General features: G+C 64.3%; 59 protein-coding genes and 1 tRNA gene (1 of these 60 cut by a window edge). 40 read left to right on the forward strand and 20 right to left on the reverse strand.

Translation table 11 applies throughout. The annotated features are described in order from the left end of the window. Positions 1-142: 142 nt before the first annotated feature. The 4 genes from AC07VS_RS19765 to AC07VS_RS19780 are packed head-to-tail and all read left to right on the forward strand — an operon-like array spanning position 143 to position 3064. Entirely contained in the window at positions 143-646 is a 504-nt protein-coding gene (locus AC07VS_RS19765) for a YiaA/YiaB family inner membrane protein (RefSeq protein ID WP_494657702.1), read from the forward strand. Positions 647-683: 37 nt separating this feature from the next. Continuing rightward, positions 684-1136, forward strand: a complete 453-nt coding sequence (locus tag AC07VS_RS19770) for a hypothetical protein (RefSeq protein WP_494751777.1) — start codon at positions 684-686, stop codon at positions 1134-1136. A gap of 11 nt (positions 1137-1147) precedes the next feature. Next, complete coding sequence (locus AC07VS_RS19775) at positions 1148-1951, forward strand: DUF2145 domain-containing protein (protein ID WP_494751778.1); 804 nt, start codon at positions 1148-1150, stop codon at positions 1949-1951. Positions 1952-2011: 60 nt separating this feature from the next. Then, positions 2012-3064 (forward strand): serine endopeptidase, encoded by a 1053-nt coding sequence (locus AC07VS_RS19780; RefSeq protein ID WP_494751779.1) that lies wholly within the window; start codon positions 2012-2014, stop codon positions 3062-3064. Positions 3065-3106: 42 nt separating this feature from the next. Here the strand turns inward: AC07VS_RS19780 and AC07VS_RS19785 are convergent, their stop codons facing one another. From AC07VS_RS19785 to AC07VS_RS19810, 6 genes are all read right to left on the reverse strand, one after another. Then, positions 3107-3922: a mechanosensitive ion channel family protein gene (locus tag AC07VS_RS19785; protein ID WP_492349313.1), complete on the reverse strand. Its 816-nt coding sequence runs from the start codon at positions 3920-3922 to the stop codon at positions 3107-3109. A 171-nt stretch (positions 3923-4093) separates the two neighbouring features. After that, entirely contained in the window at positions 4094-4900 is an 807-nt protein-coding gene (locus AC07VS_RS19790) for a mechanosensitive ion channel family protein (RefSeq protein WP_492349312.1), read from the reverse strand. A 108-nt stretch (positions 4901-5008) separates the two neighbouring features. Further along, the gene (gene tgt / locus AC07VS_RS19795) at positions 5009-6181 is read right to left on the reverse strand and encodes a tRNA guanosine(34) transglycosylase Tgt (RefSeq protein WP_492349311.1); all 1173 of its coding nucleotides are present in this window, start codon (positions 6179-6181) and stop codon (positions 5009-5011) included. Between the two features lie 51 nt (positions 6182-6232). Then, positions 6233-6892 (reverse strand): hypothetical protein, encoded by a 660-nt coding sequence (locus AC07VS_RS19800; protein ID WP_494751780.1) that lies wholly within the window; start codon positions 6890-6892, stop codon positions 6233-6235. After that, the gene (locus AC07VS_RS19805; protein ID WP_494657705.1) at positions 6876-7118 is read right to left on the reverse strand and encodes a helix-turn-helix domain-containing protein; all 243 of its coding nucleotides are present in this window, start codon (positions 7116-7118) and stop codon (positions 6876-6878) included. Before AC07VS_RS19805 ends, AC07VS_RS19800 begins: the two co-directional genes overlap by 17 nt. A gap of 14 nt (positions 7119-7132) precedes the next feature. Beyond that, on the reverse strand, positions 7133-7705 hold the full coding sequence (locus tag AC07VS_RS19810) for a DUF2975 domain-containing protein (protein WP_494751781.1): 573 nt from the start codon (positions 7703-7705) through the stop codon (positions 7133-7135). 85 nt (positions 7706-7790) lie between these two features. Between AC07VS_RS19810 and AC07VS_RS19815 the strand changes: the two genes are divergently transcribed. Continuing rightward, entirely contained in the window at positions 7791-8417 is a 627-nt protein-coding gene (locus AC07VS_RS19815) for a hypothetical protein (protein ID WP_494751782.1), read from the forward strand. On the opposite strand, the gene queA is transcribed toward AC07VS_RS19815, so the two are convergent. Beyond that, on the reverse strand, positions 8418-9467 hold the full coding sequence (gene queA, locus AC07VS_RS19820) for a tRNA preQ1(34) S-adenosylmethionine ribosyltransferase-isomerase QueA (RefSeq protein WP_494657708.1): 1050 nt from the start codon (positions 9465-9467) through the stop codon (positions 8418-8420). Between the two features lie 99 nt (positions 9468-9566). On the opposite strand from queA, the gene recG reads away from it, so the two are divergent. From recG to ubiA, 4 genes are all read left to right on the forward strand, one after another. Next, complete coding sequence (gene recG, locus AC07VS_RS19825) at positions 9567-11711, forward strand: ATP-dependent DNA helicase RecG (RefSeq protein ID WP_494751783.1); 2145 nt, start codon at positions 9567-9569, stop codon at positions 11709-11711. A gap of 45 nt (positions 11712-11756) precedes the next feature. Beyond that, complete coding sequence (locus AC07VS_RS19830; RefSeq protein ID WP_492349304.1) at positions 11757-12713, forward strand: LysR substrate-binding domain-containing protein; 957 nt, start codon at positions 11757-11759, stop codon at positions 12711-12713. A gap of 148 nt (positions 12714-12861) precedes the next feature. Next, positions 12862-13371 (forward strand): Dps family protein, encoded by a 510-nt coding sequence (locus AC07VS_RS19835; protein WP_492349303.1) that lies wholly within the window; start codon positions 12862-12864, stop codon positions 13369-13371. A 92-nt stretch (positions 13372-13463) separates the two neighbouring features. Then, positions 13464-14369, forward strand: a complete 906-nt coding sequence (ubiA, locus tag AC07VS_RS19840; protein WP_494657710.1) for a 4-hydroxybenzoate octaprenyltransferase — start codon at positions 13464-13466, stop codon at positions 14367-14369. 51 nt (positions 14370-14420) lie between these two features. Here the strand turns inward: ubiA and AC07VS_RS19845 are convergent, their stop codons facing one another. From AC07VS_RS19845 to AC07VS_RS19865, 5 genes are all read right to left on the reverse strand, one after another. After that, positions 14421-14630 carry a hypothetical protein gene (locus tag AC07VS_RS19845; protein WP_492349301.1) on the reverse strand — a complete coding sequence of 70 codons (210 nt, stop codon included), beginning with the start codon at positions 14628-14630 and terminating at the stop codon, positions 14421-14423. 103 nt (positions 14631-14733) lie between these two features. After that, positions 14734-15549, reverse strand: coding sequence for a pyrroline-5-carboxylate reductase (gene proC / locus AC07VS_RS19850; protein ID WP_494751784.1), 816 nt, complete (start codon positions 15547-15549; stop codon positions 14734-14736). After that, positions 15546-16742 (reverse strand): esterase-like activity of phytase family protein, encoded by a 1197-nt coding sequence (locus tag AC07VS_RS19855; protein ID WP_494657711.1) that lies wholly within the window; start codon positions 16740-16742, stop codon positions 15546-15548. The genes proC and AC07VS_RS19855 overlap by 4 nt, the downstream gene beginning before the upstream one ends. A 63-nt stretch (positions 16743-16805) precedes the next feature. Next, positions 16806-18299 carry a glycerol kinase GlpK gene (glpK, locus tag AC07VS_RS19860; RefSeq protein ID WP_492349298.1) on the reverse strand — a complete coding sequence of 498 codons (1494 nt, stop codon included), beginning with the start codon at positions 18297-18299 and terminating at the stop codon, positions 16806-16808. Positions 18300-18333: 34 nt separating this feature from the next. Then, positions 18334-19101, reverse strand: a complete 768-nt coding sequence (locus AC07VS_RS19865) for a DeoR/GlpR family DNA-binding transcription regulator (protein ID WP_494751785.1) — start codon at positions 19099-19101, stop codon at positions 18334-18336. A gap of 188 nt (positions 19102-19289) precedes the next feature. On the opposite strand from AC07VS_RS19865, the gene AC07VS_RS19870 reads away from it, so the two are divergent. From AC07VS_RS19870 to AC07VS_RS19995, 26 genes are all read left to right on the forward strand, one after another. Next, positions 19290-20366 carry an ABC transporter ATP-binding protein gene (locus AC07VS_RS19870; RefSeq protein WP_492349296.1) on the forward strand — a complete coding sequence of 359 codons (1077 nt, stop codon included), beginning with the start codon at positions 19290-19292 and terminating at the stop codon, positions 20364-20366. 2 nt (positions 20367-20368) lie between these two features. Beyond that, entirely contained in the window at positions 20369-21445 is a 1077-nt protein-coding gene (locus AC07VS_RS19875; RefSeq protein ID WP_494751786.1) for an ABC transporter ATP-binding protein, read from the forward strand. After that, complete coding sequence (locus tag AC07VS_RS19880; protein WP_492349294.1) at positions 21442-22338, forward strand: carbohydrate ABC transporter permease; 897 nt, start codon at positions 21442-21444, stop codon at positions 22336-22338. The genes AC07VS_RS19875 and AC07VS_RS19880 overlap by 4 nt, the downstream gene beginning before the upstream one ends. Continuing rightward, entirely contained in the window at positions 22331-23143 is an 813-nt protein-coding gene (locus tag AC07VS_RS19885) for a carbohydrate ABC transporter permease (protein ID WP_494657714.1), read from the forward strand. Before AC07VS_RS19880 ends, AC07VS_RS19885 begins: the two co-directional genes overlap by 8 nt. Before the next feature lie 10 nt (positions 23144-23153). Then, the gene (locus AC07VS_RS19890; protein ID WP_027476456.1) at positions 23154-23462 is read left to right on the forward strand and encodes a DUF2160 domain-containing protein; all 309 of its coding nucleotides are present in this window, start codon (positions 23154-23156) and stop codon (positions 23460-23462) included. Positions 23463-23562: 100 nt separating this feature from the next. Further along, positions 23563-25293 (forward strand): ABC transporter substrate-binding protein, encoded by a 1731-nt coding sequence (locus AC07VS_RS19895; protein WP_492349292.1) that lies wholly within the window; start codon positions 23563-23565, stop codon positions 25291-25293. 132 nt (positions 25294-25425) lie between these two features. Continuing rightward, the gene (locus AC07VS_RS19900) at positions 25426-27018 is read left to right on the forward strand and encodes a glycerol-3-phosphate dehydrogenase/oxidase (protein WP_492349291.1); all 1593 of its coding nucleotides are present in this window, start codon (positions 25426-25428) and stop codon (positions 27016-27018) included. A 179-nt stretch (positions 27019-27197) separates the two neighbouring features. After that, the gene (gene rplN, locus AC07VS_RS19905; RefSeq protein WP_007861702.1) at positions 27198-27566 is read left to right on the forward strand and encodes a 50S ribosomal protein L14; all 369 of its coding nucleotides are present in this window, start codon (positions 27198-27200) and stop codon (positions 27564-27566) included. Positions 27567-27577: 11 nt separating this feature from the next. Then, positions 27578-27898: a 50S ribosomal protein L24 gene (gene rplX, locus AC07VS_RS19910; protein ID WP_492349290.1), complete on the forward strand. Its 321-nt coding sequence runs from the start codon at positions 27578-27580 to the stop codon at positions 27896-27898. Positions 27899-27900: 2 nt separating this feature from the next. Further along, a complete protein-coding gene (gene rplE / locus AC07VS_RS19915; RefSeq protein WP_027476453.1) occupies positions 27901-28440 on the forward strand; it encodes a 50S ribosomal protein L5 in 540 nt (179 codons plus the stop codon). Between the two features lie 8 nt (positions 28441-28448). Beyond that, positions 28449-28754, forward strand: coding sequence for a 30S ribosomal protein S14 (rpsN, locus tag AC07VS_RS19920; protein WP_027476452.1), 306 nt, complete (start codon positions 28449-28451; stop codon positions 28752-28754). A gap of 20 nt (positions 28755-28774) precedes the next feature. Continuing rightward, complete coding sequence (rpsH, locus tag AC07VS_RS19925) at positions 28775-29170, forward strand: 30S ribosomal protein S8 (RefSeq protein WP_019576353.1); 396 nt, start codon at positions 28775-28777, stop codon at positions 29168-29170. Between the two features lie 25 nt (positions 29171-29195). After that, complete coding sequence (rplF, locus tag AC07VS_RS19930; protein WP_492349289.1) at positions 29196-29729, forward strand: 50S ribosomal protein L6; 534 nt, start codon at positions 29196-29198, stop codon at positions 29727-29729. Between the two features lie 11 nt (positions 29730-29740). Then, a complete protein-coding gene (gene rplR / locus AC07VS_RS19935) occupies positions 29741-30106 on the forward strand; it encodes a 50S ribosomal protein L18 (RefSeq protein ID WP_492349288.1) in 366 nt (121 codons plus the stop codon). Between the two features lie 17 nt (positions 30107-30123). Further along, positions 30124-30642: a 30S ribosomal protein S5 gene (gene rpsE, locus AC07VS_RS19940; RefSeq protein ID WP_492349287.1), complete on the forward strand. Its 519-nt coding sequence runs from the start codon at positions 30124-30126 to the stop codon at positions 30640-30642. Between the two features lie 14 nt (positions 30643-30656). Next, entirely contained in the window at positions 30657-30839 is a 183-nt protein-coding gene (gene rpmD, locus AC07VS_RS19945; protein ID WP_492349286.1) for a 50S ribosomal protein L30, read from the forward strand. A 10-nt stretch (positions 30840-30849) separates the two neighbouring features. Continuing rightward, positions 30850-31281, forward strand: coding sequence for a 50S ribosomal protein L15 (rplO, locus tag AC07VS_RS19950; protein ID WP_492349285.1), 432 nt, complete (start codon positions 30850-30852; stop codon positions 31279-31281). Between the two features lie 21 nt (positions 31282-31302). Then, positions 31303-32622, forward strand: a complete 1320-nt coding sequence (secY, locus tag AC07VS_RS19955) for a preprotein translocase subunit SecY (RefSeq protein ID WP_492349284.1) — start codon at positions 31303-31305, stop codon at positions 32620-32622. A gap of 6 nt (positions 32623-32628) precedes the next feature. Then, on the forward strand, positions 32629-32847 hold the full coding sequence (gene infA / locus AC07VS_RS19960) for a translation initiation factor IF-1 (protein WP_019576346.1): 219 nt from the start codon (positions 32629-32631) through the stop codon (positions 32845-32847). A 33-nt stretch (positions 32848-32880) separates the two neighbouring features. Next, entirely contained in the window at positions 32881-32994 is a 114-nt protein-coding gene (rpmJ, locus tag AC07VS_RS19965; protein WP_019576345.1) for a 50S ribosomal protein L36, read from the forward strand. 23 nt (positions 32995-33017) lie between these two features. After that, positions 33018-33383: a 30S ribosomal protein S13 gene (rpsM, locus tag AC07VS_RS19970; RefSeq protein ID WP_019576344.1), complete on the forward strand. Its 366-nt coding sequence runs from the start codon at positions 33018-33020 to the stop codon at positions 33381-33383. 13 nt (positions 33384-33396) lie between these two features. Then, entirely contained in the window at positions 33397-33801 is a 405-nt protein-coding gene (gene rpsK / locus AC07VS_RS19975) for a 30S ribosomal protein S11 (RefSeq protein WP_019576343.1), read from the forward strand. An 84-nt stretch (positions 33802-33885) separates the two neighbouring features. Next, entirely contained in the window at positions 33886-34509 is a 624-nt protein-coding gene (gene rpsD / locus AC07VS_RS19980; RefSeq protein ID WP_019576342.1) for a 30S ribosomal protein S4, read from the forward strand. A gap of 105 nt (positions 34510-34614) precedes the next feature. Beyond that, the gene (locus tag AC07VS_RS19985; RefSeq protein WP_019576341.1) at positions 34615-35604 is read left to right on the forward strand and encodes a DNA-directed RNA polymerase subunit alpha; all 990 of its coding nucleotides are present in this window, start codon (positions 34615-34617) and stop codon (positions 35602-35604) included. A gap of 120 nt (positions 35605-35724) precedes the next feature. After that, complete coding sequence (rplQ, locus tag AC07VS_RS19990) at positions 35725-36126, forward strand: 50S ribosomal protein L17 (RefSeq protein ID WP_492349283.1); 402 nt, start codon at positions 35725-35727, stop codon at positions 36124-36126. Between the two features lie 18 nt (positions 36127-36144). Continuing rightward, positions 36145-36221, forward strand: a tRNA-Met gene (locus AC07VS_RS19995). 165 nt (positions 36222-36386) lie between these two features. Here AC07VS_RS19995 and AC07VS_RS20000 read toward each other — a convergent pair. From AC07VS_RS20000 to AC07VS_RS20015, 4 genes are all read right to left on the reverse strand, one after another. After that, the gene (locus AC07VS_RS20000; protein WP_492349282.1) at positions 36387-36953 is read right to left on the reverse strand and encodes a phosphonate degradation HD-domain oxygenase; all 567 of its coding nucleotides are present in this window, start codon (positions 36951-36953) and stop codon (positions 36387-36389) included. Positions 36954-37173: 220 nt separating this feature from the next. Beyond that, the gene (locus AC07VS_RS20005) at positions 37174-39864 is read right to left on the reverse strand and encodes a bifunctional acetate--CoA ligase family protein/GNAT family N-acetyltransferase (protein ID WP_492349281.1); all 2691 of its coding nucleotides are present in this window, start codon (positions 39862-39864) and stop codon (positions 37174-37176) included. A 5-nt stretch (positions 39865-39869) separates the two neighbouring features. Next, positions 39870-40796, reverse strand: coding sequence for a histone deacetylase family protein (locus AC07VS_RS20010; RefSeq protein WP_492349280.1), 927 nt, complete (start codon positions 40794-40796; stop codon positions 39870-39872). Positions 40797-40951: 155 nt separating this feature from the next. Next, on the reverse strand, positions 40952-41668 hold the full coding sequence (locus AC07VS_RS20015) for an MgtC/SapB family protein (protein ID WP_494657720.1): 717 nt from the start codon (positions 41666-41668) through the stop codon (positions 40952-40954). Between the two features lie 184 nt (positions 41669-41852). Between AC07VS_RS20015 and AC07VS_RS20020 the strand changes: the two genes are divergently transcribed. The 3 genes from AC07VS_RS20020 to AC07VS_RS20030 are packed head-to-tail and all read left to right on the forward strand — an operon-like array spanning position 41853 to position 47755. After that, positions 41853-43085, forward strand: a complete 1233-nt coding sequence (locus AC07VS_RS20020; RefSeq protein ID WP_494751787.1) for an efflux RND transporter periplasmic adaptor subunit — start codon at positions 41853-41855, stop codon at positions 43083-43085. A gap of 13 nt (positions 43086-43098) precedes the next feature. Next, a complete protein-coding gene (locus AC07VS_RS20025) occupies positions 43099-46308 on the forward strand; it encodes an efflux RND transporter permease subunit (RefSeq protein WP_494751788.1) in 3210 nt (1069 codons plus the stop codon). Then, a complete protein-coding gene (locus AC07VS_RS20030) occupies positions 46301-47755 on the forward strand; it encodes an efflux transporter outer membrane subunit (RefSeq protein ID WP_494751789.1) in 1455 nt (484 codons plus the stop codon). The genes AC07VS_RS20025 and AC07VS_RS20030 overlap by 8 nt, the downstream gene beginning before the upstream one ends. Before the next feature lie 75 nt (positions 47756-47830). Here AC07VS_RS20030 and ggt read toward each other — a convergent pair whose 3' ends face one another. Then, complete coding sequence (gene ggt, locus AC07VS_RS20035; protein ID WP_494751790.1) at positions 47831-49570, reverse strand: gamma-glutamyltransferase; 1740 nt, start codon at positions 49568-49570, stop codon at positions 47831-47833. Positions 49571-49697: 127 nt separating this feature from the next. Here ggt and AC07VS_RS20040 point away from each other — a divergent pair, with 127 nt between their 5' ends. Then, positions 49698-50633, forward strand: coding sequence for a LysR family transcriptional regulator (locus AC07VS_RS20040; RefSeq protein WP_494751791.1), 936 nt, complete (start codon positions 49698-49700; stop codon positions 50631-50633). A gap of 107 nt (positions 50634-50740) precedes the next feature. Here AC07VS_RS20040 and hemP read toward each other — a convergent pair whose 3' ends face one another. Next, a complete protein-coding gene (gene hemP / locus AC07VS_RS20045; protein WP_492349273.1) occupies positions 50741-50944 on the reverse strand; it encodes a hemin uptake protein HemP in 204 nt (67 codons plus the stop codon). 159 nt (positions 50945-51103) lie between these two features. Next, positions 51104-53152 carry a molybdopterin-containing oxidoreductase family protein gene (locus AC07VS_RS20050; protein ID WP_494751792.1) on the reverse strand — a complete coding sequence of 683 codons (2049 nt, stop codon included), beginning with the start codon at positions 53150-53152 and terminating at the stop codon, positions 51104-51106. Positions 53153-53302: 150 nt separating this feature from the next. Here AC07VS_RS20050 and AC07VS_RS20055 point away from each other — a divergent pair, with 150 nt between their 5' ends. Beyond that, positions 53303-54427, forward strand: a complete 1125-nt coding sequence (locus tag AC07VS_RS20055) for an ABC transporter substrate-binding protein (protein WP_494751793.1) — start codon at positions 53303-53305, stop codon at positions 54425-54427. A 1-nt stretch (position 54428) separates the two neighbouring features. On the opposite strand, the gene argE is transcribed toward AC07VS_RS20055, so the two are convergent. Then, a protein-coding gene (argE, locus tag AC07VS_RS20060) for an acetylornithine deacetylase (RefSeq protein ID WP_494751794.1) crosses the window boundary here: on the reverse strand, positions 54429-55039 show its 3' portion. Its footprint extends 547 nt past the window's final position; 611 of the gene's 1158 nt are visible here — the last part of the coding sequence; the start codon falls outside the window, past its right edge; the stop codon is at positions 54429-54431.

The raw sequence follows: 55039 nt of genomic DNA on the forward strand, positions 1-55039 counted from the left end.
AGTGTATTTTTGTGTTCGGGGAAGAAGTATCGAATAACGGTACTTGATGGCTTAAAGGTGATCACCGGTAATCAAATTTGATGATTCCAAGAGGAGGCGACGAGATCATTCGCTCATCTTCAACACCACCCCGGAGTCATTCATGTCCTCACGCCAAGCCCCTGTGCCTCACCCAGTCGCCTCTGTGGCGCGCGATTCCCGCGCCTGGCAGTTGCAGGTCTGGGCTTCGTTTGCGCTGGCCGTCTCCTTGTGCAGCATCGGTCTGGCCTGGTTGCCGGGCCAGGACCTGGACCGTGCCTTCATGGTGATGGGCTATGTGTTTTGTTTGACGGCCGTGTTGGTTCTGTCCAAGTCGGTGCGCGACCAACAGGCCACGGCGGCGGAATCCCCGATGTGGCGCCTGGTGGTCTGGGGTGGTTTTACCGTGGCCATGGGCCTCACCGGCTGGGGCCTGCTGCGCATGAACATCAGCGAAACCTACAAGGCTTACCTGGGGGTGAGCTGGCTCTATCTGGTGAGTTCGGCCTTCACGCTGGCCAAGACGCTGCGCGATGCCCACGAGGCCTCGCTGGCCCAGGCCCGAGCTGACGCCCGTGCCCAACTGCGCCGTGAAATGCAGCAAGGCCTGGCGCCCGATGCACAGTGAACCGTGAACGGATCTCGATGTCATGCCTGGAGCCACCATGAACTCTTCCTCTCTTTTCCAGCGGGTCCGGACTCGCCTGTGCCTGTGCGCACTGCTGGCGCTGGGCACCGGCACGGCTTGCGCCCAGAGCGAGGCTTCGGCGGCCTTGTCGCTGATGCCTCTGGCGTCTGTGGTGGCGGTGGCCGGCGGCGCCTCGGCGGCCGCGGCGCTGCCTGTGGCCTTGTCGGTCGGTGGCTCGGTGCTCACCGTGCAGGCCGTGCAGTCGACGGCGCACGGCACGCTGATGGTGCTGGAGCGGGCCTCGGATGGCGCCCAGGTCAGCCTTCAACTGACGGGCCGGGCGGGGGCTCGGGTGGCTGGCAGCGTGGGGACCGCCGTGGTGTGCAGCGTGATCGGCACCGGCGTCCTGCTGTCGGTGGCCGGTGAACTGTTGGCCTTCGTGCCGAATGCGCTGGGTCGTGCCCTGCTGCATGACGAGCGTGTGTTGTGAAGGGGGTGGTCATGCTGCTGCACCTGAAGTTCGCCCGCTGCTGGATCGCCGCCAGCCTGGCCTGCATGATGAACATCGCGCCTGCCCAGGCCGGGCAGGACTGCCAGGACCGGGGCCCGACCGTCGCCACGGTCACCCAGGGCATGGCGCTGGCCGCCCGTGTGGCCCGAGCGCTCGACGCGAGTGGCGCCCGGGTGGTGGTTCTGGGGCGCGCCGGGCAGGACCTCAGTGCCTATGGCCTGCGCTATTCACACCTGGGTTGGGCCTATCAAAGTGCCGATGGTGCATGGCGTGTGCTGCACAAGCTCAACACCTGCGGCACGGCCCGTTCGTTGGTCATGCGCCAGGGGCTGGGCGAGTTCTTTCTGGATGGCTTGTGGCGCTACGAAGCTGTCTGGGCTGTGCCCAGCCCGCAGGTTCAGGCCGCCCTGCTGCCTGGGCTTCAGAACCCGCAGCGCACGGCCTGGCTGCACGAACCGGCCTACAGCCTGGTCAGCTATGCCTGGGGGCAGCGGTACCAGCAAAGCAACCAGTGGGCGATTGAATTTCTGGCCGCGGCCATGGCCCCCGAGGTGCATGACCGAGCCCAAGCCCAGGCCTGGCTGCGTTTGCAAGGTTATCAGCCCACGGTCTTGCGTCTGGGACCGTTGACCCGGCTGGGGGCACGGGTCTCGCGGGCCCAGGTGGCTTTCGATGACCATCCCCCCGATCAGCGCTTCAGCGACCGCATCGTGACCGTCACAGTGGACTCGGTGCTGGCCTGGCTGCCGCGTGCCGGCCTGGCGGGTGACCCGCAGCGGGAAACCCTGCCTTGAGGGCCAGCCTCGGACCTGTTGCTGCGATCAGAATTCAAGGTGTCAAAAGGGAGTTCCGTCATGTCTCAATCGCTTCGTCTTTCCGAAAAATGGTTTCGCCGTGGCCTGTGGGGGGTGGCGCTGGTCTTTGCCGGCTTTCTGACCGGCCTGGGCAGTGCCATCGTCGATGACCTGCCCAAGGTCGAACGGCACGTTCAGGTGGCTGATTTCATGGACCGCACGGCCACCACCCGGGCGCGCGACCAGCTAAAGCAGGCCCGTCAGGCGCGTGAGGACGCCGCCCAGGCCCTGGAGCAGGCGCGCCTGGCTCACTCGCGCGCCCAGGCCGACAACCAGGCCGCACGCGAAACCTTCAACAACTGGTTGTCCACGCGCCATGCCACGGCCCGCCCCGAGCAAGACCCTCAACTGGTGCAGCGTACCCAGGAGCTCGACGGGCTCAAGCAGCGCGAGCGCGAGGCCTTGGCCGTGGTGGAGACGCAGCAGCAGGCCGAACTTGACGCTCGCCAGCACGAGAGCCAGGCCCAGCAGCAACTCAGCGAGCTGGAGCAGGATGCCCAGTCGGGCTGGCAGGCCGCCAGCCGGCAGCAGGAGCTGCGCGTGTTCCTTTACCGCCTGGCGCTCACCCTGCCTTTGCTGGTGTTGGCGGGCTGGTTGTTCGTGAAGCAGCGCCAAAGCAGCGCGTGGCCCTTTGTGTGGGGCTTCATCGGCTTCGCCTTGGTCGCGTTCTTTGTGGAACTGGTGCCCTACCTGCCCAGTTACGGCGGCTATGTGCGCTATGGCGTGGGCATCGTGGTGACGGTGCTGGTGGGGCGTTACGCCATCCTGGCGCTGAACCGTTACCTGGCCGCGCAGCAGGCGGCCGAGGCCGAGCCCGATCAGCGACGACGCGATACCCTGGACTACGACCAGGCCTTGGGCCGCTTGGCCAAAAGCGTGTGCCCGGGCTGCGAGCGACCCGTCGATCTGAAGCTGCCGGGCCTGGACTTCTGTCCCCATTGCGGCATCGGCTTGCACGACCATTGCGGCCAGTGTCACACCCGCAAAAACGCCTGGGTGCGCTATTGCATCAGTTGTGGTGCGCCGGCACGGCCACCGCAGCCTTCGCCCTGAGATCGGCCTGCGGTGGGGGTGCCGATCCGATCCGGCTTTTGCTCAGGCCGCCAGGGTGCGATGCGCCACCGGGGTCTCGGGCACCGGGTAGCCCGCGGCACCAAAGGTGGCCACCACGGCCTTGTGGGTGTCGAAATACACCTGCCAGTAGTGGTCGGTGTGGGTGTAGGGGCGCACACAGAGCAAGGGGCCCTCAGGGGTGAACTGCAGGATCTCGACATCGGGGGCAGGGGTGGCTGCCACGTTGGGGATGCTGCTCACGGCGGCCTTCAGGCGGTTGATGGCGTCTTGCACGTCCACCCCGTTGGCCACTTTGGCCACGCAGTCCACCCGCCGCACCGGCAGCGTGCTGAAGTTCTGGATGGTGTCCGAGAACACCTTGTTGTTGCCCACGATCGTGACCACGTTGTCGGGGGTGACGATGGTGGTGCCGAACAAGCCCAGTTCGCGCACGGTGCCGGTCACGCCGCCCGCGCTGACGAAATCACCCACCTTGTAAGGTCGCAGCACCTGCAGGAACACGCCGGCCGCAAAGTGCGTCAGCAAGCCGCCCCAGGCGGTGCCGATGGCCAGGCCCGCGCCAGCCAGCAGGGCCGCAAACGAGGTGGTGCTGACGCCGAAGATGTCCAGGATGGCCATCACCAGCACGATGTTCAGCAACACCGTGAGGATGGATTTCAGGTACTCGGCGAGGGTTGCGTCCACTTTGCTGCCCCGGGCCAGCACCGTGCCCAGCAGGCGCACCACCAGGCCAATCAGCCAGCGGCCGACGATCCAGGCCGCGATGGCCCCCAGTACCTTGAGGCCAAAATCGGCCCCCTGTGTGTTCAAGAAATGCCAGATGGCTTCTGTGTTCATGTTGGCGAACCTCCTGCGCGCAGCTTACTTTTTGTAGCGTTTCTGGAGCGCGTCTGGGCTTCGCGAAAGTGCCTGAAACCGTCAAAAGTTGGCAGATAAGCAAGGGTTGCTTGCATTTGAGCGACGAAGGCGCGGGCCTGGCACCGGTCTGGCCTCGGAAGCCACCGCGAATCATCCCTCGCGCACACGCAGGGGTTTTTCAGGGACCGGGTAGCCTGCGTCGACCATGGCGCCCAGCACCACACGATGGGTGTCGTAAAACACCTGCCAGTAATGGTCGGTGTGGGTGAAGGGGCGCACGTTCAACACCGGGCCTTCGGCGCTGAATTCGGCGATGCCGATCTCGGGCGGCGGTTCGGTGCAGACATGGGGCACGGTCGTCAGCGCGGTACGGATGCGGGCCATGGCCTCGTCCGCGTCGACGCCATGGGCCAGCTTGAGCTGGCAGTCCACCCGGCGTGCCGGCAGCGCACTGTAGTTGCGGATCACCTCGGAGAACACCTTGTTGTTGCCCACCAGGGTCAGCACCTGGTCGCTGCTGATCAACTGGGTGTTGAACAGTCCCAGTTCGCTCACCCGGCCGGTGATGCCGGCCAGGTTCACGTGGTCGCCGACCCGGTAGGGTCGCAGCACCTGCAGGAACAGGCCGGCGGCAAAGTGGCTCAGCAGGCCGCCCCAGGCTGCGCCGAGGGCCAGGCCGGCACCGGCCAGCAGCGCCGCCAGCGAGGTGGTGCTGATGCCGAAGATGTCGAGGATCAGCACCACCAGCAGGGCGTGCAGCAGACCTTTGCTGATGGAGGTCAGGTACTGGGCCAGGGTGGGGTCCATGTGGCCGCGCAGCAGGGCCAGTCGTATCACGCGCGTGAGCTGGCTGATCAGCCAGCGCCCGGTCACCCAGGTGGTGAGTGCGCCAAGGACCTTCAAGGCCAGCTCCAGGCCTTGGGTGGTCAGAAACTGCCAGACGACTTCGGGGTTCACGGGGCTCTCCTTCCAACTGCGGGCTGGGCAGCATAGGGAGCCTGGGCAGAAGGCTGGTTAGCGCATGACACGGGCGGTAAGCAATTGCTGCTGTCGCCCAGAGCGGGTTCAGACCCCGCGGGCGCGCTCGGTCTTGAAGCGGGCGCGGAAGGCCGTGAACTGGCCCTGGTCCAGCGATTCGCGCACCTCGCGCATCAGGTTCAGGTAGTAGTGCAGGTTGTGCACGGTGGTCAACATGGGGCCCAGCATCTCGCCGCAGCGATCCAGGTGGTGCAGGTAGGCGCGGCTGAAGCCCTCGCGTCCGCCGTCGGCCCAGCTCACGCCCGAGGTCCCGGCGCAGGCATAGCAGGTGCAGGTGGCATCCAGCGGCTGCGGGTCGCTCTTGTGGCGGGCATTGCGCAGCTTCAGGTCGCCATAGCGCGTGAAAATGGTGCCATTGCGTGCGTTGCGGGTCGGCATCACGCAGTCGAACATGTCCACGCCCTGGGCCACGCCCTCGACCAGGTCTTCCGGTGTGCCCACGCCCATCAGGTAGCGCGGCTTGTGGGCCGGCAGGCGGTGCGGGGTGTGGGCCATGATGCGCAGCATCTCGTCCTTGGGTTCGCCCACACTGACGCCGCCCACCGCATAGCCCGGAAAATCCATCTCGACCAGGGCCGCCAGCGACTCTTCGCGCAGGTTCTCGAACATGCCGCCCTGAACGATGCCGAACAGGGCGTTGGGGTTTTCCAGCCGGGCAAATTCGGTCTTGCAACGCTGGGCCCAGCGCAGTGACAGCTCCATTGAGCTGCGCGCTTCACGCTCGGTGGTCAGGTGGCCCTTGGTCTCGTAAGGCGTGCATTCATCGAACTGCATCACGATGTCGGAGTTCAGCACGGTCTGGATCTGCATGCTGATCTCAGGCGTGAGAAACAGCTTGTCGCCATTCACCGGGCTGGCGAACTTGACGCCTTCTTCGCTGATCTTGCGCATGGCCCCCAGGCTCCAGACCTGAAACCCACCCGAGTCGGTGAGGATGGGCTTGTTCCACTTCTCGAACTGGTGCAGGCCGCCAAAGCTTTGCATCACATCCAGGCCCGGACGCATCCACAGGTGAAAGGTGTTGCCCAGGATGATCTGTGCGCCCATGTCTTCGAGGCTGCGGGGCATCACGCCCTTGACCGTGCCATAGGTGCCCACGGGCATGAAGATGGGCGTTTGCACCACACCGTGGTTCAGCGTGAGCGTGCCCCGGCGCGCGTGGCTGTCGGGGTCGGTGGCGAGGAGGTCGAAATTCAGCATGGCGGGGATTGTAGGAGGGGTGGGGCGCCAGGGGGCGCGCGGCGCCTGGCCTCAGGGGCAATTGCTGGGCAGCGCCAGGCGGGGGGCCGGCCCGTCGGGCAGGGGGCGATCGGGCGGCGGCAGCCGCACGCAATAGGTGCCCAGTGGGCCCTGCACCCGTGCCAGCCGGCCACCGTCGCCGCGATCGCTTTCCTGAAGGCTTGTCGTGCCCGGGGCTTCGCCAGGGCTTGGCGCTGCAAAACGATCCGGAAAGCGGCGCCCGTCGCCGTGCTGCTGTTGCCAGCGGCGCTCGCGTTGCAGGCTGTTGGCCAAGGCCTCCGGACTGAGCCGCAGGGCCTGGGGGCGGGTTTGAGGGGCCGACTCGGGCGCCGCCTGTGGGGGCTCGGCGCGCGTTGGCGCCAAGGCCGGCATGGAGAGCGCTTCGGTCCGCTCTGCCGCCGGCGCTGCGGACGTGATCGTTGCCGTGGTGGGCGGCCCATGCGCCGTCGTGCGGGTCGCCCAGCTTGATTTGTTCAAGGGGGCTGGTGGTGACGCCGCGGGTGCTTCGGCAATCCATCGTGCCTGCATCACGATGGGGGCGGCCTGTGGCAGCGCGGGGGCAGGGTCCGAGGGGCCCTGCCACGCCAGGAGCAGCAGCCCATGCAGCAAGACGGCCAGGCCGACGGCCCAGGCGGTCTGGCGCGATGGCCGGTGTTCAGTCGCTCGCGGCATCCGGCTCGGTGCGTTCCTCTGAGCCCGGCGACCAGGCCAGCAGATCACCCGGCTGGCAGGCCAGGTAGTCGCAGATGGCGGCCAGGGTGTCGAAGCGCACGCCCTTGACCTTGCCGCTTTTGAGCAGGGACAGGTTGGCCTCGGTGATGCCGATGTGGGCGGCCAGGTCGCGTGACTTCACCTTGCGACGCACCAGCATTTCGTCCAGTTTGACCAGGATGGGCATGGGCTGTACCCGTCTCAGACGAAGGCTTCGGTTTCGGCCTTGAGCCGCTGGCCCTCGGCCATGACCTGGGACAGCAGGTGCATCAGCAGCCCCAGGATCAGCAGGCTGATCTCGAAGGAGCCCAGCGAAACCGTCACGATGCCGCCGTGCTGCCCCGAGGCCAGCCACGACAGCAAGGCCGTGACCCCTGCGCCGTAAAGCACGCTGAGCACCGCCATGGCCATCAGGCCCTGGCCCAACTGCCTGAAGCCGCACACCACCTGAGCCGAGAACACCTGGCCCTCGATGAAGGCGGCGCAGATGCGGCGCAGGCTCAGCAGGCTGAGGGCCAGGGCCGCCAGCGGCAGGCACTCGAGGCCCAGCCCGGCCAACTGCCAGGGCCAGCTCAGGCTGGAGGGCGGCTTCAAGCCTGCCAACTGGGCCTGCAAAGGCAGCAAAAGGCTGTGCCAAGGGCTGTCGCCACCTTGACCCAGGCCGATCCAGCGGGCCACGGAAAACCCGAGTCCCAGCAGACCACAGGCCCAGGTCAGGCCGTTGAGCAGGCGCGAGAGGCGTTGGAAGGCCGGGGATTGGAGCGTGTTGTTCATGGGGTGTAGACAGGCATTAATTTCTGTAAAACAATAATATTTTGTTGATTTGCAGAAATTTAGTCAAACCCTGAGAGGTGTGCTTATGTCTTTTGTACGTCTTTGTGTGCCGGTTGGGCGGGCTTTTTCAGTGGCCTTGCTGGTGCTGGGGTTGGCCGGCTGCGGCAGCGTGCCCTTGGCCTCGTTGTGGAAGTTGCGGGCCTTGCAGCTGGAGGAACTGGACCCTGGCGCCGTGCGTGCGGCCCTGGTGGCGCCTGCGTCCTTGCGCCTGAGCCCGCTTTCCTTGACCCTGGACGTGACGGTGGCCCGCGAGCTGCCCCCCGTGAACGGGCAGGCCGCCTGGGAGACGCTGGAGGAGAAGCTGCCGCTCGAAGAGTTGCGGGGCGCGGCCGAACTCAGCCCCTTGGCGGGCGAGGTGGGCCCCGGGCTGCAGTTGCATGTCTGGCGCATCGCACCGGCCAGCCTGGCCCGCCTGCAGGCCTTGCGCAGCCAGGCCCTGGGCTGGAAAGGCAGTGAGGGCAAGCGCCGGCTCGGCCTGGGCCTGGCCTTTGAGGGCTGTCAGCCGCCGGGGGCGTCGCGCAGCCTACGGGTGAGCACGCTGCTGCGCTTCCAGGCCCAGGGCGAGTACATCGCCGTGCTGCGCGATGCCGACCTGAGCACCCTGCTGCCGAAGGAGGAGCAGGCCCGGCGCTTCCCGAGCTGTGCCCCGTGATCAGTCGGGCTGGCGCTCCAGCAGCATCGCATCCCCATAGCTGAAGAAGCGGTACCGCTGGGCGATGGCGTGGCGGTACAGGGCCATGATGCGTTCGTAGCCGGCCAAGGCGCTGACCAGCATCATCAGCGTGCTCTTGGGCAGGTGGAAGTTGGTGATCAGCACATCGACCACCTTGAAGGCAAAGCCGGGCGTGATGAAGATCTGCGTGTCGCCCGAGGTCTGGCCCGACTGGGCCCAGGATTCGAGGGTGCGCACGGTGGTGGTGCCCACGGCGACCACGCGGCCGCCGCGCTGGCGGCAGCGCTCCAGGGCGGCCAGGGTCTCGAGCGGCACCTGGTACCACTCGCGGTGCATCTTGTGTTCGGCCAGGTTCTCGGTCTTCACGGGCTGGAAGGTGCCGGCGCCCACATGCAGGGTGACGCTGGCGCGCTCAATGCCGCGCGCGGCCAACCGGGCCAGCAGGGGCTCGTCAAAGTGCAGGGCGGCCGTCGGGGCGGCCACCGCACCGGGGTGGCGGGCGAACACGGTCTGGTAGCGCTGCTCGTCCTCGGCCGAGTCGCCGTGCTCGATGTAGGGCGGCAGGGGCACATGGCCGTGGGCGGCCATCAGGGCATGGGGCTCGCCGCTGAAGCGAAAGCGGAACAACGCGCCGTCCTCATCCGGCCAGCGGCCCAGCAAGGTGGCGCTGAAGCCGCCGACCATCTCCAGCGTGCTGCCCACGGGCGGCTTTTTGCTGACCTTCATGTGGGCCACCACCTCGTGGTCTTGCAGCACGCGCTCAACCAGCAATTCGACCTTGCCGCCGGTGGATTTCTCGCCGAACAGGCGGGCCTTGATCACCTGGGTGTCGTTGAACACCAGCAAGTCGCCCGCGCGCAGCAGATCAGGAAGTTCTTTGAAGATGCGGTCGATGGGCGAGGGGCCGGTGCCATCGAGCAGGCGGGAGGCGCTGCGCTCGGCAGCGGGGTGTTGGGCGATCAGTTCAGGGGGCAGCTCGAAGTCGAAATCAGCCAGGGTGAACGGACGGGATGCGGGATGAAGCGTCATGGTGCTTGAGGGCCTGACAGGCCCGTGCCAAGGTGGAAAAGGCGGAGATTTTCTCACGGGGTGGACGCACAGCTTGAAAGGCTGGGTAAAAATACAGTCATGGCCCCCAAGCCCTCCGCCCCACTGCCGTCACCAGCCAAGCCTGCCAAGGCGGATCCAGCCGCTCCGGCCGGGCGTGAACTCTCGCCGCCGCAAAAAGCCCTGCTCAAGATGGGGCTGCGCCGTGACATCGACCTGGCCCTGCACCTGCCGCTGCGCTACGAGGACGAGACCCGCATCACCTTGCTGCGCAACGCCCGCGATGGCGACACGGTGCAGATCGAGGTCACGGTGGTGAAAAGCGAGATCACCATGCGCCCGCGCCGCCAGTTGGTGGTGACGGTGGAGGACGAGAGCGGCAGTTGCGAACTGCGGTTTTTCAGTTTCTACCCTTCGCACCAGAAGACGCTGGCGGCGGGTGCGCTGTTGCGCGTGCGGGGCGAGATCAAGGGCGGCTTCTGGGGGCGGCAGATGCTGCACCCTGCGTTTCGCCTGGCCGGGGGCGAACTGCCCACGGCGCTGACGCCGATCTACCCCACGGTGGCCCAGTTGCCACAGCCCTACCTGCGCCGTGCCGTGCAGTCGGGTCTGATGCGCGCCGACCTCAGCGAGACCATCCCGCCCGAGGTGCTGCAGGGCATCGATTTTCTGCGCCTGTCGGATCTGCGTTCAGCCCTGTCCTTTCTGCACCACCCCACACCGGATGTGTCGCTGGCCGCGCTGGAGGACCACAGCCACCCGGCCTGGCAGCGCCTGAAGGCCGAAGAGTTGCTGGCGCAACAGCTGTCGCAGCTTGAATCCAAGCGCGAGCGGGCGCGTCTGCGCGCCCCGGCGCTGCAGCCCCGGCACCAGCGAGGTGTGCTGTCCTTGCACGAGCAGTTGCTGTCGGTGCTGCCTTTTGCGCTGACGGCCGCGCAGCGCCGGGTGTGTGAGGAAATCGCGCACGATCTGGCGCGTGGCGTGCCCATGCACCGGCTGCTGCAAGGCGACGTGGGCTCAGGCAAGACGGTGGTGGCGGCGCTGGCGGCCGCGATCTGCATCGACGCCGGCTGGCAATGCGCCTTGATGGCCCCGACCGAAATCTTGGCCGAGCAACACTTCGGCAAGCTGGTCGGCTGGCTCGAGCCCCTGCTGGCGCCCCAGGGCAAAAAGGTGGCCTGGCTGGCGGGCGCCCAGAAAAAGAAAGAGCGGGGCGCGGCCCTGGCCCTGGTCGAAAGCGGCGAGGCCGCCCTGGTGGTGGGCACGCACGCGGTGATCCAGGATCAGGTCAAGTTCAAGAACCTGGCCCTGGCCCTGATCGACGAGCAACACCGCTTCGGCGTGGCCCAGCGCCTGGCCCTGCGCAGCAAGCTCGATGACGGCAGCGGGCGTGAGCCGCACCTGTTGATGATGAGTGCGACACCCATCCCGCGCACCCTGGCCATGAGCTATTACGCCGATCTGGATGTGTCCACCATCGACGAACTGCCACCGGGGCGCACCCCCATCGTGACCAAGCTGGTTTCCGACAGCCGGCGCGATGAGGTGGTTGCCCGCATTGCCGATCAAATTGCTCAAGGGCGCCAGGTCTATTGGGTTTGCCCGTTGATCGAAGAGAGCGAGGCCCTGGACCTGAGCAACGCCACGGCCACCCATGCCGACCTCAGCGATGCCTTGCCTGGCGTGATGGTGGGGCTGCTGCACTCGCGCATGCCCACGGCCGAGAAGAAGGCGGTGATGGAACTCTTTACCAGCGGCCAGATGGGCGTGCTGGTCAGCACCACCGTGATCGAGGTGGGGGTGGATGTGCCCAATGCCTCGCTGATGGTGATTGAGCACGCCGAGCGCTTTGGCCTGAGCCAGCTGCACCAGTTGCGTGGCCGGGTGGGGCGCGGCGCGGCGGCATCGGCCTGTGTGTTGCTGTATGCCACCAACGAGAGCGGGCGCCTGGGCGAAACGGCCCGCGAGCGCCTGCGCGCGATGGCCGAGACCGGCGACGGCTTTGAGATTGCCCGGCGCGACCTGGAGATCCGGGGGCCGGGGGAGTTCCTGGGCGCGCGTCAATCGGGAGCACCGCTGTTGCGTTTTGCCGATCTGGCCACCGACACGGTGCTGCTGGACTGGGCCCGGGAGGCCGCGCCGCTGATGCTGGACCGTTACCCTGAAAAGGCCCAGACGCACGTGAGCCGCTGGTTGGGAGGAAAATCGGAGTTCCTCAAAGCCTGAGGACTGGCCGGGCCCCTTCGGACCCGGCGTGCAGCGAAGACCTTCATGACCCTGACTGAACTCAAATACATCGTGGCCGTGGCGCGCGAAAAGCACTTTGGCAAAGCGGCCGAGGCCTGCTTTGTCTCGCAGCCCACCTTGTCGGTGGCGATCCGCAAGCTCGAAGACGAGCTGGAGGTGAAACTGTTCGAGCGCAGCGCCAACGAGGTCAGTGTCACCCCGCTGGGTGAAGAGATCGTGCGCCAGGCGCAGAGCGTGCTGGAGCAGGCCGCCGCGATCAAGGAAATCGCCAAGCGTGGCAAAGACCCTTTGGCCGGCGCCTTGAAGCTCGGGGTGATCTACACCATCGGCCCCTACCTGCTGCCCGATCTGGTGCGCCAAGCCATCTCGCGCACGCCTCAGATGCCCCTGATGCTGCAGGAGAACTTCACCGTCAAGTTGTTGGAGATGCTGCGCACCGGCGAGATCGACTGCGCCATCATGGCCGAGCCCTTTCCGGACACCGGCCTGGCGCTGGCGCCGCTGTACGACGAGCCCTTCATGGCCGCAGTGCCCAGCACCCATGCGCTGGCTGCGCGCAAGAGCATCACAGCCGAGGAGATGAAGAGCGAGACCATGCTGCTGCTGGGCAACGGCCATTGCTTCCGTGACCATGTGCTGGAGGTGTGCCCCGAGTTCGCCCGGTTTTCCAGCAATGCCGAGGGCATCCGCAAGAGCTTCGAGGGCTCCTCGCTGGAAACCATCAAACACATGGTGGCCGCCGGCATGGGCGTGACCCTGGTGCCTCGCCTGAGCGTGCCCAAGGACGCCCTGGCCCCGCGCACGCGCCGGCGCAAGAGTGACGACGAGGCCCACGTGGTGTACCTGCCCTTTGAAGGCGATGTCCCCTACCGCCGCGTGGTGCTGGCCTGGCGCCGCAGCTTCACCCGTTACGAGGCGATTGCCGCCCTGCGCAACTCGATCTACGCCTGCGAGTTGCCCGGCGTCAAACGCCTGTCGTGATGCCTTGAGCGTTCGTCCTACGTGTACGACCTTCTGGCGCCGTTACATTGAATCCTCTGATTACAAATGGCTTGCCGTCCATCCCCCTGAGCATGGCGGTCCAAGCCCTTGTGGATGGTTTGTTTTTCAACACTGAAGGAGTGACCCCATGGCCAAAGCCCCCCGCAGCACCCCCAAGTCGGTGCCCGCGATCAACATCGGCATCAGTGACAAGGACCGAGCCGCCATTGCGAAGGGCCTGTCGCGCCTGCTGGCCGACACCTACACCCTGTACCTGACCACGCACAACTTCCATTGGAACGTGACCGGGCCGATGTTCAACACCCTGCACACCATGTTCATGGTGCAGTACACCGAACTGTGGAATGCGGTGGACCCGATTGCCGAGCGCATCCGCTCGCTGGGCCATGTGGCGCCAGGCTCGTACGCTGATTTTGGCAAGCTGGCCACCGTGCCCGACGCCCCGGGCACCCCGCCCAAGGCGCTGGAGATGGTGCGCATCCTGGTCACCGGCCACGAAGCAGTGGCGCGCACGGCGCGCGAGCTGTTCCCCTTGGCCGACAAGGCCAGCGATGAACCTACGTCCGACCTGCTGACCCAGCGCCTGACGGTGCATGAGCAGACCGCCTGGATGCTGCGCTCGCTGCTCGAAGAGTGATTTCGCGGTTCTGAACGGTTCCAGGTGGATCCGGCCCGGGGCGGCTTGCTGCGAAAATCGCCACCGCCCTTCTTTGACCGAGTCCGCCCGCGATGACCGCCTCCGCCCCCCCTTCTTCTCCCAAACCGAGTCCCGCTTCGTCTTCGAGCCGACTGGCGCTTTACCTCAGCCTGATCCGCTGGGACAGGCCGGCCGGCTGGCTGTTGCTGCTGTGGCCCACGCTGAGTGCGCTGTGGGTGGCCAAGGGCGGCTTCCCGGGCTGGCACCTGCTGCTGGTGTTCACGCTGGGCACCATCTTGATGCGCAGTGCCGGGTGCTGTGTGAACGACGTGGCCGACCGCGGCTTTGACCGCCATGTGAAGCGCACGGCCAACCGGCCTGTCACCTCGGGGGCCGTCTCGGTGCGCGAGGCCCTGGTGGTAGGGGCCGTGTTGGCCTTGGTGGCCTTTGGCTTGGTGCTGACCACCAACGGGCCCACCATCCTGTGGTCTTTCGGTGCTTTGGCGGTCACCTTGTTCTACCCGTTTGCCAAACGCCTGGTGTCCATGCCGCAGGCCGTTCTGGGGGTGGCCTTCAGTTTTGGCATTCCGATGGCCTTCACGGCACAGGATGTGCCTTTGTCGCCACTGGTGGGCTGGTTGGTGCTCAGCAACCTGCTGTGGGTGCTGGCTTATGACACTGAATACGCCATGGTGGACCGCGACGATGACTTGAAGATCGGCATGAAGACTTCGGCCATCACGCTGGGCCGGTGGGATGTGCTGGCCGTCACCGCCTTTTATGTGCTGAGCCTGCTGATTTGGGGGCTGGTGTTGCAAGGGCGCGTGCCGGCGGTCTTTTTGGGTGGGGGGCTGCTGGTGGCCCTGGCCCAGGTTGGCTGGCATGTGGGCCTGATCCGGCACCGAAGCCGGGACGGCTGCTTCAAGGCCTTTCGCGCCAACCACTGGTTGGGCGCGACCTTGTTTGCCAGCCTGTTGCTGGCCGGCTGGCTGGCCTGAATGAAAAGGCCCGCTCGGGGCGGGCCTGTTCGATGCAGAGCGCTTAGGCCCTCAGAAGGTGTGAGCCTTGGCCTTGTGCGCGCTCTTGGCGTGCTTGGCATGCTTGCTCTTGGCCTTCTTGCCGTGTTTGCCGGCTTTTTTGGCATGTTTGCCCGAGGCCTTGGCGCTGTGCGGCGTCTTGGCGGCGGCTTCGGTGCTGGTCAGGGCCAGGGGCATGACCACCAGGGCGGCCGAGAGAATCGCGGTAAGCAGTTTTTTCATGTTGTGTCTTGGTTGGTTGAGGGTTGGCCGCCACGGCACCGTGCCGTATGGCTGCTGGCGCCTTGACGGGGGTATTTTCGCTGAAGTTGGACCGTCGCCAGGTTCAGGCCGCGCCGAATTCATCGCCCAGCTCCTGGGCGCGGGCGCGGGCCTTTTCCATGGCTTGCATGAAATGGGCCTTGACCTGGCTTTCTTCCAGCGAGCACAGGGCGGCGTAGGTGGTGCCCCCCTTGGAGGTGACGCGTTGGCGCAGCACCTCGGGCGGCTCGGTGGAGGCCCGGGCCAGTTCGGCCGCCCCCACAAAGGTGCCGATCGACAGCTTGAGTGCCTGGGCTTCGGTCAGCCCCATCTGGGCGCCTGCCGCCGCCATCGCCTCGATGAAATAGAACACATAGGCCGGGCCCGAGCCCGACAGGGCGGTGACCACGTCGAGGTGGCTTTCTTCACTCACCCACAGCGAGTCGCCGGTGGTCTGGATCACCTGCTCGACCAGACTGCGGTCGGTCGGGGTGACCGCGGCGCGGGCAAACAGGCCGGTCATGCCTTTGCCCACCAGGGCGGGCGTGTTGGGCATGCAGCGCACCACGCGCTCGGTGCCGGTCCATTGGGCAATGCTGTCGCTGCGGATGCCGGCGGCCACGCTCAGGTGCAGGGCCTGGGTGGTGTGGGCACGCACCGCCAGGGCCGCGTCGCGGAAGGTTTGCGGCTTGACGGCCCAGACCACCAGGGCCGCTGGCGCCAGGCGGGCATCGGCGGTCTCGAAGGCCTGGATGCCGAAATCACGGGCCAGGCGCTCGCGGGCCTCGGCAAAGGGCTCGACGACGAGAATGTCCGAGGCCTGACGCCCCTGCTTGAGCAGGCCGCCAATGATGGCGCTGGCCATGTTGCCGCCGCCGATGAATGCGATTTGGGAGGTCATGAGGGTGCGTCCTGGTATTCGAAAGCTAGAAATTGGGTGATCTGGATCGGGCTGAAATTGTCGTCGCTCAGCACCACCAGGCTGCGCCGCCCGTTGCTCAGGGTAGGCCCCCAGCACAGGCATTCGCTGTTGTCCAGTCGGCTGATGCCGAGGCTGGCAAAGTCAGCGACCAGGGTTTTGGGCGCCACCGGCGCACCGGGCGGCAGGGTGCCGAGGTTCAGCACATCAGGCGCCTGGCGGGTGTCGATGCGGTACAGCGCCAGAGAGACCCCCACCCCCGTCATGTAGGCCCGCTCAAGCAGCAGCAGGTGGTGCTCGTCGGCCATGAGGATCTCGCTGATGCCGTTGTCGGCGGGTGCGCCCGGGGGCAGCGGGCTGCGCGGCACGGCATCGGGCTGGTAGGCAATCTGCCGGTCGGCCTGACCGGTGCGCAGGTCAAAGCGGGTCAGCCGGCAAGGGCCGCCGCGTTGCCCTGCGGAAGGCAGCGGACCGTCCTGCACCAGCGGGGCCTCCATGGATACCCAGGCGTAGCGGCCACTGGGGCTCAGGGCCAGGCCTTCAAACGCGAGGTTGTTGCGCGGGCCGTGGGCATCGTCGGCACTCAGCTTCAGCACGTCGGGCAGGGTGAACTCACGCAGCAGTCGCCCGTCCAGCGACATTTCGCGCAGCGCGGGCGGCAGGCCGCGGTTGACATCGCCTTCGCTGGTCCAGAGCAGGGTGCCGGTCTCAGGCCGGAATCGGATCGACTCGGGATCGGGGATCTCGGGTCGGCTGGCATCAGCCTGTTTGCGGTTGGGGTAAGTGCGGCCCTGGGCGTCGCGCAGCAGGGTCACGTTCTGGACGGCCAGGCCGGTGATGCCAGCTTCGGACACCTTCATGGCGAGGGTGTAGAAGCGCGCCGGGTGGCGGTCGGAGCGGTCGTCGCTCAGGGCATACCAATGACCGCTGACCGGATCGCGGTCGAGGCCGGACAGGCCTCCCACCGTGGTGTCTTCAAATTTCAGGTGGTAGGGCAGACGCTCTTCGCCCAGCAGGCGCAACTGCGGCCGCAGCCCGGCGTTGCCGGGGCGCAGGCCCAACGGGGTGCAGCCTGGCAGGGCACTGGCCAGCAGAGGGGCAGCGCCCCATTTCAGCCATTGGCGGCGGGACAGTCCCCGGGCGCCCGGAAGGGAGGTGTTACTGGGAAATTTCACGGGCCGAAGTCTAGGCGCTTTTTAAAACGCCTAGCCTGCGGGTGGGTGCTGCATCGCAGATTTTCAGGTCGCAGTCGCCTGGCGCACGGCCCGTTCCCAGTGGGCGATGCGTTCGGTGGCCTGGTCGCGCGCCATTTGCGGCACGAAGGTGCGTTCGGCGCGCCATTGTTGGCTGAGTTCGTCCAGCCCGGCGTAAAGGCCCGAGCCCAGCCCGGCCAGGTAAGCCGCGCCCAGGGCCGTGGTTTCGATCACGGCGGGCCGAACCACGGGGATGCCCAGCAGATCGGCCTGCATCTGCATCAGCAGGTCGTTGACGCAAGCGCCGCCGTCCACGCGCAGTTCGGTGACCGGGCTGCCACCGGCGGCCACGGCGTCGCGGCTCATGGCCTCAAGCAGGGCGGTGCTCTGGAAGGCAATGCTCTCCAGCGCGGCGCGGGCAATGTGGGCCAGGGTGGTGCCACGGGTGATGCCGGTGATGGTGCCGCGCGCCTCGGGGTTCCAATACGGGGCGCCCAGACCGGTGAAGGCGGGCACCATCATCACACCGCCGGCGTCAGGCACGCTCTGGGCCAGTTGCTGCACTTCGCTGCTGGACTGGATGGCGTTGAGTCCGTCACGCAGCCACTGCACCACGGCGCCGCCCACGAACACGCTGCCCTCGATGGCGAACTCGGCACGTGGGCTGGCCTGGGCGGCACTGGTGGTCAACAGCCCATTTTGGGAGGTCTGGAAGCGCTCGCCGGTGTGCATGAGCATGAAGCAGCCCGTGCCATAGGTGTTCTTGGCCATGCCGGGGTGGAAACAGGCCTGCCCGAACAAGGCACTTTGCTGGTCACCCGCCACCCCATTGATGCGGATGGCCTGGCCCAGCAGATCGGGGCGCACCAGGCCGAAGTCGGCGTTGGAGGGGCGCACCTCGGGCAGCAGTTGGCGCGGGATGCCGAGCAGGGCCAGCAAGTCGTCGTCCCACTGATTGGTGCGGATGTTGAACAGCATGGTGCGCGAGGCATTGCTGACGTCGGTGACGTGCACGGCGCCGCCAGTGAGTTGCCACATCAGCCAGCTGTCGACGGTGCCGAAGGCCAGTTCACCGGCCTCGGCCTGGGCCCGTGCGCCGGGCACGTTGTTCAGGATCCATTGCAGCTTGGTGCCCGAAAAATAGGCATCCACCAACAGGCCGGCGCGCTGCTGGATGAGGTCCGAATGGCCTTGTTCGCGCAATTGGGCGCAAGCTGGTTCGGCTCGGCGGTCCTGCCAGACGATGGCGTTGTGGATGGGCTGGCCAGTCTTGCGGTTCCAGACCACGGTGGTTTCGCGCTGGTTGGTGATGCCCAGGGCATGGATGTCACTCGCCTTGAGGCCGGCCTTCTGCAGCACGGCGCGAGCGGTGTCGAGCTGGGTCTGCCAGATCAGCATGGGGTCATGCTCAACCCAGCCGGGTTGAGGGTAGATCTGGGGCAGCTCTTGCTGGGCCTGGGCCACCACATGGCCAAGGGCGTCAAAAACAATGCTGCGTGAGCTGGAGGTGCCCTGGTCGAGGGCCAAGAGGTAGGTCATGTCGGGGTCCTGGAGATCCGGTCGGGCTGGGCGTTCAGGTCAGGCAGACGTCCAGGCGCACGCCGGCGTCTTCCAGCAATTGGGGGAAGGGGGCGGGGGGGGCGGCGTCGGTGAACAGGCGGTCGATCTGCGACAGGGTGGCGGCCTCGACCATGGCGGGGCGATTGAACTTGCTGGCATCGGCTGCCAGCCAGACCTCGCGTGCGTGTTCGATGATGGTCTGGGCGACTTTCACCTCCCTGTAATCGTAGTCACGCAATGATCCGTCGGACTCGATGCCGGAGATGCCGATGATGGCCAGGTCGACCTTGAATTGCCGGATGAAATCGACCGCTGCCTCACCCACGATGCCGCGGTCGCGGGGGCGCACCACACCGCCAGCCACGATCACTTCGAAGCTGGGGTTGCGGCACAGGATGGTGGCCACGTTGAGGTTGTTGGTGATCACCCTCAGGCCCTGGTGCTGCAGCAAGGCCTCGGCAATCGCCTCGGTGGTGGTGCCGATGTTGAGGATCAGTGAGCAGTCATCGGGCACCTGCTGGGCCACGGCGCGCGCAATGCGGGCCTTGCCCTCGGCGTGCAGCCCCTGGCGTTGCGGGTGGGCGATGTTTTCAGTGGTGGAGCTGGGAACGCGCACGCCGCCATGGAAGCGGCGCAGGGCGCCACTCTCGGCCACTTTTTGCACGTCGCGCCGCACGGTCTGCAGGGTGACTGACAGCTGTTCGGCCAGTTCTTCCACCGTGGCCGAGCCGCGCTCGCGGACCACTTCAATGAGTTTGAGTTGTCTGGGGTTGAAGTTCACGGTTCGCAGTCTGGCAGGGTTCGAGGCAGCGACTTTAAAGGGAAAAAAAAGGAACGCGTTAGGGGAAAACCAGAATCAAAAACGAAAAAAAAGGAACAATAATCGAAAAGTTGCGAACATTCGAAGCCCCTGCCAGCGCGCAACAACTGGTAGCGGGACCCGAGACAAACAAGTGGAAAGGTTGCGTGATGCAGCTTGAATTGGAAGGCATCGGCAAGACGATGGGGGCGGAGACTTGGCTCCACCCCATGAATCTGGCCTTGCGAAGCGGCGCTGTGACGGTGCTGCTGGGGGCGACGCAGGCGGGCAAGACCAGCCTGATGCGCATCATGGCGGGGCTGGACACGCCAAGCCAGGGCCGTGTGCTGGTGGATGGCAAAGACGTGACCGGGATGCCGGTGCGTGAGCGCGATGTGTCCATGGTGTACCAGCAGTTCATCAATTACCCGTCGATGACGGTGGCGCGCAACATCGCGTCGCCGCTGCTGTTGCGCAAGGCCCCCAACATCGATCAGCGTGTTCGGGAGCTGGCGACCAAGCTGCACATCGAGATGTTCCTGGAGCGCCTGCCGGCCGAGTTGTCGGGCGGGCAGCAGCAGCGCGTGGCTTTGGCCCGGGCGCTGGCCAAGCAAGCCCCGCTGATGCTGCTGGACGAACCCCTGGTGAACCTGGATTACAAGTTGCGCGAGGAGTTGCGCGAAGAGCTGACCTCACTGTTTGCCAGCGGTGACTCGACCGTGGTGTATGCCACCACCGAGCCCGGCGAGGCACTGCTGCTGGGGGGCTACACCGCGGTGCTGGATGAGGGTGAACTGCTGCAGTACGGCCCCACGGCCGAGGTGTTCCACCGCCCGCGTTCGCTGCGCGTGGCACGCGCTTTCAGCGACCCGCCGATGAACCTGCTGCAGGCCGATGCCTGCGAAGGGGGCGTGCGCCTGCGCGGCGGGCCGGCGTTGCCGCTGGCCCTGCCAGCATCGGCCGGAGCTGCCCAGATGACGGTGGGTCTGCGCGCCAGTGCGCTGCGGGTGCATGGCCGCCCGGGTGATGTCAGCCTGCCGGGCACGGTGGAGTTGGCCGAGATCTCGGGCTCGGACACCTATGTTCATGTGCACACGTTGGTGGGTGAACTGGTGGCGCAACTGACCGGGGTGCATTACTTCGAGCTGGGGGCTCCGATCACCTTGTACGTGAGCCCCGCACAGGCCTATGTCTTTGATGCCATCGGTCAACTGGCCCTGGCCCCCGAACGCGCAGGAGGACACTGAGCATGGCCCGCATCGAACTCGATCTGGCGCATGCCTACCGCGCCAACCCGCAGCAGGACAGCGATTACGCGCTGCTGCCGCTCAAAATGACCTTCGACGACGGCGGCGCCTATGCGCTGCTGGGGCCTTCGGGCTGTGGCAAGACCACCATGCTCAACATCATGTCGGGGCTGCTGCAGCCTTCGCATGGCAAGGTGCTGTTCGACGGCCAGGACGTGACCCGCCTGAGCCCGCAGCAACGCAATATTGCGCAGGTGTTCCAGTTCCCGGTGATCTACGACACCATGACAGTGGCCGAGAACCTGGCTTTCCCGCTGCGCAACCGCAAGGTGCCTGAAGCGCAGATCAAGAAACGCGTGGGTGAGATTGCCGAGATGCTGGACATGAGCGGTCAGCTCAACCAGCGCGCTGCCGGACTGGCGGCCGACGCCAAACAGAAGATCTCGCTGGGCCGTGGCCTGGTGCGGCCTGACGTGTCAGCCGTGCTGTTCGATGAGCCACTGACGGTGATCGATCCGCACTTGAAATGGCAGCTGCGCCGCAAGCTCAAGCAGATCCACCACGAGCTCAAGCTGACCCTGATCTATGTGACGCACGACCAGGTCGAGGCCCTGACCTTTGCCGACCAGGTGGTGGTGATGACCCGTGGCCGGGCCGTGCAGGTGGGGCCGGCAGACGCTTTGTTCGAGCGCCCTCAGCACACGTTTGTGGGTAACTTCATCGGCTCGCCCGGCATGAACTTTCTGGCCGCTGACGTGGCTGGTGACAAGCTGGAGCTGGCGGGGCGGCACCTGCCGCTGCCAGTGGGCAAGGCCCTGCCGGATGGGGCGCTGAAACTGGGCATTCGCCCTGAGTACCTGACCCTGGCCAACGCTGGGACACCCGGGGCCGTGCCGGCGCGGGTGCGCCAGGTGCAGGACGTGGGCACCCACCTGATGCTGAGCGCGGAGGTGCAGGGCACGGTGCTCAAAGCCCGTCTGGGGGTGGAGTGGCTGAAGCTGGCGGTGGGCGATGAGGTCTGGCTGCAGCTGTTGGGGCAGCACACCTGCTTTTACGTGAATGAGGAGCTGGTGTCATGAGCGCCGTGAACAAACCCGTGAACCAGAAGGCCTGGTTCCTGATCTTGCCCGTCATCCTGTGTGTGGCGTTTTCTGCCATCCTGCCCTTGATGACGGTGGTGAACTATTCGGTGCAGGACATCATCTCGCCCGAGCGCCGCGTGTTCGTGGGGACCGAATGGTTTGCCGCCGTGATGCGCGACGAGGAGTTGCATGGCGCGTTGCTGCGTCAATTGCTGTTCTCGTTGTCGGTGCTGCTGGTGGAGCTGCCGCTGGGTGTGCTGCTGGCGCTGTCGATGCCGGCGCAGGGCTGGAAATCATCAGCCGTGCTGGTGGTGGTGGCGCTGTCCTTGCTGATCCCCTGGAACGTGGTGGGCACCATCTGGCAGATCTACTGCCGTGACGACATCGGTTTGCTGGGCCACACGTTGCAGCAGATGGGCATCGAATACAGCTACACCGGCAACTCGACCCATGCCTGGCTGACGGTGCTGGTGATGGATGTCTGGCATTGGACGCCGCTGGTGGCCTTGCTGGGCTATGCCGGCCTGCGCAGCATCCCGGATGCTTACTACCAGGCGGCCCGCATTGATGGGGCCAGCAAGCTGGCGGTGTTCCGCTACATCCAGCTGCCCAAGATGCGTGGCGTGTTGATGATCGCGGTGCTGCTGCGCTTCATGGACAGTTTCATGATCTACACCGAGCCCTTTGTGCTGACCGGGGGCGGCCCGGGCAATGCCACGACCTTCCTGAGCCAGTACCTGACACAGAAGGCGGTGGGTCAGTTTGACCTGGGGCCGGCGGCCGCTTTCTCGCTGATTTATTTCCTGATCATCTTGTTGCTCTGCTTCATCCTCTACAACTGGATGCAAAGCGTGGGCACGCAGAACCCGGAGGAGACCGGTCATGCATGAGAACCGCTTCCACAAGCGCTCGCTGTTCCTGCTGGCGTACATCGTGTTTGCCCTGTTGCCCATCTATTGGATGATCAACATGAGCTTCAAGACGAACGAGGAGATCCTGTCGAGCTTCTCGTTCTTCCCGGTTCACTTCACCTGGGCCAACTACGGGCTGATCTTCACCGACGCCTCGTGGTACTCGGGCTACATCAACTCGATGATCTATGTGGCCATCAACACCGTGATCTCGGTGTCCGTGGCCTTGCCGGCAGCGTATGCGTTCTCGCGCTACCGCTTTCTGGGTGACAAGCATGTGTTCTTCTGGCTGTTGACCAACCGCATGACCCCGCCCGCGGTGTTTCTGCTGCCCTTCTTCCAGCTCTACACCACGGTGGGACTGATGGACACGCACATCGCTGTGGCGCTGGCGCACCTCTTGTTCAACGTGCCGCTGGCGGTGTGGATTCTGGAAGGCTTCATGGGCGGCATCCCGCGTGAGATCGACGAGACCGCCTACATCGACGGCTACGGCTTTCCGCGTTTCTTCCTGACCATCTTCCTGCCCCTGATCAAGGCCGGGGTGGGGGTGGCGGCCTTCTTCTGCTTCATGTTCAGTTGGGTGGAGCTGCTGCTGGCGCGCACGCTGACCAGCGTGAACGCCAAGCCCATCGTGGCCACCATGACGCGCACGGTGTCGGCTTCGGGCATGGACTGGGCCACCCTGGCGGCGGCCGGCGTGCTGACCATCGTGCCAGGGGCCATCGTGATCTGGTTTGTTCGTCACTACATCGCGAAGGGTTTCGCGATGGGTCGAGTCTGAGGAGATTGGCATGTTTGAGTGGATGGCCTGGACCTTGCCGGTCGCCGTGTTCTTCAGTTGCATCGTGCTCATGCTGATCGGCATGACGGTGTGGGAAATCCGATCGCCCACGGTCGAGCGCAAAGGCTTTTTGCCGCTGCGCACCACGCGGGGGGATCGTCTGTTCATCGGGTTGCTGTCGGCGGCCTATGTGAACCTGGCCTTTGTCGGCCTGAGTGAAAAGCTGCAGGGGTGGTTGCACCTGGAGGCCGAGCCTTCGGTGTGGATCAGCTTTGTGCTGTCCATGGCCGTGCTGGCCCTGGTCATGCGCAAGGGTTGAGCACCACCCCCACGAATCAAGACAGGCATTCGGCTCGACCATTCCCCGGGGCCGGACGACTTCAACATCAACCGGGGATTTGCATCTGAGGAGACATCTCATGAAATTGCGTTACACGGCGCTTGCGCTGGCAGCGGCCCTGGCCGCCGGGTCATACGCCCACGCGGGAGAGGCTGAGGCGAAGAAATGGGTCGACAACGAGTTCCAGCCTTCGTCGCTGTCCAAGGACAAGCAGTTGGCCGAAATGAAGTGGTTCATGGAGGCCGCCAAGAAGCTGCAGGCCAAGGGCGTCAAGGAAATTTCGGTGGTGTCCGAAACCCTGACCACCCACGAATACGAGTCCAAGACCCTGGCCAAGGCCTTTGAGGAGATCACGGGCATCAAGGTCAAGCATGACCTGATCCAGGAAGGTGACGTGGTCGAGAAGCTGCAGACCTCGATGCAATCGGGCAAGTCGATTTACGATGGCTGGATCAGCGATTCCGACTTGATCGGAACCCACTACCGCTACGGCAAGATCATGAATCTGACCGATTACATGAGCGGCGCTGGCAAAGAGTTCACTGACCCCGATCTGGATCTGAAGGATTTCATCGGGACCAGCTTCACCACGGCGCCGGACGGCAAGCTGTACCAGTTGCCCGACCAGCAGTTTGCCAACCTGTACTGGTTCCGCGCTGACCTGTTTGCTCGCAAGGACCTGCAAGACAAGTTCAAGGCCAAGTACGGCTACGACCTGGGCGTGCCGCAGAACTGGAGCGCCTACGAAGACATCGCCGAGTTCTTCACCAACGACGTGAAGACCATCGACGGCAAGCCAATCTATGGCCACATGGACTACGGCAAGAAGGATCCGTCGCTGGGCTGGCGCTTCACCGATGCCTGGCTGTCGATGGCCGGCACCGCCGACAAGGGCATCCCGAACGGCATGCCGGTGGACGAGTGGGGCATTCGCGTGGCCGACGACAAGTGCACCCCGGTGGGGGCCTCGGTCTCCCGCGGTGGCGCGACCAACTCGCCGGCGGCTGTGTATGCCTTGACCAAGTACATCGATTGGATGAAGAAGTACGCGCCCAAGGAAGCCATGGGCATGACCTTTGGCGAAGCCGGCCCGGTGCCGGCGCAGGGCCAGATCGCACAGCAGATCTTCTGGTACACCGCCTTCACCGCCGACATGACCAAGAAGGGTCTGCCCGTGGTGAATGAGGATGGCTCGCCGAAGTGGCGCATGGCCCCTGGCCCCAATGGTCCCTATTGGAAGCAGGGCATGCAAAACGGCTACCAGGACGTGGGCTCGTGGACCTTCTTCAAGGACCAGGACCCCAACCGCACGGCCGCTGCCTGGCTGTACGCCCAGTTCGTGACCTCGAAGACCGTGTCGGCCAAGAAGTCGGTGGTGGGTCTGACCTTCATCCGCGACAGCGATATCCGTCATGAGTACTTCACCAAGAACGCCGCCAAGTACGGTGGTCTGATCGAGTTCTACCGCAGCCCGGCCCGCGTGGCCTGGACGCCCACCGGAACCAACGTGCCTGACTACCCGAAGCTGGCTCAGCTGTGGTGGAAGAACGTGGCCCAGGCCGTGACGGGTGAAAAGACCCCGCAAGGCGCCATGGACACGCTGGCGGAGGAGATGGACCAGGTGATGGGGCGTCTGGAGCGCGCTGGCATGAGCCATTGCGCCCCCAAGCTGAATGCGAAGAGCGATCCGTCCAAGTGGTTGAGCGACAAGGGTGCTCCGTGGGCCAAGTTGGCCAACGAGAAGCCCAAGGGCGAGACCATCAACTACGACAAGCTGCTGCAGGCCTGGAAGGACGGCAAGGTTCGCTGAGACCCGCACAGCGAACAGGTTCCGGCGGGGTGCTTGACATCCCGCCGGTTTGATATTCCAACAGGGCACCCGGGAGGCCCTGAAGCAATGGCGGCGCCGGTGGCACCAGGTGCACCGGCCCGCCCCAAGATCATGAGCGAAACTGCACTGCCCCAAGCGACTGACCGAGCCCGGCTGATCGAGCGATTGGCCGAGTCACGCACCTACGACCTGGCGGTCATCGGCGGTGGGGCGACAGGGCTGGGGGTGGCGCTTGATGCCGCACTGAGAGGGTTGAGCGTCGTGCTGGTCGAGTCGCACGACTTTGCACAGGGCACTTCGTCACGGGCGACCAAGCTGGTGCACGGCGGGGTTCGTTACCTGGCCCAGGGCAATGTGTCGCTGGTGCGTGAGGCCCTGCATGAGCGCACGACCTTGCTGCACAACGCGCCACACCTGGCGCAGCCCTTGCCCTTTGTGATGCCGTCCTACCACTGGTGGGAATCGCCCTTCTATGGCATCGGGCTCAAGATGTATGACGCCCTGGCAGGCAAGGCCGGCCTGGGTGCCACCGAATTTCTGGGCAAGGCGCGCACCCGTGAATGCCTGCCCACGATCATCCAGGAGCACCTCTGGGGCGGGGTCAAATACTGGGATGGTCAATTTGACGATGCGCGCCTGGCCCTGGTGCTGGCGCGCACGGCCGCGGCACAGGGCGCCTTGCTGGTCAACTATTGCAAGGCCACGGGCCTGGTCCACGAGGCGGGCCGACTGGCAGGCTTGCGTTGCGAAGACCGGGAAAGCGGGCGCTCGTTCGAGTTGCGTGCCCGCTGCGTGGTGAATGCCGCCGGGGTCTGGGTGGATGCGCTGCGTGAACTTGATGGCCAGGCCAGTGGCCGCGCCACCAAACCCATGGTGGCGCCCAGCCAGGGCGTTCACCTGGTGGTGGATCGGGACTTTCTGCAGGGTGATCACGCCTTGCTGGTGCCCAAGACCGCAGATGGCCGGGTCTTGTTTGCCGTGCCCTGGCTCGGCAAGGTGATTCTGGGCACCACCGACACGCCCCGCGAGGATCTGGCGCGCGAGCCCGAGCCGTTTGCCGACGAGGTGGCTTTCATCCTGGACGAGTCGGCGCGCTACCTCCAGCGGGCACCGCGCCGCGAAGACGTGCGCAGCGTCTGGGTGGGGTTGCGTCCGCTGGTCAAGCCGGTGGAAGACGACGGAAGCACCAAGGGCATCAGCCGCGAACACACGGTGGCGGTGAGCAAAAGTGGCTTGGTCACCGTCACGGGCGGCAAATGGACCACCTACCGGGCGATGGCCGAGGATGTGCTGGGTAAAATCCAGGAAGCGGGCTTGCTGCCCAGGCTCGCAGCCTCCAGCACAGACCACCACCGGTTGATCGGCGCACCGGCGCCAGGTGCCGCCACTGTGCGTTTGAGCGACGCGCCGGGGGCTCATCTGTATGGTGATGAGGCCGCCTTGCTGGCGAGTCTGCCGGGGGCGGACGTCCTTGTCGCGCCGAACCTGACGGAAGCCATGGTTCGCTTTGCTGCGCGCTATGAATATGCGCGAAGCATCGAGGACGTGTTGGCACGGCGCAATCGCCTGCTGTTCCTGGATGCCCGGGCTGCCGCTGCAGCCGCCCCGGCGGTGGCTCGCATCCTGGAACAGGAGTTGGCCATTCCCCAGGCGACAGCCCCGTTTTTGGCGTTGGCTGAACGCTACGGCACCTTGCCCGCCTGACCTTCAAAAACGATTGACATCTTCTGGATAGTTTGCAATACTCACAGGCTTCGCTGTAAAAAGTGAAGTTTCTTGCCCAACGGAAGCGCATCAAAATGGTTTGCGGCGCGGACGACGGGCCCAAGACTGACTGGTGCTTTTGATGGTCAAGAGCCCTGGTACAAGTTGGGAATATTGAAATGATCCAGACAGAATCTCGGTTAGAGGTTGCCGACAACACTGGCGCCAAGTCCGTCCTGTGCATCAAGGTGCTCGGCGGTTCCAAGCGTCGCTACGCCAGTGTCGGTGACATCATCAAGGTGAGCATCAAGGAAGCCGCTCCGCGTGGCCGCGTCAAAAAAGGCGAGGTTTACAGTGCAGTAGTGGTTCGCACCGCCAAGGGCATCCGCCGTGGCGATGGCTCGCTCGTTAAGTTTGATGGCAATGCAGCAGTGCTGCTGAACGCCAAGCTGGAGCCAATCGGCACCCGCATCTTTGGACCCGTGACGCGTGAACTGCGTACCGAAAAGTTCATGAAGATCGTGTCCCTGGCTCCTGAAGTTCTCTGAGGACGCGAATCATGAACAAGATCCGCAAAGGCGATGAAGTGATCGTGCTCGCAGGGCGCGACAAAGGTAAGCGCGGCCAAGTGGTGCTGCGCAAGGATGACTCCCACGTGATCGTGGAAGGCATCAACCTGGTGAAGAAGCACACCAAGCCGAACCCTCTGAAGGGTACGACCGGTGGCATCGTGGAGAAGTCCATGCCCATCCACCAGTCCAACGTGGCCATTTTCAATGCTGCCACCGGCAAGGCTGACCGCGTCGGCATCAAGCTCCTGGCTGACGGCAAGCGCGTTCGCGTTTTCAAGTCCAGCGGCGAAGAAATCAAGGTGGCATGACCATGGCACGACTGCAACAACACTACCGTGAAAAAGTGGCTCCGGAGCTGATGGCCAAGTTTGGCTACACCTCTCCGATGCAAGTGCCGCGTCTGACCAAGATCACCCTGAACATGGGCGTGAGCGAAGCTGTCTCGGACAAGAAGGTCATGGACAACGCCGTGGCTGACCTGACCAAGATCGCCGGCCAAAAGCCTGTGGTGACCAAGGCCAAGAAGGCTATCGCCGGTTTCAAGATCCGCGAAGGTCAAGCCATCGGTTGCATGGTGACCCTGCGTGGCGTGCACATGTACGAATTCCTGGATCGTTTCGTGACCGTGGCTCTGCCCCGCGTCCGTGACTTCCGTGGTATTTCGGGTCGTGCTTTTGATGGCCGTGGTAACTACAACATCGGCGTCAAAGAACAGATCATCTTCCCGGAAATTGAGTACGACAAGGTTGACGCCCTGCGCGGTCTCAATATCAGCATCACCACGACGGCCAAGACGGACGAAGAGTGCAAGGCACTGCTCGCCGGCTTCCGTTTCCCGTTCAAGAACTGAGGTGTCGTGTGGCTAAAGTAGCTTTGATCGAGCGCGAGCTCAAGCGTGAAAAACTGGCAGCCAAGTTCGCGAAGAAATACGCTGAACTGAAGGCTGTTGCCAACGATGCCAAGCGTAGCGACGAAGAGCGTGCTGCTGCCCGTCTGGGTCTGCAAAAGCTCCCGCGCAACGCCAACCCCACCCGTCAACGCAACCGTTGCGAAATCACGGGCCGTCCGCGTGGCACCTTCCGTCAATTCGGTCTGGGCCGTGCAAAGATTCGTGAACTGGCTTTTGCAGGTGATATCCCCGGTATCACCAAGGCCAGCTGGTAAGCAGGCAGGAGAGATTAAACATGAGCATGAGTGATCCCATCGCTGACTTGCTGACCCGCATCCGCAATGCACAAATGGTGGCCAAGGCTACCGTGTTGGTTCCTTCGTCCAAAGTGAAGGTTGCCATCGCCCAAGTGCTGAAGGATGAAGGCTATATCGACGGCTTCCAAGTGAAGACCAACGAAGGCAAGTCCGAACTTGAAATTTCCCTGAAGTACTACGCTGGTCGTCCGGTGATTGAGCGCATCGAGCGCGTCAGCCGCCCTGGTCTGCGTGTCTACAAGGGCCGTGACGCCATCCCCCAAGTCATGAATGGCCTCGGCGTGGCCATCGTCACCACTCCCAAGGGCGTGATGACCGATCGCAAAGCACGTGCTACCGGTGTCGGTGGCGAAGTGCTGTGCTATGTGGCTTAAACCGTGACATTGAGGAGAAACTGAAATGTCCCGCGTAGGCAAAGCACCGGTCGCCATCCCCCAAGGTGTGGATGTGTCGATCAAGGAAGACCAGATCAGCGTGAAGGGTACCGGCGGTACTCTGTCCCTGGCGCAAAACGCCCTGGTCAAGATCTCTAACGAAGAAGGCAAGCTGACGTTTGCCCCCGTGAATGACTCTCGCGAAGCCAATGCCATGTCCGGCACGCTGCGCCAGTTGGTCAACAACATGGTGGTGGGTGTTAGCAAAGGCTTTGAAAAGAAGCTGACTCTGATCGGCGTGGGCTACAAGGCCGCCGCTCAGGGCACCAAGCTGAACCTGGCGGTGGGCTACTCGCACCCCGTCAACATCGAAATGCCGCAAGGCATCACCGTGGCCACTCCGACCGCGACTGAAATTCTGATCAAGGGTGCTGACCGTCAGCGCGTGGGTCAGATCGCTGCTGAGATCCGTGCTGTTCGTCCCCCCGAGCCTTACAAGGGCAAGGGCATCCGTTATGCGGACGAGAAGATCACGATCAAAGAGACCAAGAAGAAGTAAGGAGCTGCAGCATGTTGACCAAAAAAGAGCAGCGTCTGCGTCGTGCACGTCAAACCCGCATCCGCATTGCCAATCAAGGCGTGGCGCGTTTGAGCGTGAACCGCACCAACCTGCACATCTATGCTCAAGTGATCTCTGGCTGCGGCACCAAGGTGCTGGCCAGCGCTTCGACTGCCGAAGCCGAAGTGCGCAGCTCGCTGGGTGCTTCCGGCAAGGGTGGCAATGCCGCCGCTGCCGCCATCATCGGCAAGCGCATTGCTGAAAAGGCAAAGGCTGCTGGCGTGGAGAAGGTTGCATTCGATCGCGCTGGTTTCGCTTACCACGGTCGCGTCAAGGCTCTGGCCGACGCTGCCCGTGAAGCAGGCCTGCAGTTCTAAGCGGACGGGAATAAAAAATGGCTAAGTTTCAACCCAAAGTTCAAGACGAAGGTCGCGACGACGGCATGCGCGAGAAGATGATCGCCGTGAATCGCGTGACCAAGGTGGTCAAGGGCGGCCGTATTCTCGGTTTCGCTGCCTTGACCGTGGTCGGCGATGGCGATGGTCGCGTTGGCATGGGCAAGGGCAAGTCCAAGGAAGTGCCTGCTGCCGTGCAAAAGGCGATGGAAGAAGCCCGTCGCAACATGACCAAGGTTTCCCTGAGGAACGGCACCATCCACCACAACGTGACCGGTCACCACGGCGCGGCTGTTGTGATGATGGCTCCGGCTCCCAAGGGTACCGGCATCATTGCTGGCGGCCCGATGCGTGCTGTGTTTGAAGTGATGGGTATCACCGATATCGTGGCCAAAAGCCATGGTTCGTCGAACCCTTACAACATGGTTCGCGCCACGTTTGACGCGCTGAAGAACTCGACCACTCCGTCGGACATCGCTGCCAAGCGCGGCAAGTCTGTCGAAGAGATCTTCGCCTAAGAAGGAGTCATTTCATGACGACCCAAAATATCGTGAAGATCCAGCTGGTTCGCAGCCCGATCGGCACCAAGGAATCGCACCGTGCGACCGTTCGTGGTCTGGGCCTGCGCAAGCTGAACAGTGTCAGCGAGCTCAAGGACAGCCCCGAAGTGCGCGGCATGATCAACAAGATCAGCTATCTGGTCAAAGTGCTCTGAGAGAAAGAACATGGAACTCAATAGCATCAAGCCCGCTGCTGGCGCCAAGCACGCCAAGCGTCGCGTTGGCCGTGGCATTGGCTCCGGTCTGGGCAAGACCGCTGGCCGTGGTCACAAAGGTCAAAAGTCGCGTTCCGGCGGCTACCACAAGGTGGGTTTCGAAGGCGGTCAAATGCCTCTGCAACGTCGCCTGCCGAAGCGCGGTTTCAAGTCGCATCTGCTGAAGTTCAATGCTGAGATCACTTTGTCTGATCTGGAAGCATTGGGTCAAGCCGAAGTTGATGTTGCCGCTCTGAAGGTCGCTGGTCTGGTTGGCGAATTGGCCAAGGTGGTCAAGGTCATCAAGACTGGTGAACTTACCAAGGCTGTGAAGCTCAACGGTATTGGCGCCACTGCTGGTGCCAAGGCTGTGATCGAAGCTGCCGGCGGCAGCTTCGCCTGATCCGTCTGAAAGACGTCCATCGTGGCAACTAGCGCAGCACAAATGGCAAAGACTGGGAAGTTCGGCGATCTTCGCCGACGCCTGGTGTTTCTGTTGCTCGCGCTCGTGGTGTATCGCATTGGCGCCCATATCCCAGTTCCGGGCATTGACCCGGCACAACTCCAGCAGCTCTTCCAAGGGCAGCAGGGTGGGATTCTGAACCTTTTCAACATGTTCTCCGGTGGAGCACTGTCGAGGTTCACGGTGTTCGCACTGGGCATCATGCCGTACATCTCGGCGTCGATCATCATGCAACTTCTGTCTTACGTCCTTCCTGCCATGGAGCAGCTCAAGAAGGAAGGTGAGGCAGGGCGTCGCAAGATCACCCAATACACCCGTTATGGGACGTTGGGGCTGGCGCTTTTCCAGTCGCTCGGCATTGCCGTGGCATTGGAAGGCACTGCAGGTCTGGTTATCTCTCCTGGTTTTGGCTTCCGCCTGACCGCGATGGTGAGCCTGACTGCCGGCACCATGTTTCTGATGTGGCTGGGTGAGCAGATCACTGAGCGCGGTCTGGGCAATGGTATCTCGATCCTGATTTTTGCCGGGATCGCGGCAGGTCTTCCGAAATCTATCGGTGGCTTGCTTGAACTGGTCAGCACCGGTGCGATGAGCATCGTGGTTGCGCTGTTCATCGTGGTCGTGGTGATCCTGGTGACCTACTTCGTCGTTTTCGTCGAGCGTGGTCAGCGGAAGATCCTTGTCAACTATGCGCGGCGTCAGGTAGGCAACAAGGTTTATGGTGGTCAATCCTCTCATCTGCCTTTGAAGCTGAACATGGCCGGTGTGGTGCCGCCGATCTTTGCTTCGTCGATCATTCTGCTTCCGGCAACGGTGGTGGGCTGGTTCAGCACTGGTGATTCGATGCGTTGGTTGAAGGATATTGCAGGTGCGTTGACCCCAGGTCAGCCCATTTATGTGATGTTTTATGCCGCCGCGATCGTATTTTTCTGCTTCTTCTATACGGCGCTGGTTTTCAACAGCCGTGAGACAGCAGATAACTTGAAGAAGAGTGGGGCTTTTGTTCCGGGAATCCGACCTGGTGAGCAAACAGCGCGTTATATCGACAAGATTCTCGTGCGTTTGACCCTGGCTGGTGCGGCATACATCACATTCGTGTGCTTGCTGCCAGAGTTCCTGATCCTGAAGTACAACGTTCCGTTCTACTTCGGTGGTACCTCGCTGCTGATCATCGTAGTGGTGACCATGGACTTCATGGCCCAGGTTCAAAACTACATGATGTCGCAGCAGTATGAGTCACTGCTCAAGAAAGCCAACTTCAAGACATCCATAGGCGGTTGATTTGACATGGCTAAGGACGATGTCATCCAGATGCAGGGTGAAGTGGTTGAAAACCTGCCGAACGCGACATTCCGCGTGAAGCTTGACAACGGCCATATCGTACTAGGACATATTTCCGGCAAGATGCGGATGCATTACATCCGCATTCTTCCCGGCGACAAGGTCACTGTTGAATTGACGCCCTACGATCTGTCTCGGGCACGTATTGTTTTCCGCGCCAAGTGATGGTTGCGGTTTGAAGAGTTTTAGGAGAATGAAATGAGAGTTTCGGCTTCGGTCAAGAAAATTTGCCGCAACTGCAAAATCATCCGCCGCAAGGGTGTGGTGCGCGTGATCTGCACGGATGCACGTCACAAGCAGCGCCAAGGCTGATTTACAAGTTATAGAGGACGCACATGGCACGTATTGCTGGGATTAACATTCCGCCGCACAAGCATGCGGAAATCGGTCTGACCGCCATTTTTGGCATTGGTCGCACCCGCGCTCGCAAGATTTGCGAAGCAACTGGTATCGCTTACACCAAGAAGATCAAGGATCTGACGGACGGCGATCTGGAAAAGATTCGCGAACAAATCGAGCAGTTCACCATTGAAGGTGATCTGCGTCGCGAAACCACCATGAACATCAAGCGCTTGATGGACATTGGTTGCTACCGTGGCTTCCGTCACCGTCGTGGCCTGCCGATGCGTGGTCAGCGTACCCGCACCAACGCTCGTACTCGCAAGGGTCCGCGCAAGGCAGCAGCCGCTCTGAAGAAATAATTGAGAGATCAATATGGCAAAAGCACCCGCCAATAACGCAGCACAACGAGTGCGCAAGAAGGTCCGCAAGAACGTTTCTGACGGTATTGCCCACGTTCACGCCTCGTTCAACAACACGATCATCACCATCACCGACCGCCAAGGCAATGCATTGTCCTGGGCTTCGTCGGGTGGTCAAGGCTTCAAGGGCTCCCGCAAGTCCACGCCCTTTGCGGCCCAGGTCGCGTCGGAAGTGGCTGGTCGTGCTGCCATTGAGCAAGGTATCAAGAACCTCGACGTTGAGATCAAGGGCCCTGGCCCAGGTCGCGAGTCTTCCGTTCGTGCACTGGGTGCCCTGGGCATCCGCATCACGTCCATCTCTGATGTGACGCCGGTGCCGCACAACGGCTGCCGCCCGCAAAAGCGTCGTCGTATCTGATTTTTTAAGCCCACCGCCATCGGCATCGCGCCGATGGCTCCCGCACGTTCAAACGTGTGGAAGATGACATAAAAGGAAGCTCAAGTGGCACGTTACCTCGGCCCCAAGGCCAAACTCTCCCGCCGTGAAGGCACCGACCTGTTCCTGAAGAGCGCCCGTCGCTCGATCGCGGACAAGGCCAAGTTCGACTCCAAGCCTGGTCAGCACGGCCGCACCTCGGGTGCCCGTACTTCTGACTTCGGTCTGCAACTGCGTGAAAAGCAGAAGGTCAAGCGCATGTACGGCGTGCTGGAAAAGCAATTCCGCCGCTACTTCGAAGAAGCCGATCGTCGCCGTGGCAACACCGGCGCCAACCTGCTGTTCATCCTTGAGTCCCGTCTGGACAACGTGGTGTACCGCATGGGTTTCGGTTCGACCCGCGCAGAAGCCCGTCAGTTGGTTTCGCACAAGGCCATTACCGTGAATGGTCAATCGGTCAACATCCCGTCGTATCTGGTCAAGGCCGGTGACGTGGTGGCCGTTCGCGAAAAGTCCAAGAAGCAAGGCCGTGTGGTCGAAGCTTTGCAACTGGCTCAACAAGTCGGCATTCCGGCTTGGGTTGAAGTCAATGCGGACAAGGCGGAAGGTACCTTCAAGAAGTCCCCGGATCGTGATGAATTCGGTGCAGACATCAACGAATCGCTGATCGTTGAACTGTATTCGCGTTAATCGTCCGTTCAATTGAAATCGTTCCTATACCGCGGGGCACCGCGGTATAGGTGCTTCACCAGCCTTACCGGTGTAACGAGCCGGGGGTATTGAGAGGAAGTCTGAATGCAAACCAACTTGCTGAAACCCAAAGCAATCACCGTGGAACAGCTTGGCAACAACCGCGCCAAGGTCGCCCTGGAACCGTTCGAGCGTGGCTATGGCCATACGCTGGGCAACGCAATCCGGCGAGTGCTCCTGTCCTCCATGGTGGGGTACGCAGCGACTGAAGTCACGATTGCAGGTGTTCTGCACGAGTACTCCTCCATTGACGGCGTTCAAGAAGATGTGGTCAACATCCTCCTGAACCTGAAGGGCGTGGTGTTCAAGCTGCACAACCGCGACGAAGTTACCCTGAGCCTGCGCAAAGACGGTGAAGGTGTTGTCACTGCTGGCGACATCCAGACCCCGCATGATGTTGAGATCATCAACCCCGAGCACGTGATTGCCACGTTGTCGGCGGGTGGCAAGCTCGACATGCAGATCAAGGTCGAAAAAGGCCGTGGCTATGTGCCCGGCAACATTCGTCGTTTCGCCGATGAGCCCAGCAAGTCGATTGGCCGCATTGTTCTCGACGCATCGTTCTCGCCGGTTCGCCGCGTGAGCTACACCGTCGAAAGCGCTCGTGTGGAACAACGTACCGACCTGGACAAACTGGTCGTCGAAATCGAAACCAACGGTGCCATCACGGCTGAAGACGCAGTGCGCGCTTCGGCCAAGATCCTGGTGGAACAACTGGCCGTGTTTGCTCAGCTGGAAGGCGGCGAACTGGCTGCGTTCGATCAGCCGGCTCCGCGCGGTGGTGCTTCGTTCGATCCGATCCTGCTGCGTCCTGTGGACGAGCTGGAGCTGACCGTGCGTTCGGCCAACTGCTTGAAGGCCGAGAACATCTACTACATCGGCGACCTGATTCAGCGTACCGAAAACGAGCTGCTCAAGACCCCTAACCTGGGTCGCAAGTCGCTCAATGAGATCAAGGAAGTTCTGGCCTCTCGTGGCCTGACTCTGGGCATGAAGCTGGAAAGCTGGCCGCCTGCTGGTCTCGACAAGCGTTAAGTTATAATCACAGGCTTCGCTTTTTGGCGAACCTGCTTCATCCGTCACGATGGCGGATGAAAAGTGCATCAACCAGTACCTGATCCGGCTGGTTGTCATCAATAAAGAAAGGAAAGCACTATGCGTCACGGACACGGCCTTCGTAAACTGAATCGCACCAGCTCGCACCGCCTGGCGATGCTGCAGAACATGATGAACTCGCTCATTGCGCACGAAGTCATCAAGACCACCGTTCCCAAGGCCAAGGAACTGCGCCGCGTGATCGAACCCATGATCACCTTGGCCAAGGTGGACACCGTTGCCAACCGTCGTCTGGCTTTTGACCGTCTGCGCGACCGCGACAGCGTCACCAAGCTGTTCAACGATCTGGGCAAGCGCAACAGCGCTCGTCCTGGTGGTTACACCCGCATCCTGAAGATGGGCTACCGCGTGGGCGACAACGCTCCGATGGCCCTGGTTGAGTTGGTTGAACGCGCTGAAGCAAATAATTCTGCCGAAGCCGCTCAAGCAGCTGCAGAATAAGTTATAATTCCATCTTGCCGCGCGATGGAGCAGTCTGGTAGCTCGTTGGGCTCATAACCCAAAGGTCGGAGGTTCAAATCCTTCTCGCGCAACCAATCCAAAGCAGCTTCTTGGCTGCTTGCAAAAAGCCCACTTCGGTGGGCTTTTTTGTTTTCTGACAGTTCTCGCTGCCCCGGTCAGATACGCCCAGTCATCTGATGACTGGGGTGCACCAGAATCGCTCTGAGCCCGGGGTGTCAATCAGTGGCCGGGGCATGCATTCACACGCTGCCGTGGGGGTTTGCAACGCTGGCCATGCAGGGTTCGAAATGCGTCAGGTCGGGACCGCACCAGCCCTGAACTTTGGCCAGGTCGTCATAACGGCGCAGTCGAACAGCGACGGCGGCGTGTTCTTGAGTCATGAACCTGGTGGCCTCGTCGCTGCTGAAAGCGCCACCTTGCAATGCAAGGCTGGCCTGGGACGCTGCCGACAGCCCCTCTGCATAGCCTGTCTCTGTGGCGCACAGAAAGCGCTTGGCATCCACATGCAGTCGAATCGGGGCCAGCACGGCCTCAGGGAACGTTCCCCGCAAAAAGGGCAACACGACAAACTGGTGCAGCTCATCGCGGCTGTTGTCTGGCTCGTCGAGGCCCTCGCGCTCTGCCACGATCAAGTGCCCTAGATCGTGCAGCAGGGCTGCGACGACCACCTCAGGGCTTTCGCCGGCCTGTTCGGCCAGGGCGGCACATTGCAGGGCGTGCTGCAACTGCGACACGGCTTCGTCACCGTATTGGGCGTGGCCTCGCCGAAGCAGCAAGGCGGAGATGTCGGGCAGGGTCAAGGACACGTGGGGCTCCAGTGCAGGCATATGGCCATCATGCTCACCGCAAAGGATCCGACCCGAGGCAGATGGATCGGTCTTGCGGCGGCAGGGACGTGCGGGCTCAGGCACGCCCCTAGCCTTCAGGGTAGCGAGCCCTCATGAAACGTCCGTGACGGTCCCTGTCTGTCGCATGCGAGGGCCGACGCAGCCCCCGCTTCTACCGATGGCCGCGGTCGCCCGGTGCTCAGAGCGGGTGCGTCACCAACTTGAACTCCGGGTCTTCCGGGAAGGCCTTGACGCTGAACCCCAGTCCGCGCATCAGCTTAAGCATGGGTTGATTGTTCGCCAGCACCAGTCCATCCATCTCGCTGAGCCCTTTTTCGCGGGCGACGTCCATGATGCACTCCATCAGTCGTGACCCCAGGCCCTTGCCATTGAAGTCATCCGCCACCACCAGTGAAAACTCGCAACTGGTCTGGTCCGGGTTGGTGATGTAGCGCGACACCCCCACGATGCGCTCGGTCTCGGTGATCTCGCCCTCGGTGTTGGCTGTGCGCTCCTTCACCACCGCCACCAGCGCCATCTCCCGGTCGTAGTCGATGAGGGTGAAGCGGGCCAGCATCTGGGGCGGCAATTCAGCGATCGAAGACACAAAGCGGAAATAGCGGCTTTCCTGCGACAGGTGATGCATGAGGTCTTGCAGCATCTGCGCGTCGTCGGGGTGAATCGGCCGGACTGTGTACTCGCCACCGCCGCGCAAAGGCAGCACCTGCTCGTAACGAGCCGGGTACGGCAGGATGGACAGGTGGTGGTAATTGCTCAGACGCCCGCTGGAGGCCTGCGGTGCACTGTCGATCACGATGCGCGCATCCACCGCCACCGCACCGCTTTCGTCGACGATGATGGGGTTGATGTCCATCTCACGCAACTGAGGGAGCTCGCACACCATTTCCGACACGCGCAACAGCACCTGCTCAAGCGCATCCCGGTCTGCGGCCGTGGCGCCGCGCCACTCACCCAGGGTTTCGGCGACCCGTGAGCGGTCGATCATGCGGCGAGCCAGAAACAGGTTCAGCGGCGGCAGTTCCATGGCGCGGTCGTCGATCAACTCGATCATCGTCCCGCCGGCACCAAAAGTGATCACCGGGCCAAAGGGGGCATCCGTCACCAGGCCGACGCAGATTTCCCGGCCGCGTCGGTTGCGCGCCATTCTTTGCACCGTCACGCCGTTGATGCGGGCCTGGGGCAACAGGCGCGTCACGCGCTCGATCATGTCGCTGTAGGCATCGCGGGCGGCCGACCCGCTCATGATGTTGAGCACCACACCCTGCACATCGGATTTGTGGCTGATGTCGGGTGAATCGATTTTCAAGGCCACCGGAAAGCCCAACTGGGTGGCGATCATCATGGCCTCAGTCGCGCTGCGAGCCAGCAGGGTCTCGGTCACGGGGATGTGAAACGCCGACAGCAGCGTCTTCGACTCCATCTCGGTCAGCACCTTTCGGCGCTCGGCCAGCACGCTTTCAATGACCAGGCGAGCACCTTCGATGTCGGGCTTGGCGAGGGTGGACAGCGGGGGGGGCGTCTGCTGCAGCAACTGCTGGTTCTGATAGAAGGCGGCCAGATTGCCAAAGGCGCCGACGGCGGCCTCGGGCGTGCGAAAGCTCGGGATGGCGGCGTCATTCAGGATGGCGCGCGCCGGCACCACCGAACGATCCCCCATCCAGCAAGCCAGCATCGGTTTGCCCACCTTGGGCTTGATGGCCGCCACGGCTTGAGCAATGGCACTGGTGTCCATGCCGACCTTGGGCGAGCAGATCACCAGCACGCCATCCACCTCACGGTCCTTGTGCGCCGCCTCGATGGCTGCTGCGTAATGGGCGGGGCCGGCTTCTTCCGACAGATCGATCAGGTCGGTCAGCGAGGCCAGGGCCGGCAGCTGGGGCTTCAGCGCCTGAACTGTGTCGTGCGACAGCTTGGCCAGTTGCAGGTTGATTTCGTTCACCCAGTCGGCAGCCAGCACACCGGGCCCACCTCCGTTGGTCACGATCGCCAGGCGCTTGCCCACAGGGCGGTAGCGCGAGGCCAGGCACTTGGCTGCCGAGAACAACTGCACAAAGGAGCGCACCCGCACCGCACCGGCACGACGCAGGGCCGCGTCGAAAACGTCGTCGCTGCCCACAATGGCGCCGCTGTGGGTTTGCGCCGCCTCATTGCCCGCGGGCTTGCGGCCTGCCTTCAGCACCACCACCGGCTTGGCATTGGCCGCCGAGCGCAGGGCACTCATGAAACGGCGTGCGTTCGAAATCCCCTCCAGGTAGACGATGATGCTGTGTGTCTTTGCATCATTGGCCAGAAAGTCCAACACATCGGCCATGTCGAGCACGGTATTGGGACCGAGTGACACCACGGTCGAAAAGCCCACCGCGTTGTTGCTCGCCCAATCCAGCATCGAGGCCGTCAGGGCCCCCGACTGCGAGATCAGCGCCAGCGACCCGGCGCGGGCCAGGCCACCGCTGGCGCTCGCATTGAGTTGCAGCGAGGGGCGTTGAAAGCCCAGGCAATTCGGGCCCAGCAGATGGATGCCCTCGCGGCGGGCAATCTTCTTCAACTCGGCCGCCTTGTCGGCGCTGATGCCGGTTGAAATCAGCAAAGCCGCTTTGCAACTCAGGCGCGCCGCCAATTCGAGGGCGGCATTCATGTCCTGTGCTGGCAGCGCGATGATGGCCAGGTCGGCCACGGTCTGGGCCAGATCGGCCAGCGTGCCCGTGGTGTGGATGTCGACGAACTGCAGCGTGCCCGAAAAACGCTGGGCCTTCAGGGCTTCCAGCAAGGCCTGGTTGAGTGCCGACGTGGCGTCGCCGGCCTCCGCCGGGTTGGCGAAGACCACGATGGATTCGGGAGAGAACAGGGGGGTGAGGTAGTGTTTGTCCATGGTCTTCAATCGGCGCCGATCAGCACCTTCACGTGGGCCCCGACACTGCGTGCCAGGGGGCTGAGCACATAGCCACCTTCAAGGCAGGAGATGACACGGCCCTGACAGTGGCGCCGCGCCACGGCCATCAATTGCTGCGTCACCCATTCGTAGTCCGATTCCAGCAGAGCCAGATTGCCCATGTCGTCGTCGCGGTGACCGTCAAAGCCGGCCGAGATGTAAATCAACTGCGGCTGGAACGCTTCCAACGCAGGCAGCCAGCGCTGCGTCACTGCATCGCGGAACGCCTCGCTGCCCGAGCGCGAAGGCAGACCCACGTTCACCATGCCGGGGCGCTTGTCGTCTCCGTCCGGGAAGGGGTACAGGCCTTTTTCATAGATCGAGCACATCAGCACGCGTTCGTCGTCGCGCAGGATGTCCTCGCTGCCGTTGCCGTGGTGCACATCAAAGTCGATCAAGGCCACCCGCTGCAGCCCGTGCACATCCAACGCATGGCGCAGACCCACCGCCACGTTGTTGAAAAAGCAAAAGCCCATGGCGGTGCGGTATTCGGCATGGTGACCGGGCGGGCGCACGCTGCAAAAGGCAGCACTCACCTCGCCACCCAGCACCAAGTCTGTGGCCTGCACGGCCGCACCGGCGGCCCGCAAAGCGGCTGTTGCGGTGAACGGGTTCATGCTGGTGTCCGGGTCCACCGGGTGGTAGCCCTCAGCGGGCGATGCGGCCAGGATCTCGCTCACATACAGCGAGGAATGAGCCCGCCCCAACTGCTCCTCGGTGGCCAAGGGGGCGTCATAGGGCAGCATGTAGTCCAGCAGGCCCTTGATGAGCAGGTGGTCATGGATGGCGGCAAGCCGCTCCGGGCATTCCGGGTGGTGGGGCCCCATCTCATGACGGGAACAGTCGGTGTGGGTGATATACGCTGCCAGCAAAACGGTCTCCGTCGGAGACCGGCACACCCGGCCTCTCTTCATGCCCACTTTAGGCCCCGCCGGGCGATAAAGACTTGACTTGAGGCAACTCTTGCTGACATCGCCGGCCCTCGCCATGGGGATGACCCTGGATCGGCTCACCTCCGGGACCGGTCTTACTCCGTGGTGCTCGGGCTCCAGAAGGCCTGTTGCACATAGCTCTCATTTTTCAGGCGCGCCACCAGCCCATCCAGTTCACTGCCGTCGACCGAGGTCGCCGACAAGGTGGCTTCGATTTCCACCTCGTGTTCGCCAAAGGCATGCACCGCCAGGTCGCGCACGGGGTGGTGCAGTTGTTCCAGCAGTGTGTGCAGTTGCGACATGGCGAGCTTTTGGTGCTCACGCGGTGCAATCACATAGACCGTGCAGCTCACCTCCACCGAGGCCGTGCCCATGGGTTGCCGGTTGATGCGATTCACCACCGGTCGCAGCAGCGTGTTGGCGGCCAGCACGAACAGCGTGCCGACAAACGACTCCACCACCAGATCGGCCCCTGCGCAGGCCCCCACGGCGGCCGAAGCCCACAAGGTGGCGGCGGTGTTCAAACCTCGCACGCTGCCCTCTTCGCGCATGATCACACCAGCCCCCAGAAAGCCGATGCCCGAGACCACATAGGCCACCACCCGCACGGCACCATCGCTGCCGCCCAGGCGATTGGCCATGTCGACAAAGATCGCCGCCCCCACTGCCACCAGTACATTGGTGCGCAAACCTGCGGTGCGTTGCCGGAACTGTCGCTCCAGACCGATCAGGCCCCCCATCACAAAGGCGGCGCTCAGGCTCAACACCGAGTCGGCGAGAGAAGCGAGGTTGATGTTCTGCAAGGCTTGCATCGGCGGGCGTCCGGTTGTCTTTTGGGTGGCTCATTTTGCCCCGGACGCGTGTCGGGGGCATGGCAGGTGTACGTAGTTCCGCGCAGGTCTCAGGTCAGTCTTTGGTCAGGTGGTTCTCTTTACAGTCCGCCACGAAATGCAAAGACCACCCTCGGTCATTGCCCGGTTGAGAAGAGGTTCAGTGATGGCAAAGCAAGACAAACGTGGGCGCTCCACACGCCACGAAGGGCGCATCAGCCCGGTCATGGGTCTGATCGTGGGGCTGGTGCTGTTGGCCGCCGTGGGCGGGGCGGCCTATCTGCTCAGGGCCCCGGCCCCGGCCAAGGCTGCGAGCGAGAGCGGCCCGGTGCTGGCCACCCGCACTGGCGTGGATGAGCTGCAGATGGCCCCCGAGCAGGTGGCCGAACTCCAGGTGGGCGAGGTGAAGACCCAACGCTTCGAACAGCAGCGCGAGGCCATTGGCATCATCGACCTCAACCAGGACAACGCGGTGCAGGTGTTCTCGCCCTACCAGGGGCGCATCGGGCAGATCGGCGTGAAAGCGGGCGATGACGTTAGCAAGGGCCAGGTGCTCTACACCGTGCAGATCCCCGATCTGGCCCAGGCCGCCTCGGCCCTGATCTCGGCCAGTGGCAACCTGCGGGTGGCCAACGAAACCCTGCGCCGCGCCCAGGCCCTGGCCGAGGCGCAGAGCATTCCGCAAAAGGAACTGCAGCAGAACCAGGCTGACCAACAGACGGCCGACGCCGCCTACCGAGCCGCCCGCAAGAACCTCGAACTGTTCGGCCTCGGCCCGCAAGACATCGAGGCCATCGAGACCACCCGCAAGATCGACACCGAGATGCCTGTGCGCAGCCCGCTCAGCGGCCGCGTGACTGCCCGTGCCGGCGCCCCGGGGCAATTGGTGCAGCCCGGCAACAACACGGCCCCGGTGGCCGTGGCCAACCTGCAGCAGCTGTGGATGGTGGCCAGCGTGCCTGAATCGGAAATCTCGGCCTACCAGAAAGGTCAGAACGTCACCGTGCGTGTCTCGGCCTACCCGGACAAACGCTTCAACGGCAAGGTCAGCTACATCGGCGATGTGGCCGATCCCGCCACACACCGCCTCACCGTGCGCGCCGATGTGGCCGATCCGCAGCATCTGCTCAAGGCTCAGATGCTGGCCAACTTTGTGATCCGCATCGGGGCCCCGATGGAGTCACCCGCCGTGCCGCAAAACGCGCTGGCCCGCGAGGGCGACGGCAGCCTGTCAGCCTGGGTGACTGCCGATGGCGTGCGCTTCAAACGCCGCGTGGTGCAGACCGGCCTGGTGCAAGACGGCCTCGTGCAGATCACCCAGGGCTTGAACCCGGGCGAGAAGATCGCGCGCGACAAGGGCTTGTTCCTGAGCAACCTCTACCTCATCACCACGAACTGAAAGAGGCCCTGCCGTGTTCCGTTCTTTACTGGCGTTCGTCCTGACGCGCCGCCCGGTGGTGCTGCTGGGGCTGCTGGCCTTCATGGCCGCCGGCGTGCTGGCCTTCATCAAACTCAATGTCGAGGCCTACCCCAACCCGGCCCCGGTGATTCTTGAAATCACGGCCCAGGCCCCAGGTCTGTCGGCCGAAGAGATGGAGCGCTACTACACCCGCCCCATGGAGATCGGCCTGGCCACCACCATGGGGGTGGACAACATCCGCTCCACCTCGTTCTATGGTCTGGCCTTTGTGCGCGTCACCTTCAAGTACGGTGTCGAGTACGTGCCTGCGCTCACCCAGACCGCGCTCAACCTGCAGCAGAACGTCAACCTGCCCGGCGGCGTGCAGCCGCAAATCCAGGCCTCCAGCCTGGTGGGTGAAATCCTGCGCTACCAGGTCAAGGGCCCGTCCACCTACAGCCTGACTGATCTGCGTGGCATCCAGGACTGGATCATCCAGCGCCGTCTGCTCACCGTGCCCGGGGTGGCCCAGGTCGTCACCTGGGGCGGCACCACCAAGGAGTACCACGTCGAAATCAACCCCGCCAAACTCGAAAGCTATGGCCTCACCCTGCAGCAGGTGCTCAGCGCCGTGGGCAATGCCAACAGCAACGTGGGCGGGCGCAACCTCAGCGTGGGCGAGCAATCGGTCAACGTGCGCGGCCTGGGGCTGGTGCGGGATGTGGCCGATGCCGGCAACATCGTCATCACCCAGCAAAACGGCTTGCCCGTCCTGGTCAAGGATGTGGCCTCGGTCAGCGTTGGCAGCGTGCCGCGCCTGGGCGAAGCGGGGCGTGACGCCGAGAACGACGTGGTCACCGGCGTGGTGGTGATGAACCGCCTGCAGCAGACCAAGGAGGTCATTGCCCGCGTCAAGGAGGCGGTGGACAAGCTCAACGGCGATGGCAGCCTGCCGCAGGGCGTTCAATTGGTGCCTTATTACGACCGATCCACCCTGGTCAACGTCACCACCCACACCGTCATCCACAACCTGATCTTCGGTTGCCTGCTGGTGTTCGTGATCCAGTGGATCTTTCTGGGCGACCTGCGCAGTGCAGTGATCGTGAGCGTCAACATCCCGTTTGCGTTGTTCTTCAGCATCATGATGCTGGTGCTCACGGGGGAGTCGGCCAACCTGCTGTCTCTGGGGGCGGTTGATTTCGGCATCATCGTCGACTCCGCGGTGATCCTGGTCGAAAACATCTTCCGCAACTTCCAGAAGAGCCCGCGTGAACGCATCAATGCCCTGCGCGCCATGACCCGCGGCCCGCACGGCATGGTCACCGACCCGGCCCTGGGCTGGACCCAGCGCCTGCGCATGATCTTCATGAGCTCGCTGCAGGTCGACAACTCGGTGCTGTTCTCCACGGTCATCACCATTGCCGCCTTCTCGCCGCTGTTCCTCATGACTGGGGTGGAGGGGCAGATCTTCGGCCCCATGGCCCGCACTTATGGCTATGCCCTGGCCGGCGCGCTGCTTGCCACCTTCACCGTCACGCCGGTGCTGGCCGCCTACCTGCTGCCGCGCCGCATCCAGGAGCACGAAACCCGCATCGTCGAGTGGGTGCGCAAGGCCTACGAGCCGGCCCTGCGCTGGTCACTGCAGCATGCCAAGACCGTGTGCGTGGGCGGTGTGGTGTTCCTGATCGCGGTCGGGGTGCTGGCCTCGCGACTGGGCAGCGAATTTCTGCCCGCCCTGGAAGAGGGCAACCTGTGGATCCGGGCCTCCATGCCACCCACCATCTCGCTGGAGGCCGGTACCGCCAAGGCCAACCGCATGCGCGAGATCATCAAGAGCTACCCGGAGGTGATCACCGTGGTGTCGCAGCACGGCAGGCCTGACGACGGTTCGGACGCCTCGGGCTTCAACAACGTCGAGTTGTTCGCCCCGCTCAAACCCTTTGACGAATGGCCCGCCGGCGTCAGCAAGGAGCAGTTGGTGGCCGAGCTGCAGGAGAAGTTCGCCCTCGAGTTCCCGGGGGTGGGCTTCAACTTCTCGCAGTACATCCAGGACAACGTGCAGGAGGGCCTGTCGGGCGTCAAGGGCGCCAACTCGGTGAAGATCATGGGGCCTGATCTGGTCACGCTGGAGAAGCTGGCCGTCGACGTGGTCGCCGTGATGAGCAAGGTTCCGGGCACCGCCGACATCGGCATCTTCAACACCCTGGGCCAGCCCAACCTCAACATCCAGATCGACCGCCAGAAGGCGGCCCGCTACGGGCTGAACACGGGTGACGTCAACACCGCCATCCAGGCGGCCATGGGCGGCACCGTGGCCACCACGGTGCTGGAGGGCGAACGCCAGTACGGCCTGAGCGTGCGCTACCTGTCGGCCCAGCGGCGCGACCTGCAAAGTGTGCGTGATCTGCGCATCGGCTACACCACCACCGGTGGGGGCAATGCCTTCGTGCCCCTGCGCGACATCGCCGACATCACGCTGGACACCGGGGCCACCTACATCTACCACGAGCGCAACGAGCGCTACATCCCGATCAAGTTCAGCGTGCGCGATCGCGACTTGGGCAGCACGGTGTCCGAGCTGCAACAGCGCGTGGCCGCCGAGGTCAAGCTGCCCGAGGGCTACCGCATCCAGTACGCGGGCGAGTTCGAGTCGCTGCAGCAGGCCAAGGCCCGCATGGGCGTCCTGATCCCGATGGCGATGGCGCTCATCCTGGTGCTGCTGTATGCGCTGTTCAGCAGCTTTGCCTACAGCCTGCTGGCCCTGGCGGCCGTGCCCTTCACCGTGGCCTGCGGCATCCTGGCCCTGTACGTGTCCGACCAGGTGATCAGCATCTCGGCGGTGATCGGCTTTGTCTCGCTGCTCGGGGTCTCCGTGATGGACGGCATCCTGATCCTGAGCTACTTCAAGGAGCTGCGCCTGGCCGGGCAGAGCCCTGAAGACGCCATCTATGACGCCTACATCCACCGCATGCGGCCTCTGTTGATGACGGCCCTGTCGGCCTGCATCGGCTTGTTTCCGGCTGCGCTCAGCCACGGCATCGGCAGCCAGGTGCAGCGCCCGCTGGCCACGGTGGTGGTGGGCGGCATGTTGCTGGGGCCGGTGTTCCTGCTGCTGGTGGTGCCCGCCATGCGGCTCACCGTGCTGCGCCACCTGAAACTCAAGAAACGCCGCAAAGGCCTGGGTGGCGATGCGCTGGCCCACGAGGAGGATGCCCATGCTTGATTCATCGCGCCACATCGGAGGCCCGCTGCGCACCCTGGCACTGGGCCTGCTCAGCGCCGGCCTGCTGTCCGCCTGCGCCGTCGGCCCCGACTACCACGCGCCCCAGGCGCCCCAGGTCAGTGCCTTCACGCGCCAGGCTGATCCAGCGGCCCCCGCCGCCACGGCCGAGCTTCGTCCCGATTGGTGGACGGCCTACGGCTCGCCCCGGTTGGACCAGCTGGTGCAACGCGCCCTCCAGCACAACCCCGGCATCGATGCCGGTCTGGCCAACTTGCGCCAGGCGCAGGAGCTGGTCACGGCCCAGCGCGGCCTGTTTTTCCCGCAGGTGCAGGCGGGCTACAGCGCCAACCGCCAAAACTCGGGGCGCGTGTTGTCTTCGCCCCTGGCCTCGGGGGCCAGCCTGTTCACCTTGCACACGGCCCAGGTCAGCGTGGGCTTTGTGCCCGACGTCTTCGGTGGCAACCAGCGTCAGGTCGAATCCTTGCAGGCCACAGCCGACAGCCAGCGCCTGCAGCTGGAGGCCCTGCGTGTCACGCTGGCCAGCAACGTGGCCTCGGCCGTGATCCAGGAGCAGTTGCTGGTCGAGCAGATCGCCGTGCTGGAAGAAGCCTTGCAGCTGGCGCAGCAGCAGCTGCAGCACACCCGAGGCCTGAAGGCCCAGGGCTACGCCAGCGGCCTGGATCTGGCCCAGCAGGAATCGGCTTACGCCCAGACGGCGGCCCAGTTGCCGCCCCTGCACAAGCAACTGGAGCAGACGCGCAACCTGCTGGCCGTGCTGTGCGGCGACTTCCCGGCCGCGGACCTGGGCGCGGTGCAGCAAGCCCCCGTCCGCTTGCCGGCCGAGTTGCCCCAGGCCTTGCCCTCTCAACTGGTGAGCCGGCGCCCTGATGTTCAGGCCGCCGAGGCCCAGTTCCATGCGGCCTATGCCCAGATCGGTGTGGCCACCGCCAATATGCTGCCGCAGTTCTCGCTCAGCGCCAACCTGGCGTACGCGGGTGGAGCGGTGGGTGGTTTGCTGTCGGCTGGCAACAAGGCTTGGGGGCTGCTGGGTGGTGTGAGTGCGCCCTTGTTCTCTGCCGGCACCCTGTCGGCCCGCAAGCGCGCGGCCGAGGCCGGGGCCGAGGCGGCTCAGGCCCAGTACCAGGGGGTGGTGTTGACCGCTTTCCAGAACGTGGCCGACACCCTGGTCGCCCTGCAGCACGATGGCCAGGCCCTGAGCGTGGCCCGCGATGCCGAGGCCGCCGCGCAAAACCTGCTGGGTCTGACCCGTCAGCAGTTTGACCAAGGCTACGTGGCCCAGCCCCAGTGGCTCAGCACACGGCAGGCCTGGCTGCAAGCTCGCCTGGCCCACCTGGCGGCGCAGGCGGTCTACCTGGGCGACACCGTGGCCCTGCACCAGGCTTTGGGCGGGGGCTGGCGCGATCAGCCAACCTTGGCCGGTCGCTGAACCTGACTGAATCCGGAAAGCAAAATGGGGCCGTTTTCACGGCCCCTTCTCTTTGGTGTGGTGCTTTCTCGCCGCTCAGAAACCCATGGCCAGACCGCTGTTGCGGCGCGGGTCATTGGCGCCATAGAAGCGGTTCTTGCCCACCGGCTTGCCGCCCAGCGAGGGCGCGCCGATCAGCACGGCGGCCAGGTGGTTGGCGGGTTGAGGTGCGCCCAGCTTGTGGCCGGCAGCTTCCAGCAGCTTGCGGGTGTCGGGCGAGATGGCGAAGTTCTCCATGTTGGTCACATCGGGCAGCCATTGCTGGTGGAAGCGCGGCGCATCCACGGCTTCTTGCACGTTCATGCCGTAGTCGATCACGTTCAGCAGCGTGTGCAGCACGGCGGTGATGATGCGGCTGCCGCCGGGCGTGCCGACCACCATCACGGGCTGGTTGTCCTTGCTGACGATGGTCGGGCTCATCGACGACAGCGGGCGCTTGCCCGGGGCGATGGCATTGGCCTCGCCCTGCACCAGGCCGTAGATGTTGGGCACGCCGATCTTCACCGTGAAGTCATCCATCTCGTTGTTCAGCAGCACGCCGGTGCCAGGCACCGTGACCTTGGCACCGAACCAGTCGTTCAAGGTGTAGGTGACCGACACGGCATTGCCCCAGCGGTCGGCAATCGAGTAGTGGGTGGTGTTGCTGCCCTCATGCGGCGCCACACCGGGCTTGATGTCCTTGGACACGCCGGCCTTGTTCGGGTCGATCACTGCGCGAACCTGCGCCGCATAGGCCTTGTCGGTCAGGCGGGCAATGGGGTTCTTCACAAAGTCGGGGTCGCCCAGGTAGCTGTTGCGATCCACATAGGCGTGACGCATGGCTTCGATCTGGTAGTGCACCGACTGGGCCGAGCGGAACCCCAGGTCTTTCAGCGGGTAGCCCTCGAGGATGTTCAGGATCTCGCAGATGATCACCCCGCCCGAGCTCGGCGGCGGTGCCGACACCACGTGGTAGCCGCGGTAGTCGCATTCGACCGGCGGCATCTCGCGGGTTTGGTACTGGTCCAGGTCGGCCTGGGTGATCAGCCCGCCACCGGCCTGGCTGGACTGGGTCAGGGCCTGGGCCACCGGGCCTTTGTAAAAGCCCTCGGGGCCCTTGTCGCTGATCGCCTTCAGGGTGCGGGCCAGGTCTTTCTGCACCAGCTTGTCACCCACCTGGTAGGGCTCGCCCGACTTGAGGAAGATGGCCCCCGAGGCCTGATCCTTGCGGAAGTCGGCGGTCGCGGTGTGCAACATGTCGATGTCACCCTGATCCAGCACAAAGCCCTGTTCGGCCAGGGCGATCGACGGGGCCAGCAGTTCCTGGCGCTTGAGCGTGCCGTACTTCTCGCGCGCCCATTCCAGGCCCGACACGCTGCCGGGCACACCCACGGCCAGGTGGCCATGCGTGCTCAGGCCTTTGATGACGTTGCCGTCCTTGTCGAGGTACATGTTCGGCGTGGCGGCCAGTGGGGCCTTCTCGCGGAAGTCCAGGAAGGTCTTGCGTCCGTCCGCCAGTTGCAGCGTCATGAAGCCACCGCCGCCCAGGTTGCCGGCGGCCGGGTACACCACGGCCAGCGCGTAACCCACGGCCACGGCCGCATCCACGGCGTTGCCGCCTCGCTTGAGCACATCCACCCCCACTTTCGTGGCCAGGTGCTGGGCAGCCACCACCATGCCGTTCTCGGCGGCCACGGGGGCCACCGAGGCGGCGTGCGCGACCCAGTGGAAACTCAGGAACAGGCAGCCCGTGAGCACCGTGGTGCGCAGGCGGGGCAGGCGTCGGGGGAAATTCATCCGGCTTCTCCTCGTTGATGTCTTGCGGGGGGGATCCCGGCCTCCAGGGGCTGGGTCGGGCCAGTTTAGGGGGCGTTGCTCAATTTATGATCAGGGAAATTGCCCTTGGCGGCGAAATGACTGTTTCATGAAATTTGACAATCTGGCTGACCTCAAGGTGTTGGTTGCGGCCGCAGAGACCGGGGGCTTCACACCGGCGGGGCGCCGCTGCGGCCTCAGCACGGCTGCGGTCAGCGCGGCCATCAAACGACTCGAGACCAGCCTGGGCGTGCGCCTGTTCGAGCGCAGCACGCGCAGCGTGCAGCCGACCCAGGAGGGCCGGGTGATGATCGACCATGCCCGCCGTGCGCTGGAGCTGGTGGCCGAAGGGCAGGCGCTGGTGCGGGGAGGCGCTGCATCGCTCACCGGTAGCCTGCGCCTCACCACCTCATCGGCCCTGGCGCGGGGCCTGTTGCTCGACTGGTTGCCCGGATTTGCCGCGCAACACCCGGGGCTGGAGATCGACCTGCGTGTCACCGACACCCATGTCGATCTGGTGCGTGAAGCCATCGATGTGGCGGTGCGCTATGGGCCCTTGCCCGATTCGGGGCTGGCGGCCCGCTTGCTGGCGCCGTCGCACCGCATCGCCTGCGCCAGCCCGGCCTACCTGCGGCGCCGGGGTTGGCCGCAGCAGCCCCAAGACCTGACGCAGCACGAGTGCCTCACCTATGAAGTGCGGGGGCGCCTGTTGTGTGACTGGGCGTTCAGCCCCGTGGATGACGCCGATGGGGCTGCGGCGCCCATCACCGTACCGGTGCGGGGCGCCTTGCGCTGCAACGATGCCTCGGTGGCGCTGGACTGGGCTTTGCAGGGGCAGGGGGTGGTCTATCAGTCGGCCCTGCAGCTGGCAGCAGCCTTGGCCGACGGGCGCTTGCAGCGTGTGCTGCCCACCTGGCTGGGCGCGCCGGCACCGCTGTATGCGGTGCTGCCCAGCAATCGCTTTGTGCCGCCACGCGTGACGGTGCTGGTGGAGGCCCTGGCCGAGCTGTTCGCGCGCTCGGCTGCGGGGAAGATCGTGGGTTAAAAAAGGCTTGGCTGGTCAGGTGGGCCGCAGTGCGGCACCCGATGGCTGGCCAAAACGACCTTGGAGACACGGCTGTGGCCGTGCAAGGGTCGCCCCACGATGAAACTTTATTTGGTCAGGATCAGCTTGCCCAGACGGGTGGCCTGCAGGCGGTACAGCAGGCCGTTGTGCAAGATCTCGACCGTCTTCTGGCCGGCCAGCAGTTCCTGGCTGGGCACCACCCGGGGCGCCGAGCCGGCCGAGGCCGAAGGGCCACGCGACGGGGCCGGTGCGGTCTGAAACGGAGTGGACAGGGCGGTGAACTGGTTCATGGCGGCAAGTCGATGAAAAGGGGCTGGCTGGGTCTGCGGGACCGATGGTCGGCTCTGCAGACTGGCTGATGGGTGGATTATGCACTCAAATGAGAATGAATCTCATTAAAAAATTCAATCAACCCTGCTGCCGCCATGGCTCCAACCCTGCCACGGCGATCAGGCCAGCCGGCTGACCTGCACGGCGCAATCGTAGAAGGTGGGGCCGCGCCCCAGATCGGTCAGGGCCTGGCTGGTGAGTTCATTCACGTTGGTGCCGTTCAGGCCGAATTTGCGCCACCAGATGCCCAGGCCGTTGACCACGCCCGGGCGGGCCCGTTCGCTGACCTCGGCCTTGCAGTGGTAGTTGCCGCGGGCGTTGAACACGCGCACCACATCGCCGGAGCGGATGCTGCGCGGGCTGGCGTCGTCGGGGTGGATCTCCAGCACCGGCTCGGTCTCGATGTGGCGCAGGCTGGTCACGTTCACGAAGGTCGAGTTCAGAAAGTTGCGTGCTGGCGGCGAGATCATGGCCAGCGGCCAGGGCCCGGCCGGGTTGGGCAGCTCGTGATTGGGCAGGTGGTCGGGCAGGCCGTCCAGCCCCTGTGCCACCAGGGCGGGGCTGAGGAACTCGCAGCGCCCCGACGGGGTGGGAAAGCCCCCTTCGGCAAAGGGCGCATCGGCCAGCGGCAGGCTGGCAAAGCCCTGGCGCTGCAACTGCGCGTGGTCGATCCGGTCGCCAAAAGCCTGTCGGCACAGGGTTTCGTCGTCTTCGGCAAAGCAGGGCTCGGTGTAGCCCATGCGCTGTGCCAGGCGGCGGAAGATCTCGCTGTTGGGCAGGGCCTCGCCCAAGGGGGCAATGGCCGGGCGGTTCAGCAGCACGTCGGTGTGGCCATAGGCCAGGTGAATGTCCCAGTGCTCCAGCTGGGTGGTGGCCGGCAGCAGGTAGTCGGCGTAGTCGGCGGTGTCGGTCTGGAAATGCTCCAGCACCACGGTGAACAGATCCTCGCGGGCGAAGCCGGCCGCCACCCGGGCCGAATCCGGGGCCACGGCCACGGGGTTGCTGTTGTAGACCACCAAGGCCTCGATGGCCGGGCCAAAAGCGGGCGAGGCGGGCTGGTTGAGCGCATCGCCGATGGTGGACATGTTGATCAGGCGCGGTCGGCGTTCACCCAGCAGGTCCGGGCGCTGCAAGGTCTGGCGCTGCACCGGGAATTGCCCCGAGCTCGACAGCAACACGCCACCGCCGCGCTCGCGCCAGGCGCCCGTCAGCGCGGGCAGGCAGGCAATGGCGCGCACGGCATTGGCGCCGCCGCGCACGCGTTGCACCCCGTAGTTGAGTCGGATGGCCGCCGGCCGGGTATGGGCATAGTCGTGTGCCAGTCGCGTGATCTGTTCCACCGGCACGCCGCACACCTCGGCGGCGCGCTCAGGCGGCCACTGCAGGGCACGTTCGCGCAACTCGGCCCAGCCCAGCGTGTGGCGCTCGATGTAGTCATGGTCCAGCCAGTCGTGCACGATCAGTTGCTGCATCAGCGCCAGGGCCAGCGCGGCATCGGTGCCGGGGCGCAGAGCGATGTGCTCATGGCATTTCTCGGCGGTCTCGCTGCGGCGCGGGTCGATGCATACCAGGCGGGCGCCCTGTCGCTTGGCCTCTTGCGCGATGCGCCAGAAGTGCAGGTTGCTGCCGATCGAGTTGCTGCCCCAGATCACGATCAGCCGGGCCTCGGCGAAAAACTGCACCTTCATGCCCACCTTGCCGCCCAGGGTGTGGACCAGGCCCGCGGTGCCTGCCGACGAGCAGATGGTCTGGTCCAGCCGGCTGGCGCCCAGCCGATGGAAGAAGCGTGCCGCCATGCCGTCGCCTTGCACCAGCCCCATGGTGCCGGCGTAGCTGTAGGGCAGCACGGCCTCGGGGTTGCGGCCTGCGATGGCGGTCAGGCGTTGTGCAATGTCGCTCAGGGCCTCATCCCAACCCACTTGCACGAACTGGCCCGAGCCCTTGGGCCCCACCCGCTTCATCGGGTGCAGCAGGCGATCCGGGTGGTAGGTGCGCTCGGGGTACTTGGACACTTTGGCGCACAGCACGCCACCGGTCAGCGGATGGTCCGGGTTGCCTTGCACGCGCGTGGCCACGCCATCCTTCACGGTGGTCAGCAGCGAGCAGGTGTCGGGGCAGTCGTGGGGGCAGGCGCCAAGCACCTGGGTGTCGTCAATGGGCTGGTTCATGGGGCGTTGTGGGTCGGTGGGCCGCATCGGCCCGCTGTGTTTCAACGCATTGTCATACAGCGTGACAGGCGTTATGGTCGAAAGCCCATGCTCGCACCACCGTCGCTCTCTCCGGCTGATTCACCGCGGCATCCGTCCAGGCGTCGCCTGGTGCAACTGACCTGTTCGGCCTGCGCGGCCAGCCTGGCCGGCCCGGCCTGGGCACGTGGCCCGGGCGAGGTCCCGCTGGTGCTCGGTCAGTCGGTGCCCCTGACCGGCCCCACGGCCCACTTGGGGCGCAACTACGTCCAAGGAGCCCAACTGGCTTTTGACCAGTTCAATGCCGCCGGCGGCATCGCCCGGCGCGCCATCGAATTGCGCATCCAGGACGACGGTTATGAGGCCGACCGTTGCGCCGACAACACACGTCGTTTTATCCAGGATGATGTTTTTGCCTTGTTCGGGTATGTCGGGACGCCCACCAGCCTGGCCGCCATGCCCCTGGCCCTGGGCGCCCGCGTGCCCTTTGTGGCTCCCCGCACCGGCGCGCAAGCCGTGCGCGAACCTTTGCACCGCCCTGTCTTCGTCATCCGGGCCTCGTACCGCGAGGAGTTGGCGCTGATCGTGTCCAGCCTGCGCGCCCGAGGGGTGCGCCGAGTGGCGTTGCTGCGCCAGGGGGATTCGTACGGCGATGCCGGCCTGGACGGCCTGACCCGTGCGCTGGCGGCGCAGGGCCTGGGGCTGCTCGGCCAGGCCAGCATCGAGCGCAACTCGCTGGACGTCAGCGCCGCGGTGCGGGCCCTGGCCCCCTTGCGGCCGGAAGCCATCGTGCTGGTGTGCACTTACCAGGCCGCCACCGCCTTTGTGCGTGCCGTGCGCAAGGCGGGCTTTGCCGGCTTGTTTGCGGCGGTGTCCTTTGTGGGAACCCAGGACATGATCGACACCCTGGGGCGAGACGGCGCCGGGTTGATGATCTCTCAGGTCATGCCCTCACCCTACGTCAACGTCCATCCGCTGGCCGTGCAGTTCAGGGCGGCGGCCCACAGGGCGGGGGGGCGTGTGGCGCTGACCTATTCCGCCATCGAGGGGTATCTGGCCGCCTCGGTGCTGGTGGCCGGTCTGCAAGAGGCCCAGCGCCGGGGCCGCCTGAGCCGCGAGGGGCTGATCGAGGGGTTGGAGGCCCTCGGACGGCGAGAGATTGCAGGCTTTCCGATCGAATTGGGGTCGGCCAGCCACGTGGCCAGCCACTTTGTCGAGCTCTCCACGCTGGTGGGCGACGGCACGCTTCGAACCTGACTCAGGCTATTTCGCGCACCCCGCCCAGGCCTTGCAGAAACTGTTCGCAACGGCCCAGTTGCTCCAGGCTCACGTACTCATCGGGCTGGTGAGCCTGCTCGATGCTGCCGGGCCCGCACACCACGGTGGGGATGCCGGCCTGCTTGAACAGCCCCGCTTCGGTGCCGAAGGCCACCAGTGTGGTGCCTGCTGTGCCGGCCAGGCGCTGCGCCAGGCGGGTCACGGCGTCGTCGGCCGAGCCCAGGAAGGCCGGCACCTCGCAGATCGGCTCGAAGCTGAAGCCCGTCTCAGGGCTCACCTTTTGCATGCCGGGCTCCAAGGCACGGGCCGCTGCCACCACCTGCGATTGCAGGGCCAGCGCGTCCACAGTGGGCAGGTTGCGGAACTCGTAGCGGAACTCGGCGTCGCGCGGCACCACGTTGTCGGCAATGCCGCCGTGGAACTGACCCACGCTGGCGGTGGTGTAGGGCACGTCAAAGCCCGCGTAGCGGGGCTCGTCGCGCTCGAAGCCCTCGGCCATGTCACGCAGCTTGCCCACCAGTCGGGCCGCCATCTCGATGGCGTTGACGGATTGAGGCGTCAGCGACGAGTGCGCCTCCTTGCCGCGCACAC

The sequence above is a fragment of the Curvibacter sp. GW821-FHT01G03 genome, assembly GCF_059422285.1.

Bases quoted from the DNA above. Each gene is read 5' to 3' on its own strand.
- AC07VS_RS19810 (WP_494751781.1), bottom strand. From the start codon at position 7,705: ATGAACAACACGCTCCAATCCCCGGCCTTCCAACGCCTCTCGCGCCTG.
- rpsH (WP_019576353.1), top strand. From the start codon at position 28,775: ATGAGCATGAGTGATCCCATCGCTGACTTGCTGACCCGCATCCGCAAT.
- rpsK (WP_019576343.1), top strand. From the start codon at position 33,397: ATGGCAAAAGCACCCGCCAATAACGCAGCACAACGAGTGCGCAAGAAG.
- AC07VS_RS19845 (WP_492349301.1), bottom strand. From the start codon at position 14,630: ATGAAAAAACTGCTTACCGCGATTCTCTCGGCCGCCCTGGTGGTCATG.
- rplR (WP_492349288.1), top strand. From the start codon at position 29,741: ATGTTGACCAAAAAAGAGCAGCGTCTGCGTCGTGCACGTCAAACCCGC.
- AC07VS_RS20050 (WP_494751792.1), bottom strand. From the start codon at position 53,152: ATGAACCAGCCCATTGACGACACCCAGGTGCTTGGCGCCTGCCCCCAC.
- AC07VS_RS19870 (WP_492349296.1), top strand. From the start codon at position 19,290: ATGCAGCTTGAATTGGAAGGCATCGGCAAGACGATGGGGGCGGAGACT.
- hemP (WP_492349273.1), bottom strand. From the start codon at position 50,944: ATGAACCAGTTCACCGCCCTGTCCACTCCGTTTCAGACCGCACCGGCC.
- AC07VS_RS20005 (WP_492349281.1), bottom strand. From the start codon at position 39,864: ATGGACAAACACTACCTCACCCCCCTGTTCTCTCCCGAATCCATCGTG.
- rpsM (WP_019576344.1), top strand. From the start codon at position 33,018: ATGGCACGTATTGCTGGGATTAACATTCCGCCGCACAAGCATGCGGAA.
- AC07VS_RS20030 (WP_494751789.1), top strand. From the start codon at position 46,301: ATGCTTGATTCATCGCGCCACATCGGAGGCCCGCTGCGCACCCTGGCA.
- AC07VS_RS19775 (WP_494751778.1), top strand. From the start codon at position 1,148: ATGCTGCTGCACCTGAAGTTCGCCCGCTGCTGGATCGCCGCCAGCCTG.
- AC07VS_RS19770 (WP_494751777.1), top strand. From the start codon at position 684: ATGAACTCTTCCTCTCTTTTCCAGCGGGTCCGGACTCGCCTGTGCCTG.
- rplF (WP_492349289.1), top strand. From the start codon at position 29,196: ATGTCCCGCGTAGGCAAAGCACCGGTCGCCATCCCCCAAGGTGTGGAT.
- rplX (WP_492349290.1), top strand. From the start codon at position 27,578: ATGAACAAGATCCGCAAAGGCGATGAAGTGATCGTGCTCGCAGGGCGC.
- rplQ (WP_492349283.1), top strand. From the start codon at position 35,725: ATGCGTCACGGACACGGCCTTCGTAAACTGAATCGCACCAGCTCGCAC.
- rplO (WP_492349285.1), top strand. From the start codon at position 30,850: ATGGAACTCAATAGCATCAAGCCCGCTGCTGGCGCCAAGCACGCCAAG.
- AC07VS_RS20040 (WP_494751791.1), top strand. From the start codon at position 49,698: ATGAAATTTGACAATCTGGCTGACCTCAAGGTGTTGGTTGCGGCCGCA.
- AC07VS_RS19835 (WP_492349303.1), top strand. From the start codon at position 12,862: ATGGCCAAAGCCCCCCGCAGCACCCCCAAGTCGGTGCCCGCGATCAAC.
- AC07VS_RS19895 (WP_492349292.1), top strand. From the start codon at position 23,563: ATGAAATTGCGTTACACGGCGCTTGCGCTGGCAGCGGCCCTGGCCGCC.
- glpK (WP_492349298.1), bottom strand. From the start codon at position 18,299: ATGACCTACCTCTTGGCCCTCGACCAGGGCACCTCCAGCTCACGCAGC.
- AC07VS_RS19785 (WP_492349313.1), bottom strand. From the start codon at position 3,922: ATGAACACAGAAGCCATCTGGCATTTCTTGAACACACAGGGGGCCGAT.
- rpmJ (WP_019576345.1), top strand. From the start codon at position 32,881: ATGAGAGTTTCGGCTTCGGTCAAGAAAATTTGCCGCAACTGCAAAATC.
- AC07VS_RS19885 (WP_494657714.1), top strand. From the start codon at position 22,331: ATGCATGAGAACCGCTTCCACAAGCGCTCGCTGTTCCTGCTGGCGTAC.
- proC (WP_494751784.1), bottom strand. From the start codon at position 15,549: ATGACCTCCCAAATCGCATTCATCGGCGGCGGCAACATGGCCAGCGCC.
- AC07VS_RS19880 (WP_492349294.1), top strand. From the start codon at position 21,442: ATGAGCGCCGTGAACAAACCCGTGAACCAGAAGGCCTGGTTCCTGATC.
- infA (WP_019576346.1), top strand. From the start codon at position 32,629: ATGGCTAAGGACGATGTCATCCAGATGCAGGGTGAAGTGGTTGAAAAC.
- AC07VS_RS19830 (WP_492349304.1), top strand. From the start codon at position 11,757: ATGACCCTGACTGAACTCAAATACATCGTGGCCGTGGCGCGCGAAAAG.
- AC07VS_RS20015 (WP_494657720.1), bottom strand. From the start codon at position 41,668: ATGCAAGCCTTGCAGAACATCAACCTCGCTTCTCTCGCCGACTCGGTG.
- ubiA (WP_494657710.1), top strand. From the start codon at position 13,464: ATGACCGCCTCCGCCCCCCCTTCTTCTCCCAAACCGAGTCCCGCTTCG.
- AC07VS_RS19800 (WP_494751780.1), bottom strand. From the start codon at position 6,892: ATGCCGCGAGCGACTGAACACCGGCCATCGCGCCAGACCGCCTGGGCC.
- queA (WP_494657708.1), bottom strand. From the start codon at position 9,467: ATGACGCTTCATCCCGCATCCCGTCCGTTCACCCTGGCTGATTTCGAC.
- ggt (WP_494751790.1), bottom strand. From the start codon at position 49,570: ATGAATTTCCCCCGACGCCTGCCCCGCCTGCGCACCACGGTGCTCACG.
- AC07VS_RS19900 (WP_492349291.1), top strand. From the start codon at position 25,426: ATGAGCGAAACTGCACTGCCCCAAGCGACTGACCGAGCCCGGCTGATC.
- AC07VS_RS19765 (WP_494657702.1), top strand. From the start codon at position 143: ATGTCCTCACGCCAAGCCCCTGTGCCTCACCCAGTCGCCTCTGTGGCG.
- AC07VS_RS19890 (WP_027476456.1), top strand. From the start codon at position 23,154: ATGTTTGAGTGGATGGCCTGGACCTTGCCGGTCGCCGTGTTCTTCAGT.
- tgt (WP_492349311.1), bottom strand. From the start codon at position 6,181: ATGCTGAATTTCGACCTCCTCGCCACCGACCCCGACAGCCACGCGCGC.
- AC07VS_RS19805 (WP_494657705.1), bottom strand. From the start codon at position 7,118: ATGCCCATCCTGGTCAAACTGGACGAAATGCTGGTGCGTCGCAAGGTG.
- AC07VS_RS20020 (WP_494751787.1), top strand. From the start codon at position 41,853: ATGGCAAAGCAAGACAAACGTGGGCGCTCCACACGCCACGAAGGGCGC.
- rpsE (WP_492349287.1), top strand. From the start codon at position 30,124: ATGGCTAAGTTTCAACCCAAAGTTCAAGACGAAGGTCGCGACGACGGC.
- recG (WP_494751783.1), top strand. From the start codon at position 9,567: ATGGCCCCCAAGCCCTCCGCCCCACTGCCGTCACCAGCCAAGCCTGCC.
- AC07VS_RS19780 (WP_494751779.1), top strand. From the start codon at position 2,012: ATGTCTCAATCGCTTCGTCTTTCCGAAAAATGGTTTCGCCGTGGCCTG.
- AC07VS_RS19985 (WP_019576341.1), top strand. From the start codon at position 34,615: ATGCAAACCAACTTGCTGAAACCCAAAGCAATCACCGTGGAACAGCTT.
- AC07VS_RS19815 (WP_494751782.1), top strand. From the start codon at position 7,791: ATGTCTTTTGTACGTCTTTGTGTGCCGGTTGGGCGGGCTTTTTCAGTG.
- rplN (WP_007861702.1), top strand. From the start codon at position 27,198: ATGATCCAGACAGAATCTCGGTTAGAGGTTGCCGACAACACTGGCGCC.
- AC07VS_RS19875 (WP_494751786.1), top strand. From the start codon at position 20,369: ATGGCCCGCATCGAACTCGATCTGGCGCATGCCTACCGCGCCAACCCG.
- rplE (WP_027476453.1), top strand. From the start codon at position 27,901: ATGGCACGACTGCAACAACACTACCGTGAAAAAGTGGCTCCGGAGCTG.
- rpmD (WP_492349286.1), top strand. From the start codon at position 30,657: ATGACGACCCAAAATATCGTGAAGATCCAGCTGGTTCGCAGCCCGATC.